The following is a 56,223-nucleotide window of genomic DNA, read 5'->3' on the forward strand; positions in this document are numbered from 1 at the left end:
TATGGCGCACGTTTTGCCCCTTTTATCGCCCGGGTCCCGCATACTGATACGGCGCCCCGCATCCGAAGGGGCTCGGCTAGCATGCGGAGCATCATGCGTTTCGGGCTGCTTCTTCTTAGCTGCCGCGGCGAGGGCCTGTAGTCCAGGTCGACTCCCTCCCCGCGGAGCTTCGCGTTGCGTCGTCGGCCGTCCTTTCCGGACACCTCGAGGAGCCCCGCAATCATGGCGAACCGCCAGCAGCCCAGCACCATGCCGATCCACAAGTACGGCCGCTACGAGCAGGTCGACATCCCGGACCGCACCTGGCCGAACCAGCGGATCACCGTCGCCCCCCGCTGGCTCTCCACGGACCTGCGTGACGGCAACCAGGCACTGATCGACCCGATGTCGCCCGAGCGCAAGCGCCGGATGTTCGACCAGCTGGTCAAGATGGGCTACAAGGAGATCGAGGTCGGCTTTCCCGCCTCCGGCCAGACCGACTTCGACTTCGTGCGCTCCATCGTCGAGGAAGAGGGCGCGATCCCGGACGACGTCACCATCTCCGTACTGACCCAGGCCCGCGAGGACCTGATCGAGCGGACCGTGGAGTCGCTGAAGGGTGCCAGGCGCGCCAACGTCCACCTGTACAACGCCACCGCGCCGGTCTTCCGCCGGGTCGTCTTCCGCGGCTCCCAGGACGACATCAAGCAGATCGCCGTCGACGGCACGCGCCTGGTCGTGGAGTACGCCGAGAAGCTGCTGGGCCCGGAGACGGAATTCGGCTACCAGTACTCGCCCGAGATCTTCACCGACACCGAGCTGGACTTCGCGCTGGAGGTCTGCGAGGCGGTCATGGACGTCTGGCAGCCCGGTCCGGGCCGCGAGATCATCCTCAACCTGCCCGCCACGGTGGAGCGTTCGACGCCCTCCACGCACGCGGACCGCTTCGAGTGGATGCACCGCAACCTGTCGCGCCGCGAGCACGTCGTGCTGTCGGTCCACCCGCACAACGACCGCGGCACCGCCGTCGCCGCCGCCGAGCTGGCCGTGATGGCCGGCGCCGACCGCGTCGAGGGCTGTCTGTTCGGGCAGGGCGAGCGCACCGGCAACGTCGACCTGGTCACCCTGGGCATGAACCTGTTCTCGCAGGGCGTCGACCCGCAGATCGACTTCTCCGACATCGACGAGATCCGCCGCGTGTGGGAGTACTGCAACCAGATGGAGGTCCACCCGCGCCACCCGTACGTGGGCGACCTGGTCTACACGTCCTTCTCCGGCTCCCACCAGGACGCCATCAAGAAGGGCTTCGACGCGATGGAGGCCGACGCGGCCGCCAAGGGCGTCACCGTCGACGACATCGAGTGGGCCGTCCCGTACCTGCCGATCGACCCCAAGGACGTCGGCCGCTCCTACGAGGCCGTCATCCGCGTCAACTCGCAGTCCGGCAAGGGCGGTATCGCCTACGTCCTGAAGAACGACCACAAGCTGGACCTGCCGCGCCGGATGCAGATCGAGTTCTCGAAGCTGATCCAGGCCAAGACGGACGCCGAGGGCGGCGAGATCACCGGCTCCGACATCTGGTCGGTCTTCCAGGACGAGTACCTGCCGAACCCCCGGAACCCCTGGGGTCGGATCCAGGTCAAGAACGGCCAGTCGACCACCGACACCGACGGCGTGGACACCCTCAAGGTGGAGGCCACCGTCGACGGCGCCGACACCGTCCTGACCGGCTCCGGCAACGGTCCGATCTCGGCCTTCTTCGACGCCCTGCAGTCCATCGGCATCGACGTACGCCTGCTGGACTACCAGGAGCACACGATGAGCGAGGGCGCCTCCGCGCAGGCCGCGTCCTACATCGAGTGCGCCATCGACGGCAAGGTTCTGTGGGGGATCGGGATCGACGCGAACACGACGCGTGCGTCGCTGAAGGCGGTCGTCTCCGCCGTCAACCGAGCCGCCCGCTGACCCCTTCGACCGGGCCTTTTCGGCGCCCCGACCGCTGTGCACGGCGGTCGGGGCGCCGTCGTTTATCGGCCATCTCCACGTGGAGGTCACGGAAAGGTCTCGTCCGGGGTACTGACTAAGGCTCAAGGATGTGGCTAACATCACGCCAGCGGCGATGGGGCCGCGGGGTGAGGAGGTGCGACGTGCTGCCAGTACGGGGACGAAACGGCCGAGCCGCCAGGCCTGCGCGTTTGCTGGGCACCCGCACCGCGTGGACGCCCGTCGGAGACGGCGAGTTCTTCTGTCCCGGGTGCGGCGGCGACCGCAACTACCAGCGTCTGACGGGCCACCGTCGCTTCATCGTCCTGGGCGTGCCCGTGCTGCCGCGCGGCGAGACCGCCCCGGTCGTCGAATGCGCCTCCTGCCGCCGCCACTTCGGCACCGAAGCCCTCGACCACCCGACCACCACCCGCTTCTCCGCGATGCTCCGCGACGCCGTGCACACGGTCGCCCTGGCGGTGCTGACCGCGGGCGGCACCTGTGCGCGCACCGCCGTGGAGGCCGCCGCCGGCACGGTCCGCGCGGCCGGCTTCGACGACTGCACCGAGGAGCAGCTCAGCGCCCTCGTCGAGGCGCTGGCCGCGGACACCGGCCGGGTCTACGGCGAACCCTGCGGCACCGGACTCGCCATCGAGCTGCACGAGGCCCTGGACCCCCTCGCCCCGCACCTGGCCGCCGTAGGCCGCGAATCGATCCTGCTCCAGGGTGCCCGTATCGCCCTCGCCGACGGCCCGTACACGCCTGCCGAGCGCGATGTCCTGAGCACGGTGGGCGCGGCCCTGACGATCTGCGCGGACGACGTGACGCGGCTGCTGGCGGCGGCGCGTACGCCGTCCTGATACTCCCGTGGGAGTAATGCCGCCGCAGGACCGCCCACGGCAGTAGTGCGCAACTCGCCCGCACGCCCGACGAAGCCGGACCCGTGTGCCGGGAGTCTGGAGACGACCCAGACATCCCGACCGGAGGGGGGCCCGTCCATGGGGGCCGCAAGGACGCGAACAGGGGGCCGGCGTGCCGTGCCCTGGGTGGTGCTCGGCCTGTGGCTGGCGACGCTGGTGCTCGTCGGACCGTTCGCCGGGAAGTTCGGCGAGGTGCAGCAGAACCGGTCCGTGGACTATCTGCCGAACAGCGCCGACTCCACCCAAGTGGCTCGCATCCAGGATGAGTTGCCGGGCGGCCAGGCCACCGACCTGGTGCTCGTCTACCACCGCGGCGGCGGCCTCACCGCGGCCGACCGGCAGATGGCGGGCGCGCAGGTCGCCGAGATCGGGACCAAGTACGAGCTGACCGGGACCCCGAAGGCCGTGCCCTCGCGCGACGGCACCACGCTCATGTACCCGGTCTCCAGCACCGGGCCGGGACAGGACGACAAGGCGCGGGACGCCTTCGTCGACGGCGTGCGGGACATCGCGAACGGCGGTGCGGGGCTCAGCGCCGAGGTCGGCGGGCCCGGCGGCCTGAACACCGACATGAGCAAGGTCTTCGGCTCGATCGACGGCACCCTGCTCTACGCCACCCTCGGCGTCGTCACCGCCCTGCTGATCCTCATCTACCGCAGCCCCTTCCTATGGCTGGTGCCGCTCGCCTCCGCCGGAGTCGCCGCCGGCCTGGCGATGGCCGCCGCGTACGGCCTCCACGAGGGCTTCGGCGTCACCATCACCGGCCAGAGCGGCGGCGTGATGACGGTCCTCGTGCTCGGCGCGGGCACCGACTACGCCCTTCTGCTCATCTCCCGCTACCGCGAGGAACTACGGCGCCACGAGCGGCCCTACGACGCCATGCGCGCCGCCCTGAAGGGCTGCGGCCCGGCGGTCCTCGCCTCCTCCGGCACCGTCGCCGCCGGACTGCTGTGCCTGCTCGCCGCCGACCTCAACAGCAGCAGCGGCATGGGCCCGGTCGGCATGGTGGGCGTGCTCGCCGCGCTCGTCGCGATGCTCACCCTGCTGCCCGCCCTGCTGGTCCTCCTCGGCCGCCGCGTCTTCTGGCCGATGGTCCCGGCGTTCGGCAGCACACCGAAGGCACGGCGGTCGCTGTTCGCGGCGATGGGCAGCTCCGCCACCCGCCGCCCGGCCGCCGTGCTCACTCTCGGGGCCGTCCTCCTCGGGGCGCTCGCCCTGGGCGTGCTCAACCTGCCCGGCACGCTCAAGCAGGAGGACTCCTTCACCAAGAAGCCCGAGTCGATCTCCGCGACCCAGACCCTGGCCCGCGCCTACCCCGGGCGCAGCAGCCAGCCGATCACCGTCATCGCCCCCACGGCGAAGGCAGATGCCGTGCTGGTCAAGGCCCGTTCCACCGACGGCGTCGCGCAGGCGGCGCCCGGGCGCAGCGGCTCCGGCTGGACGGAGATCTCCGTCTTCGCCACCGCCGCCCCCGAGTCGCCGGGCGAGACGAGGACCATCGAGGCACTGCGCGCCGGGCTCGACGGCACCTACGGCACCTACGTCGGCGGTCCCAGCGCCCAGCAGCTCGACCTGGCCGACAGCCAGACCCGGGACCGCGAGGTGGTCGTACCGCTCGTGCTCGCCGCCGTGTTCGTGATCCTCGTAGGGCTGCTGCGCAGTCTCGTGGCGCCCCTGCTGCTGCTCGTCGCCGTGATCGCGGTGTGGGGCGCGTCCCTCGGGATCGGCGGGCTGGTGTTCGGGCCCGTGCTCGGCTTCGGCGGCACGGATTCGGGACTCGGCCTGCTGTCCTTCGTCTTCCTGGTGGCACTCGGCGTCGACTACGGCATCTTCCTGATGCACCGCATGCGCGAAGAGTCCCTGGCGGGCGCCGAACCGCAGACGGCGGCGCTGACCGCGCTGCGCACAACCGGCGGGGTCATCGCCTCCGCGGGCGTCGTACTGGCCGCGACCTTCGCCGTGCTGACCACGCTGCCGCTGGTGGGACTCGTCGAACTCGGCTTCGTGATCGCGGTCGGCGTGCTGCTGGACACCTTCCTGGTGCGGACGTACCTGGTGACGACGGCGAGCGTGCTGCTGCGCCGCAAGGTGTGGTGGCCGGGCCGGCTCTCGCGCGAGCCGGCCCGGGTGCGGGCACCACGCCGGCGGGAACCCGTGTGAAGCTGAACACCGTGGAGCACACGACAGCGTCGACGGCGCGGGAGCCGCGCAAGGGCGAGCGGATCATGGCGGTGATCAACCGTGACCCGCTGACCGCACCGCACCGGACCCGCAACGACGCGCTGCTCGCGGCCGGAGTCGCCGTGCTCGCCACGGCCGTCGCCCTCTTCGGAGACGAGGGCGGCAGGCCCGGCCCGCTCGGCCTGGCCCTGCTGCTCGCGGCCCACGTGCCGCTCGTCTGGCGGCGCAGCCGTCCCGTGCTGGCCCTGGCGGGCGTGGTGGCGTTCGCGGTGCCCTTCCACGCCCTCGACTACAACCACATCGCACCGACCCCGGCCTCGTACGTCGCGCTCTACACGGTCGCCGTCACCGGCCGCCCCCTGCGCACGGTCCTGACCGGCGTCACCGCCCTCGCGTTCGCCACGAGCGTGATGCTCACGGTCAACACCCACCAGGCCGTCGAGCTGCTCCGCGTCTCCGGCTGGATCATCGCCGTGCTCTTCTTCGGCGTCGACGTCCGCTACTACCGCCAGTACGTCGCCGGCATCGTCGAACGCGCCGAACGCGCCGAGCGCACCCGCGAGGAGGAGGCCCGCCGCCGGGTCGCCGAGGAGCGGCTGCGCATCGCCCGCGACCTGCACGACCTGCTCGCCCACACCATCACGCTCATCGGCGTGCAGACGTCCGTCGCCGCGCACGTCCTGGCCGCCGACCCCGAGCGCCTCGACCGCGAGACGATCGCCAAGGCGCTGGACGAGATCGCGGAGACCTGCCGCGCCGCGCGCGGCGAGCTGCGCACCACCCTGGAGGTGCTGCGCGCCGCCGAGCACGGCGAGGGCCGGGGCCCGCTGCCCGGCCTCGACGGTCTGCCCGACCTGGTGGAGGCGGCCCGGCTCGCTGGTGCGCGCGTCGAGCAGTGGGTACGGGTACGGCAGGCGCCGCCCGCCGTCGGCGCCGCCGCCTACCGGATCGTGCAGGAGGCGCTGACCAACGCCGTGCGGCACGCGGGGCCCGAACCCGCCGTACAGGTCGAGCTGTACGAGCGGGACGGCGCCCTGCGCCTGTCCGTCACCGACGACGGCACCGGGCCCACCCCGGGCGGTACGCCCGGCTTCGGGCTCGTGGGGATGCGGGAGAGGGCCCGCAGCGTGGGTGGCACACTCGACGCCGAACCGCGGGCACAGGGCGGTTTCGAGGTGAGCGCCGTACTGCCGCTGACGACCGCTGTGGAGGGGACCCGATGACGATCCGCGTGCTGCTCGCCGACGACCAGACGCTGGTGCGGGCCGCGTTCGCCATGCTGGTCGAGTCGGCGCGGGACATGGCGGTCGTCGGGCAGGCCGGCACCGGCCGGGAGGCCGTGGCGCTGGCCCGCAGCGAGCGCGCCGACCTGGTCGTGATGGACCTGCGCATGCCCGACCTGGACGGCATCGAGGCGACCCGTCTCATCGCCGCCGACGAGGACCTGACGGGGGTGCGGGTGCTGGTCCTGACCACCTACGACACCGACGAGCACATCGTGGAGGCGCTGCGCGCGGGCGCCTCCGGGTTCCTCGTCAAGGACACCCGCCCGGCCGAACTCCTCGACGCCATCCGCACGGTGGCCGCGGGCGAGGCGCTGCTCTCCCCGGGGCCCACGGGGCGGCTGATCGAGCGGTTCCTGCGCAGCCCGTCGGCGCCCGCGACAGGCGGTCCCGAATGCCTCTCCGGCCGGGAGCGGGAGGTGCTGACCCTGCTGGCGCGCGGGCTCAACAACGCCGAGATCGCCGAGGCGTTGGGGCTCAGCCCGCTGACCGCGAAGACCCATGTCAGCCGGATCATGGGGAAGCTGGGGGCGCGGGACCGGGCGCAGCTCGTCATCGTCGCCTACGAGTCGGGACTGGTGACTCCGGGAACGATGTGACGGTGACCTTCCTGAGCCGCACCCTCCTCGCCGCCACCGTGCTCCTCACGCCGCTCACCGCCCTCACGCCGGCCTCCGCCGCCACGGGCTGCACCTCGTCGCTGCCGTACGCGTCGGGCCAGGACGGCTACGACACCTTCCGCATCCCGGCGGCCGTCACCACCGGCCGGGGCACCCTCCTCGCCTTCGCCGAGGGCCGTCACAACAGCGCCGGCGACACCGGCCACATCGACGTCGTCCTGCGGCGCTCCGGCGACGGCGGCTGCACCTGGGGCCCGCTGAAGGTGGTGGCCGCCGGGAACGGCGACACCCGGGGCAACCCCGCACCCGTCGTCGACCCGCGCACCGGCGAGGTCGTCCTCGTCACGTCCTACAACAGCGGTGCTGTCACCGAGGCGCAGATCATGCGGGGCGAGGTGACTTGGCAGCAGAGCAGACGGGTGTTCGTGCAGCGCAGCCGGGACGACGGGCGGCACTTCACGGCGCCGCGGGACATCACCGGTGAGGTGAAGCCGGCCGGCTGGCGCTGGTACGCGACGGGACCGGGCCACGCGGTCGCCCTGACCCGCGGCCGGCACGCGGGGCGCCTGGTCGTCCCGGCCAACCACTCCGCGGCCCCGCCCGCCGGCTCCTCCGACACCGGCCAGGAGGCCAAGTACTACGGCGCGCACGCCCTTTACAGCGACGACGGCGGCCGTACCTGGCGGCTGGGCTTCGTGGACGACTCCTACGACGGCGTGGACAACTCCAACGAGTCCTCGGTCGCCCAACTGCCGGACGGCCGCCTCTACTTCAGCTCGCGCGACCAGAACGGCACGAGCGCCGGCAACCGGCTCGACACGTACTCCAGCGACGGCGGCGAGACTCTTGACCGCCCGTACGCCGTGCAGCCCACGCTCGACGACGTCCCGGTGGTCGAGGGCAGCGTCCTCCAACTCCAGGGCATGGACGCACCGTTGCTCTTCTCCGGCCCGTCCGTGCCGACCGCCCGCCGGGCGATGGCGATCTGGCGCAGCACGGACGGCGGAGCGACCTTCAGCAGGGCCCTGACGCTCTCGCAGCAGCCGGCCGCGTACTCCGACCTGGTGCAGGTCGGCCATCACACGGCGGGGATCCTGTACGAGACGGGCACGACCGGGACGTACGACACGATCGAGTTCCGGCGGCTGCCGGTGGACGGCTTCTAAAGCAGCCCCGCCCCGGCGAGGAACTTGCCGACCTGCTCGACCTCCTCCGGGGAGAGCGGCACCTGGGGTTCCGCGGTCGCCGGGCAGTCGATGACGCCGCGCAGGTGCAGGGCCGCCTTGAAGGCGCCGAGGGCCGAGGAGCCGCCGCCCATACGGGCCGGGTCGCCGACGGCCACCAGCCCGAACAGGGCGCACAGCCGGTCCTGTTCGTCGTGGGCCCGCTCCCGGTCGCCGGCCCGGCAGAGCCGGTCGAGGCGGACGTAGCCGTGCGGGTCGACGTTGGCGAGGCCGGGGACCGAACCGTCGGCGCCGAGCGCGAGGGCCGCGTCGACGAGCAGTTCCGAGCCGGTCAGGACGCTGAAGCCGGAGAGGTGGCGCGCTCCGGTGACGATCTCGCGGAAGGCGGCCAGGTCGCCGCTGGAGTCCTTCAGGCCCGCGAGCACACCGTCGGCGGCCAGGTCGAGGACGACGTCCGCGGGCAGCTTGGTGTGCACGGCGACCGGGATGTCGTACGCGATCACCGGCACCGGGGAGGCGGCCGCGACCAGGCGGAAGTGGCGGGCGATCTCGGCGGGATGGGTGCGGGCGTAGAAGGGCGCCGTCACCACCACCGCGGCCGCGCCCGCCGCCGTCACCGACGCCACGTGGTCCAGCACTCTCGGCGTCGTCATGTCGATCGCCCCGGCCAGTACCGGCACCTGGCCGCCCACATGGCCGGTCACCGCCTCCACCACCAGTCGGCGCTGCGTGTCGCGCAGATACGCCGCCTCCGACGAGGACCCCAGCACGAACAGCCCGTGCACCCCGCCCGCCAGCAGATGGTCGACCAGCCTGAGCAGGGAGGGGACGTCCACCTCGCGGTCCGGTGTCAGGGGCGTGCAGACGGGCGGGACGACACCGGTGAGCGGGGCGGGAAACGTCATGAGGGCTCCGTTGGATGGTTCTGGCGTACGAGGTCGCGGGTCGACTCGTCCTCCTGGACAGGATGGTGGCAGCGGAAGCGGTGGTCCGCGCTCGACGCGGCCGAGAAATCCGGCATGTCCGCCGCGCACATCTCGTCCGCCTTCCAGCAGCGGGTACGGAACGGGCAGCCGCTGGGCGGGCGCGTCGCCGAGGGGACCGGACCGGTCAGCGGGATCGGGTCGATGGGGTCGAGCAGGCCGGGGGTCGCCGAGAACAGGGCGCGGGTGTACGGGTGCCGGGCGCGCTCGGTGACCCGGGCGGCCGGTGACTCCTCGACGATCCGCCCGAGGTACATGGTGATCACGCGGTCGCTCATCCGCCGGACCGTCTGGATGTCGTGCGAGACGAACACCAGGGCCAGGCCCAGGCGTTCCTTCAGATCCAGCAGGAGGTTGAGGATCTGGGCGCGCACCGAGACGTCCAGGGCGCTGGTGGGCTCGTCGGCCACCACCAGATCGGGATCGAGCGCCAGCGCCCGGGCGATCGCCACGCGCTGGCGCTGGCCGCCCGAGAGCTGGCCGGGCAGGGCGTCGGTGAGGGCCCGGGGAAGACCGACGAGGGACATCAACTCCCGTACGCGTTCGTCCCGTCGGGCCTTCGCGCCGCGGTCGTGCACGTCCAGCGGGTCGCGCAGGATCTGCCGTACCGTCAGCCTCCGGTTCAGGGCCGTCGACGGGTCCTGGAAGATCATGCCGGTGCTGGCGCCGACGGCGGTCCGGCGTTCGGCGGGCGGCATCGTCCACAGGTCGCGGCCCTGGAAGGACACCGTGCCGCTCGTCGGCCGCACCACGCCCACCAGCACCTTCGCCAGGGTCGACTTGCCGCAGCCGGACTCGCCGACCACGCCCACCGTCTCGCCGGGCGCCACGGAGAGGTCGGCGCCGGTCAGGGCGTACACCCTGTCCCGGGTGAACAGGCCGCCGCTGCGCGCCTTGTGCACGACATGGGCGTCGGACAGCTCGACGATCGCGTTCAATTCACGGCCTCCGGCTCCTGCGTCACGAGTTCGGCCGCCGGATGGTGGCAGGCCGCCGTGTGCGTCGGTGTGCCCAGCAGACCGGGCGCGGTGGTGCGGCAGACCTCGGTGGCGAGCGGGCAGCGGTCGGCGAAGCGGCAGCCCGCCGGGAAGTCCGCGGGGGAGGGCACGACGCCCTTGATCTGCGTCATCCGCTCGGCCGCCGACTCCAGCGACAGCACGCTGCCGAGCAGCCCGCGGGTGTAGTGGTGGGCCGGTACCTCCACCAGGTCGGCGGTCACGCCCGTCTCCACGATCTGCCCGCCGTACATCACCACCACCCGGTCGGTGACGTCGGCGATCAGCGCCAGGTCGTGCGAGACGAGGATCAGCGCGAAGCCCAGCTCCTCGCGCAGACGCAGCAGCAGCTCTATGACCTGCGCCTGCACCGTCACGTCCAGGGCCGTGGTCGGCTCGTCGGCGACGATCAGCTTCGGGTCGCGGGACAGCGCCATGGCGATCAGCACACGCTGGCGCTGGCCGCCGGACAGCTCGTGCGGATAGCTGCGCAGGGTGCGCTCCGGATCGAGGCCGACCATGGTGAGCAGTTCGGCGGGGCCGCGCCGGCCGCCGCGCCGTACGACCTGCTTCAGCTGGGCGCGGATCGTCATCGCCGGATTGAGGGAGGACAGGGCGTCCTGGTAGACCATCGCCATCTCGTGGCCGAGCAGCCGGCGCCGTATCCGCATCGGCTCCGACAGCAACTCCCGCCGGCCGAACCGGACATGGCCGCGCACCCGGGCGCCCTTCGGCTCCAGACCCATGATCGACAGCGCCGTCAGCGACTTCCCGCACCCCGACTCTCCGACGAGACCGAGGACTTCACCGGCGTGCACCTCGAAGCTGATGCCGTCGACAATGTCCACACCCCCGTGCCGCTCCTCGAAACCAACGGCAAGTTTCTCAACAGCCAGGACGGCAGCACCGGAAAGGGGCGCGGGGAACTGCGCGCTCAGCCCGGACGGCGCCGCAGACGAACGCTTGGCACGCAACCGGGCGGCCGCCGCCGTCAGCCCCGGCAACTGCAGCACCTCCCCGCTCCCAGGCTCCGGAGCCTCCAACCGGTCGTCGTCCGCGCGTACGTCCACCTCTCGCGCCGGCGGAGCCGCCCACGCGTCCGACACCCCCTCCGACAGGATGTTCAGCGACAGCACGGTCACCAGGATCAGCAGGCCCGGAAACACCGTCGCCCACCAACCCCCGGTCAGCACCATGTCCTTGCCGTCCGCGATGACACTGCCCCAAGACGGGTCCGGAGGACGTACGCCCGCGCCGATGAAGGACAGCGACGCCTCGAAGACGATGGCCTCGGCGACCTGAACGGTGCAGAACACCAGGATCGGGGCGGCGCAGTTGATGGCGACGTGCCGGAGCACGATGTGCGGGGTGCGGGCGCCGATGACCCGTTCCGCCGTGACGTAGTCCTCGCCGTACTGGTCGAGGATGTTCGCCCGGACGACACGCGCTATGGGCGGCATGAACAGGAAGGCGATGGCGCAGATCAGCACGGTGATGCCGCCGCCGAAGACGGCGACCAGGACGGCCGCGAGGGCGATGCCGGGGAACGCCATCACCACGTCCAGGCAGCGCATCAGCGTCTCGTCCAGCGCCTTGCGGGAGGTGGCCGCGACCGCGCCGATCAGCGCGCCCACGACCAGCGCGAGGGCCGTCGCGCCGAGGCCGATCGCGAGCGACCAGCGGGCGCCGTACATCAGCCGGCTCAGGATGTCCCGGCCCAGGCTGTCCTGCCCCATCCAGTGCTCGGCCGAGGGATGCCCGGTGGCGTCGACGGGCGGCTGCTGGTCGAGCGGGTCGTGCGGCGCGAGCAGGGGCGCGAACACGGCCACCAGGACCACCAGGACCAGGAAGCAGACGGCGGCCTTCGACAGCGGCGGCAGCCTGCGCCAGCCGCGCAGGCCGACACCGGGCCGGGACAGCGCCCCGGTGAGGTTCTTGCGCGTGAACTGCGTGATCATGCGGCCGCATCCCTCAGTTTCGGGTTGACCAGCAGGTACAGGACGTCGATGACGAGGTTGACCACGACGAAGCCGGTCGCCGTGGTCAGCACGACCCCCTGGACCACCGCCGGGTCGCCGTTCTTCACGGCGTCGATCATCAGCTTGCCCATGCCGGGCAGCGAGAAGATCGTCTCGATGACGACCGCGCCACCGAGCAGATACCCGACGCGCAGGCCCAGCACGGTCAGCGGGTTGATGAGGGCGTTGCGCAGCACGTTGCGTCCCACGACCACGTGCGGCGGCAGCCCGCTCCCGATCGCCGTGCGGACGTAGTCCTTGTCCAGCTCCTCCACCACCGACGTCCGTACGATGCGCGTCAGTTGGGCCGCGACGGGCAGCGACAGGGCGAGGGCGGGCAGGGTCATCGTCTTCAGCCAGCCGGTGAAGGAGTCGGCCGGGTTGATGTAGCCGCCGGTCGGGAACCAGCCCAGCTCGACCGCCAGGTACTGGATCATCAGCAGCGCCAGCCAGAAGCCGGGGGCGGCCACGCCGGTCAGCGAGACGACCCGGATGACCTGGTCGGGCAGCCGGTCGCGGTAGATCGCCGCCGTCACCCCGCCGAGCAGCGCCAGCACCACCGCGATGCCGAGGCCCAGGAAGGTGAGCTGGAGGGTCAGCGGCAGCGCGGTGGTGACCTGGTCGAGCACGGGGGCGCGGGTCAGCGCGCTGGTGCCCATGTCGCCGTGGAGCAGGTCGCCGACGAAGTGGAGGTAGCGCACGGGCAGCGGGTCCAGCAGGCCGTTCTGCTCGCGGAAGTCGTGCAGTTGCTGCGGGGTGGGGTTCGCGCCCTGGAAGAACGCGGACGCCGGGTCGACGTCCGAGAAGCGCATCACCAGGAACACGAACAGCACGATGCCGAGCATCAGCGGCACGAGCAGGGCGATGCGGCGGAGCAGGATCCTGACGACGGCGATCACGAAGCGGACTCCCCTGCCCCTAGGCCCACTTGGCCTGGAGGACGTTGATGCCGGGGTAGGGCTGCGCCCTTATGCCGGTGAGCTGTTTCGGGTCCCAGGCGGTGATCAGCTCGTTGTGGACGACGGGGTAGAGCACGACCTGCTCGGCGACGGTGTCGACGTAGTCCTGGATCATCGCCTTCTTCTTGTCCGGGTCGGGCTCCTGGGTGGCCCGGTCCATGTCCTTGAAGAGCTGCTTGGCGACGGAGTTGTCGGCCCACCGGGTGTACTGCATCCAGAGATTGGTGGGCCCGTAGTTGTAGTGCATGATCAGGTCGGCGTCGAGGCCGAACTGGTTGGGGTTGGAGGCGGCGGCGACCACCTGGTAGTCCTGCTTCTGGTCCATCTTGGTGAAGACGGCCGTGGTCTCCTGCGGGGAGAGGGTCGTCTTGACGCCGATCGCGTCCCAGGAGGCCTTGATGGTCGGCAGGCAGTCGACGATCCAACTGACGTTCACGGCCAGGATCTCGATCTTCAGCCCGCTGACCCCGGCCGCCTTCAGCAGCGCCTTCGCCTTCTCCGGGTCGTAGTCGTAGACCGTCTTCGCCCGCCGGTAGGTGGGGTTGCCCTCGTTCAGGAACGACGACGACGGCTTGCCGTGGCCCTTCAGCGCGACCTGCACCATCTTCTCGGTGTCGATGGCGTAGTGCAGTGCCTGGCGCACCCGTACGTCGTCGAAGGGCTTGTGCTTGGTGTCGAACATCAGGAACAGGTTGTTCATGCCGGCGCCGCCCGCCACCGTCAGCCCGCCGCTCTCCAGCTGCTTGATGTTGGCGTACGGGATGTTGTCGGAGATCTGCGCGCCCGCGCTGGAGCCGGAGATCTTGGCGACGCGCGGCGCGGCGTCCACGATCGTCAGCCAGTTCATGTTCTTGAAGGCGGGCGGGCGAGGGCCGTTGTAGTCGGCGAACGCCTCGAAGGTGGTGTTCGACTTCGGGTGGTGCGCGCTCTGCCGGTACGGTCCCGAGCCGACCGCCAGGCCCTTGATCGCGTCGTCCCAGGCGCCGGGCTTGGAGAAGACGTGCTTCGGCATGATCTTCGCCAGGGTGAGTCGCGAAACCCCGTCCGGGAAGGGGAAGTTGAGCACCAGCTCGACGTTCTGCGCGTCGATCTTGCGGACCTCCTTCAGCCAGCCGGCGAAGAAGCCCTTGGCGAGCGTCTGCGTCTTGGGGTCGAGGATGCGGTCGAAGACGAACACCACGTCGTCGGCGGTGACGGGCCTGCCGTCGTGGAACTTGGCGCCCGCGCGCAGCGTGAACTTCCAGGAGGTGGCGTTCACGTCCTTGGGCAGCTCGGTGGCGAGCGCGGCGTAGGGCTTGCGGGAGATCGGGTCGGTGTCGAGCAGGCCCTCGTAGATGTGGTTGTTGCCGGCCATGCAGAAGGCGGACGCGGTCTGGGTGGGGTCCCAGGTGCCGTCGTTGCCGTAGCCGATGACAGCGGTCAGGGTGCGGTTCCTGCCGCTCCCGCTGCCGGTGTCGTTCGTGGACTGGGGCCCCGAGGAGCAGGCCGACAGCGACGCGGAGACGGCGGTGGCCGCACCCATCGCGCCGGTGTACTTCAGGAAGGTCCGGCGATGCACGGTTCCTCCAGCGAGTGAGGAGATACGACGTCCTACGTCCTGCCGTCAGCCGCGACCATAGGAGCGGCCCGGGGGGCGGTCAAGGGCCCGCACACGAATGGCGTAGCTGCCAGAGGTCGAGCCAATGGCGGAGCCGGTGGCGGGAGTTGGCGCACGTCAGTGCCGGACATGGGACGTGGGACGTCCGGTGCGCGTACGATGCGGCGCATGGCCGCGGAGCCGAGGAACAGGGAGACCAGGAACCCCAGGGGCGCGGAGTCCGGCAACAGCCGGATACGGCGGGAGGTCGTGCAGCTGATCCTCGACCGAAGGCTCCGGCCGGGCGCGCCGCTGCCCACCGAGGCCGAGCTGATGGAGGACCTCGGCGTCAGCCGCAACTCCGTGCGCGAGGCCCTCAAGGCGCTCCAGGCACTCGACATCGTGGAGATCAGACACGGCTACGGCACCTACGTCGGCCAGGCCTCGCTGACCCCGCTGATCGACGGGCTCACCTTCCGCACGCTCGCCTCGCACGACGACGACACCGGGGCGCTCGCCGAGATCCTCCAGGTGCGCGAGGTCCTGGAGGAGGGGCTGATCCGGCGCATCGCGGGGTCGGTCGCCGAGGCGGAGCTGGACACGCTGGAGGAGGTCGTCGCGGGGATGGAGGCGGCGGTCCGCGCGGGGCGTCCCTTCCCCGAACTCGACCGCGAGTTCCACGAGTTGCTCTACGCGTCGCTCGGCAACGCCCTCGTGCCCCAGCTGCTCGGGGCCTTCTGGACCGTCTTTCGCAGGGTGGCCGGGGCCCGCGGCTGGACGGACGACCCGGAGCCGGAGGTGACGGTCCGCCGGCACCGGGACATCGTGACCGCGCTGCGGGCCGGGGACGCCGAGGGTGCGGAGCGTGCGATGGTGCACCACTTCCGGGGCATCGAGGACCGTACGCTGGCGCGATGACGGACACCTGGCGGCCGGCGGACCCCGGTGTGCTGCGACTGCCCTCCGGGCGGCTGGTCCGGGGCCGGGGCCTGCGGCACCCCCTCGCGGAGGGAGCGCCCACGCCCTCGTACGCCCTCTACCTCCTCGGCCGCCGACCCCCGCCCGTCACCTGGGAGTTCCGCTGGGTCCGCTGGCCGGACTTCCGCCTCCCGGCCGACCGCGCGGACGCCCGCGCGGCCCTGGCCGAGGCCTGGCGGCGGGCCGCCGTGGAGCGCGTCGAGATCGCCTGCGGCGGCGGGCGCGGCCGCACCGGCACGGCACTGGCCTGTCTGGCGGTCCTGGACGGCGTATCAGCCGAAGAGGCGGTGGCCTTCGTACGGCGGCACTACGACCGGCGCGCGGTGGAGACGCCGTGGCAGAAGCGGTACGTGCGGCAGTTCTGACCGAGCGGTGTCAGCCGAGGGTTTCGGCCACGATAGCCGCCGCCCTTGCGAGCAGGCTGTCGTCCCAAGCGGCGTCCTGCCGCGGCTTCGTCGACAGGACGGCCAGGACGACCGGGGCGCCGTCGGCCGTCCATGCGACGGCCACGTCGTTGGTGGTGCCGTAGGAACCGGAGCCCGTCTTGTCGCCGACCGTCCAGGTGGCGGGCAGGCCGGCGCGGATGCGGTGGTCGCCGGTCGTGTTGGTCAGCAGCCAGTGGGTCAGGCGGTCGCGGTCCGGGCCGTTCAAGGCGTGGCCGAGGACCAGGCAGGCGTAGCTGCCGCCGATGGCGCGAGGGCTCGTGGTGTCCGTACGGCGGCCCGGTTCGGCCGAGTTGAGGTCCGGCTCCCACCTGTCCAGGCGGGTCACAGGGTCGCCGAGGGAGCGGGCGAAGCGGGTCACGGCGGTGGGGCCGCCGAGCAGGCGCAGCAGGAGGTTGGCGGCCGAGTTGTCGCTGTAGCGGATGGCGGCGTCGCAGAGTTCGGCGACCGTCATGCCGTGGGCCAGGTGCTCCTCCGTGCCCGTGACGGGGGCGCCGTCCACGAGGTCCGCGCGCGTGTAGTGGATGCGGCGGGCGAGGACCTCGCCGTGCCGGTCCAGGTCGCGCAGGACGGCGCCGGCGACCAGCGTCTTGAAGGTCGAGCACATGGGGAAGCGCTCGTCGGCGCGGTGGGTGACGGAGCGTCCCGTGCGGACGTCGTGCGCGAAGACGCCGAGCCGGGCGCCGTGCCGCTGCTCCAGCGCGCGCAGGCGGTCGGTGATGGCGTGGGCGGGCGCGCTGGTCAGGAGCGCGGCGGCGGTGGCGGTGCCCGCGGTGAGCAGGGTGCGTCGGCCTGGGATCGTGTTCTCCTTCGGTCGGTACGAGACGACGATCTTCCGTCTTCGATCTTCCGTCTTCCTAGATCTTCCGTCTTCCTACCCATGATCGACGCCGTACGTCATTCGTTGGTTGAGCGGTCGTAGACCATCGGCGGACGGCGGGGCGCGCCGGTGCCCGGCACAGTGAACGGCATGGAGAAGACGAAGGGGATCACCCGGGCACGGTTCCTCGCGGGGGCGGCGGCCCTCGGAGCGGCGGCGACGGTGCTGCCGTCCCGTCCGGCGGTGGCCGCAGGCGGCCTCGGGCACCGCGGTGTCGTCTACACCGTCGGCGAGGGCGAGACGCCCGGGACCGCGTGGAGCGCGGCCCGGATGCGCCGGGACATCCGCGCCGTCCGCGACCGCCTGCACGCCGACACCGTCGACGTCACCGGCGACGGCGTCGAACGGCTCACCGCCACCGCCACCGAGGCCGCCGAGCAGGGGCTGCACGTGTGGCTCCAGCCGACCCTCGCGGACGCGCCCGAGCGGGACATCCTGGAGCACATGGCCGAGTGCGGCCGGTTCGCGGAGCGGCTGCGGCGCCACGGCGCGAGCGTCGACTTCAGCGTGGGCTGCGAGTTCTGGCTGTTCGTGCCCGGGATCGTGCCGGGGGCGACGGTCATGGACCGGGTGCGGAACATGATGGAGGGCGACTTCGACCCCGTGAAGATGCAGCGCCGCCTGGACCGCTTCACCGCGAAGGCGGCGGCGCTCGGCCGGTCCGTCTTCCACGGAAACCTCGGCTACGCCGCCGCCCAGGACGACGAGGTGGACTGGCGGCTCTTCGACGTCGTCGGCATCGACTACTACTCGTACTTCCGCCACCCTGCCGACTACGTACGGGAGTTGAGGAAATACCAGCGCTGGGGCAAGCCCCTCGCCATCACCGAGTTCGGCACCTGCACCTACCGGGGCGCACCCCAGGCGGGCGGCATGGGCTGGGACGTCGTCGACTACGACAAGGGCGAGATCAAGGGACACCTGGTGCGCAGCGAGCACACCCAGGCCGCCTACCTGACCGACCTGGTGCGGGTCTTCGAGTCGATGGGCCTGTACGCGGCGATGGCCTTCGAGTTCGTCACCCCGGACGCCCCGCACCGCGCCGACGACCCGCGCAAGGACCTCGACATGGCGAGCTACAGCATCACCAAGGCGATCAAGGACCGCCCCGACGACCCCCGTTCGGGCTGGCACTGGGAGCCGAAGGAGGCGTTCCACGCACTGGCCCGGCAGTACGGCCGGTGCGCTCGACGGCCCTGATCGGGCTACCGGCAGTAGACGTCCCGCCGCGGCCGCTCCCCGGTCGCCAGGAAACGTGAGACCGTCGCGTCGCCGCACGCGTTGCCGTTGTCGAGATAGGCGTCGTGGCCGGTGGAGTTCACCGTCACCATCACGGCACGGCGGCCCAGGGCCTCGCGCAGCTTCCGGGCGCCGCTCAGCGGCGTCGCGACGTCGCGACGGTTCTGGACGAGCAGGACGTTGGAGGGGCCCCGGTCGGTGATCCGTACCGGCGCCCGCTCCGGCTGCCAGGGCCAGGCGGCGCACACCATGGCGTTGCGGGGCATGCCCGCGGTGAGCGGGTACTTGGCCCGGCTCTCCTCGACCGCCTTGCGGTACACGGCGGCCGACTTCGGCCAGGCGGCGTCGTTGCATATGGTGGCGGCGCCGACCGCGGTGTAGTTCTGCAGCACCGGGTCCGGGGGCGACTGCGGGGCGGGAGGCACCTCGCCCTTCTGCGCGGCCAGGATCAGCTGCGCCAGGCCGGCGTAGTCGTCGGGGTCGTAGAAGCTGTTCAGCATGGTCTGGCGCAGGACGTTGCCGTTGAGCTCCTCCGGGTCGGCGCCGGGCCACGGGATCGGTTCGCGGTCCAGGCGGGCGGCCAGGCGCAGGAAGAGCGGGCGGACCTCGGCGGCCGTATCGGCCAGACGGTACGGATTTCCGGGCGCGGACGCCCACTTGGCGAACTCGGGGAAGTTGTCCTCGACGCCCACCTCGGCCGCCTCCAGCCAGGCGCGCTCCACCTTCGCCGGGTCGGGATTGTCGTTGCTGTCCAGCACGATGCGGTCGGTGTGCTGCGGGAAGAGCTGGGCGTACACGGCCCCGACGTACGTGCCGTACGAGACGCCCCACGCCGAGAGCTTCCGCTCGCCGAGGGCGGCCCGGATGCTGTCGAGGTCGCGGGCGTTGTCGACCGTGCTGATGTGCCGCATCAGCTCGCCGCCGTTGCGCGCGCAGGCTTGCGAGATACGGCGGGCGGTGGTCATGTTCTGGCCGACGGAGCCGTCGGCGGCGGGCCAGGGCCGCAGCGCGGTCAGGGCGAGGTCGGCATGGTCGAGGCCACAATCGACTGTGGTCGAGGGCGCGTTGCCGCGCGGCGCGTACCCGATCAGGTCGTAGGAGTCCCGGACGCTCCGCGGCAGCTTCTGTCCCTTCCCCGAGGGGTCCGCGAGGCTGGTGCCGCCGGGGCCGCCCGGTACCAGGAACAGGGCGCCCCGGCGGGCGGACGGCCGCTCGGCGGGGATGCGGGAGAGGGCCAGGTCGATCTTCGGGCCGTCGGGACGGGCGTAGTCCAACGGGACTTCGAGGGTCGCGCACTGCTGCCGGGTGTCGAGGCCGCTGCCGTCGCACCTGGCCCATTTCAGGGAAGAGGCGGACGCGTCGGCGGCGGACGCGGTCAGGGGCGTGACGACACCGAAGACGATGCCGGAGGCGGCTGCGATCAGGGCTGCGCTCTTCGTGATCTCCTTCATACCTACGAGCCTCCCGGACCCGGCCCGCACCTCCCATCCGGGCAACTGCCTTGTCGGTACGGGGGTTTACCCCAGACCGGAGGCAGGGTTTGTCAGACGTCCCGCCGGTCCACGACCGTCACCGTCAGTACGGCCGCGACGCCCGCCCACACCGTGAACACGATCCAGCCGCCGGTGACCGTCGTCGGGTACCTGGGAGTCAGGGTGAAGGGGTGGTCCCCGTAGCCGATGTCGACGAGCCGCACCCAGGCGTTGTACGGCAGCGCGTTCCCGACGCAGGCGGTCCAGTGGTAGCGGTCGGTGATGAAGGACGGCAGGAGCAGCAGCAGGATCGTGGTGAGGATCATCGTGGTCGCGCTGTGCCGGATCAGTGCGCCCATGGCCATGCCGACCAGGGCACTCACCGGCGCGAGCAGGGCGGAGGCCGCGACCACGCGCCAGGCACCGGGGTGGCCGATCGGCACGCCGGTGCCGCGGCCGTCGAGGACGGCCTGGGTGGCGGCGTAGGAGGCGGCCGCGACGACCGCGCCGTAGACCGTCATCACCGCCGTCACCACGAGCAGCTTGGCCGTCATCAGCGCCCGCCGGTCGGGCACGGCGGTGAAGGTCGTGCGGACCAGGCCGGTCGCGTACTCGCCGACGACGGTGATGGCGCCGACGCCCGCGGCCGCCAGGACCAGCATCAGCGCGGCGCCCGCGGTGAAGGCGTCGCGCAGCGCCCAGTAGACGAAGTCGTCACGGATCGGCCCGCTGTAGTGCGGGTAGTTGACGTAGTCGGCGCGGGCCGCGTTCGTGTTGAAGGCGATAAGGGCCACTGCGCTTGAGCCCAGCGCCCAGTAGGTCGAGCGCAGGGAGCGCAGCTTGATCCACTCGGCGGCGAGCAGGTCGGTGAAGCGGGCGGCCGGCAGGGCGAGCGTGGTCATCGGGTCTCTCCTGCCGCGTACTCGACGCTGTCGGCGGTCAGTTCCATGAAGGCCGTCTCCAGCGAGGCCGTCTGAGGGGACAACTCCCAGAGCAGAAACCGGTGTTCGTGTGCGAGTTCGCCGATCCTGACCGCGCTCGCGCCCCGCACCGTCAGCGTCTCCTCGTCGTCGGGGGCCACCGCCGCGCCCTGAGCCGTCAGGACGGCCGCCAGCCGGCCCGCGTCCGGCGAGCGCACCGTCACCGTCGGCGCCGTGCCGCGCGCCGCGAACTCGATCAGGCTCTCGGCGGCGATGAGCTCGCCACGGCCGATGACGACCAACTCGTCGGCGGTGTGCTCCATCTCGGACATCAGATGGCTGGAGACGAAGACCGTACGGCCCTCGCGCGCAAGTCCCCGGAACAGCTCCCGCACCCACAACACGCCTTCCGGATCGAGCCCGTTGAGCGGTTCGTCGAACATCAGCACCGGAGGGTTCCCGAGCAGCGCGCCCGCGATGCCGAGCCGCTGCCTCATGCCCAGGGAGAAGGTGCCGATCCGGCGGCGGGCCGCGGAGCCGGTGAGCCCGACCTCGGCGAGCACCTCGTCCACCCGCCCCTTCGGGATGCGGTTGCTGCGGGCCAGCGCGTGCAGATGGGCCCGCGCGCTGCGCCCGCCGTGCACGTCGTGCGCGTCGAGGAGGGCGCCGACGTGCCGCAGGCCGCGCGGCCGTCGGCGGAAGCTGCGGCCGTCGACGGTGGCGGTGCCGCCGCTCGGCTCGACGAGGCCCAGCAGCATGCGCAGGGTCGTCGTCTTGCCCGCGCCGTTGGGGCCGAGGAAGCCGGTGACCCGGCCGGGGCGGACGGTGAAGGACAGATCGCGGACGGCCGTCGTGGGGCCGTAGCGCTTGGTGAGCTGCTCGACTTCGATCATGCGGACCACGGTCGCGTGGACGGGACCGCCCGCACATCGGCCGGGTGCTGACACCGCTGCCGGCCGGGTGTCGACCGTGGTTGTACGTCCACGGGCCGATGACCGTGCGCTCCCGCGCGCCTACGATCGCGGCATGTCGACCGTCCCGCCCCCGCAGCCCCTGGTCAAGCGCGTGCCGCCGGGCGCCTGGACCGCGCTCGTGTGGTGCGCGAGCACCCTGTTCACGCTGCTGACGACCTTCCGGCTGCCCGGCGAGACCGAGCCGGGGCGGTGGCCTGCGGCCCAGCTGTACCGCTGGGACGGCCTGACGGTCCTCGTCGTGGCCACCGCGCTCGCGGTGCGGGGCTCCCAACTGCTGCACCGCAGACCGCTGGCCGCCCTGACGCTGATCGTCCTGGCCGCGATCGCCGAGACGACCACGCTGGGCGTCGGCGAACTGCCGATGGCCCAGTACCTCACGGTCGTCGTGGCCCTCTACTTCATCGCGGCGGCGCACCCGCGCCGCGTCGCGTTCACCGCCCTGGCCATGGCGATCGCCACGCTGATCGTGTATCTGGCCGTACGGCTGCTGCGCGGCTGGTCCGTCGGCATGTCCGCGGAACTGGCCGTGGTCCTCGTCACCGTCATCGCCTGGCTGCTCGGCAACTCCGCGCACCAGGCCCGCGTGCACGCCGAGCGGCTCGGCGCCGAGCACGCGGCCCGGGCCGTCACGGCCGAACGGCTGCGCATCGCCCGCGAGATGCACGACACCGTGGCCCACAGCATCGGCATCATCGCCCTCCAGGCCGGAGCGGCGTCCCGCGTCGCCACGGCCCGCCCTCAGGCGGCTCTCGCGGCCATGCGGGCCGTGGAGAACGAGGGCCGGGAGACCCTGGCCGGCCTGCGCCGCATGCTGGTCGCGCTGCGGGCGGCGGACGAGGGGGAGTCACCGCGGGCCGCCCCCGCGGGCCTGGGGGACGTCGACCGGCTGGCGGCCACGACCTCCGCGGCGGGCGTCCGGGTGGAGGTGCGGCGGCTGGGGGAGAGGCGCCAACTCCCGCCGGACATCGACCTGTCGGCGTTCCGCATCGTGCAGGAGTCGGTGACGAACGTGGTGCGCCACGCGGGCACCCGCCAGTGCCATGTCACCTTGCGCTACGGCGACGACGAACTCGCCCTGGAGATCACCGACGAGGGCCGCGGCCGGGGAAGCGCCACGGACACGGGCTTCGGCCTCGCGGGCATGCGCGAGCGGGTCGCCCTGCTGCACGGCGAGTTCACGGCCGCGCCGCGCCCCGAGGGCGGTTTCCGCGTCGCCGCCCGCCTGCCGCTCCCGGCGGCGGCGCGATGAGCGGGCAGCCACCGGTCCGGGTGCTCCTCGTCGACGACCAGGAACTTATCCGTACCGCACTCAGCATGGTCATGGCCGACATCGAGGACGTGGACGTGGCAGGCGAGGCGGGCACGGGGGAGGAGGCGGTGCGGCTGGCCGCCGAACTCGCCCCGGACGTGGTCGTCATGGACATCCGCATGCCCGGCATGGACGGCATCGAGGCGACCCGCCGCATCACGGAGGCGGAGCCCGAGGCGCGGGTGGTCGTCCTGACCACCTTCGACGACGACGCCTACGTCTACGGTGCGCTGCGGGCCGGCGCGTCCGGCTTCCTGGTCAAGGACATGGCCCTGGACGACATCATCGCCGCGGTACGGGTGGTGGCGGCCGGGGACGCGTTGATCGCGCCGAGCGTGACCCGCCGCCTGATCCACGAGTTCGCCGCGCGGCCCGAACCGGTGGGCGGGCGCCGCGAGTTGAAGGCCATAACCGACCGCGAACGCGAGGTCCTCACGCTGGTCGGCAGCGGCCTGTCCAACGCCGAGATAGCCGCCGAGCTGTGCATCAGCGTGGCCACGGCGAAGACGTACCTGACGCGGTTGCTGACCAAGCTGGACGCGCGGGACCGGGTTCAGCTGGTGATCATGGCCTACGAGGCCGGGCTGGTGTCGGTACGGCAGTAGCCGACGAACAGGGCCCAGACGGCGGCCCCCACGACCAGGACGGGACCCTGGGCCACCTTGCTGTCCCGGACGGGGACGACACCGGGGACTCCGTCGGCGACCTCGACGCAGTTGCCGCCGTTGCCGTCGCTGTAGGTGCTCTTGCGCCAGTGTGCGTTGCTCAGGTCGAACGCGCGCATCGTCTGAAGTCCTCCGCCGCCGATTCGATGAGGGCCCGGGACGCGTCCGGCGACAGCGCGGCGGCCCTGAGCTGATCGTATGCTCCGCGGGCCCGCTTCACCACAGCCGGATCGTCCAGCAGATGGCCCGAATACACGGCTTCTGTATAGGCCGTTGGCGGTGCGTCCTCGAACTCCATCAGCTTCAGGTCACCGGTCATGACCGCGTATGCCCCCGCCCCGTACGGCAGCACCTGCACCAGCACCGTCCGCTCGCGCGCGACCTTCGCCACGTGCTCCAGCTGGCTGGCCATGACCTCGGCTCCGCCGAGCGGGATCCGCAGCACGTTCTCGTGCAGGATCACCCAATACACGGGCCGTGTCGCGTCCTTGAGGATGCGCTGGCGCTCCAGGCGCCCCGCGACCTTCTCCTCGATGTACTCGTCCGCGGCGAACGGATTCATCGCCAGGGTGACCGCACGGGCGTAGTCAGCCGTCTGCAACAGCCCCGGCACCAGTGCGGGCGCGAACTCGCAGATGTTCGCAGCCAGCCGTTCGAGTTCCGCCGCCTTCGCGAAGTAATCCGCGTACCGGGGGTCGTCAATCAGCTTCAGACACAGACGCTCGAAAATACCGTCGGTTTGCAGGATCTCGTCAATCCGGCTCGCGATATCCGGCTGGGGTTTTCGAATGGCCTGCTCGAACTGCCCGATGTAGGCGCCCGACACGAAGACGCGGGAGCCCAGGTCCGCCTGGGTGATCCCCGCGGCCTCACGCCGCCGTTTGAGCTCCGCTCCGAAGAACTCCCACACCGCTTGCTGCGAACCGTTGGCCACGGCCAACCCCCTTGCGCTGCGCCCCACTTGTAGTGGGCAGTCTCCTGCCGAGTGTAGGCGGAACGGGCCATGCTGGAGATGAAAAGCGTGAAACCGGAAAGGAGGGGGGAGCGAGAAAAGGTGGTGCAGGAATTGTCCGTCGCATTTGTTACGGTCGTCAAGGAGAGGAAATGAAACCCTCCATCGGTACCCATGTCGTAGACACACGTACGGGAAAGGTGGGAATCGTCATGGGACATGAAGGACCGTACGTACAACTGAGACCGTACGGCGGTGGCAGGGAGTGGGACGCCGACCCCGGCGCCGTGCGCGGAGCCACCACTTCCGAACGTCTCAGCGCGGCGACCGCGTACGCCAACGCACGCAGCCGGGGCGAAGTCCCTTGACGTAAGGTGCGGGCGCATGGGCCTGTGGAAGTGGAGACGGCGGAAAGAGCGGAGCGGCGGCAGACGGTGGGCCAGTCCCAGGGCCACCTCCCGCTACCCCGTCCCCCTCACCCGGCATCAGCTCTGGATGGTGTCCCTGAGCGCGCCGGTGAGCCGGGACCGGAGTGCCTCGCGGACCACCCTGTACCCGTTCACGCGGATCGACGACGACAGCGCCGGTGGCTGGCTCGCCGAGCAGTGGGTGATCACCTCGCGGGAGCAGCTGGCCGGCCGGCTCGACGAACTCTCCCGCAGCGGCTACCGGGCGCGCGCCCAGCAGCGCTTCGGTGTCGCGCCGCTCGCCTGGGACGCCGCCCTGTACGTCGACATAGCCCGGCTCGGCTTCGGGGCCGGTCTGATCTCCGAGGCCGAGGCGTGGACGGCGCTGAAGAACATCGTGCCGTCGGTGGTGCGGACGTACGCCTCCTGGCAGGAGTACGCCGATCACTACCTGCTGGGCCGGCAGGTGTGGCGGGAGGGGCTGAGCGGCGCACGGGAGGGATCCGTCCCCGCCCCGCAGTCCGCCGCCGACGCGCATCTGAGCGCGCTGCTGGACCCGGCGAACGGGACCAGCCCCTGGAACCTGGCCCCCTGGGACACCATCAGCCACCCCGACCGGGCACGCTGAGCGCGGCCGTACGGGAGAATGGCCTCATGAGTCTGTTCCGCGACGACGGCATCGTGCTGCGCACCCAGAAGCTGGGTGAGGCGGACCGGATCATCACCCTGCTCACGCGCGGGCACGGGCGCGTACGCGCCGTGGCCAGGGGCGTCCGGCGCACCAAGTCCAAGTTCGGCGCCCGCCTCGAGCCCTTCTCCCACGTCGACGTGCAGTTCTTCGCGCGCGGCAGCGAGCTGATCGGGCGCGGTCTGCCCCTGTGCACCCAGAGCGAGACCATCGCGCCGTACGGCGGCGGGATCGTCGCCGACTACGCCCGCTACACCGCGGGCACGGCCATGCTGGAGACCGCCGAGCGGTTCGCCGACCACGAGGGCGAGCCGGCCGTGCAGCAGTACCTGCTGCTCGTCGGCGCGCTCAGGACCCTGGCCCGCGGCGAGCACGCCCCGCACCTGATCCTCGACGCGTTCCTGCTGCGCTCCCTCGCGGTCAACGGCTACGCCCCCAGCTTCACCGACTGCGTGAAGTGCGGAATGCCCGGCCCGAACCGGTTCTTCTCGGTCGCCTCGGGCGGCTCCATCTGCGTGGACTGCCGGGTGGCCGGCAGCGTCGTACCCTCGCCGCAGACCCTGGAGCTCCTCGGCGCGCTGCTTACGGGAGACTGGGAGACCGCGGACGCGTGCGAGCCGCGGTACGTCAGGGAGGGCAGCGGGCTGGTCTCCGCCTACCTGCACTGGCATCTGGAACGCGGGCTGCGTTCGCTTCGTTACGTGGAGAAGTGAACCGCCCGGCAGAGCAAGCCGTCTGCAACGGCAACCCGTCTTAAGGAGACGAGAAACACATGGCAGTACGCGGGATCCTGGGACGCCGGCGCCGTGAGTACAACGCGCCGGAGCCGCACCCGTCGGGCGCCCGCGCGCCGAAGCTGCCGGGCGAGCTGGTCCCGAGCCACGTCGGGATCGTCATGGACGGGAACGGCCGGTGGGCGAAGGAGCGCGGCCTGCCGCGCACCGAGGGTCACAAGGTCGGCGCCGAGCGCGTCGTGGACGTGCTTCAGGGCGCGATCGAGATGGGCGTGGGCAACATCTCGCTGTACGCCTTCTCCACCGAGAACTGGAAGCGCTCGCCCGAAGAGGTCCGATTTCTGATGAACTTCAACCGCGAGTTCATCGCCAAGTCCCGCGACCAGCTCGACGAGCTCGGCATCCGGGTGCGCTGGGTCGGCCGGATGCCCAAGCTGTGGAAGTCGGTCGCCAAGGAGCTCCAGATCGCCCAGGAGCAGACCAAGGACAACGACCTGCTCACGCTGTACTTCTGCATGAACTACGGCGGCCGGGCGGAGATCGCGGACGCCGCGCAGGCCCTCGCGGAGGACGTGAAGGCGGGCCGGCTCGACCCGTCCAAGGTCACCGAGAAGACCCTGGCGAAGTACCTGTACTACCCGGACATGCCGGACGTGGACCTGTTCCTGCGTCCCAGCGGCGAGCAGCGCACCTCCAACTTCCTGCTCTGGCAGAGCGCTTACGCCGAGATGGTCTTCCAGGACGTCCTGTGGCCCGACTTCGACCGCCGCGACCTGTGGCGCGCCTGCGTCGAATTCGCCTCCCGCGACCGCCGGTTCGGCGGTGCCGTGCCGAACGAGGAGCTCCTGAAGATGGAGCGCGAGATGCGCGGCGATTCGGCCACTTCGTAGCCACCGGCGGTTCATCCGCCCGGCGAGGGCGGGTTCACGGCGATCGCCGACGATCCGGCCATGAATCGTGTGACTCCCGCCCTCGCGCTGTGCACCGTGCTGGTCGCGGCCCTGCCCGCCCAGGCCGCCGGCCGGCCCGCACACACCGACAGCTACGGCACCAAGGCGCCCTACGCCCCCGAGCAGAACCCGCGCGCCTACGAGAAGGCACCCGCCGGCTTCACGCCCGTCTTCACGGAGAACGTCTCCCGGCACGGCTCCCGTTCCGCGACGGACGGCGAGGACGCCGACCTGGTCCTCGGCCTGTGGGACAAGGCGCACGCGGTCGGCCAACTCACTCGTAAGGGCACGGAGTTCGGCCCGAAGGTGCGGGCGCTCCAGGCCGCGATGGCGAAGATCGGGTACGGCAACCTCAGCGCCCGCGGCAAGCAGGAGATCCGGGGCACGGCCGCCCGAGCGGCCGACCGCCTGCCGTCCCTCTTCGCCGCGATCGCCGAGAACGGCGAGAAGATCGACGTCGTCAGCTCCGGCCAGGGCCGGGCGGTCGACAGCGCGAACCTCTACGCCGGCGCCCTCGGGGACACCGACCCCGGCCTGAAGCCCCTCATCGGCGCGACCCGCACCGACAAGGACCTGCTGTACTTCCACAAGGCGGCCGGCGGCGCGGCCTACCGCGACTACATCGCGAACGACAAGCGCCTCGCCGACACCCTGCAGTCGATCACGGACCAGCCGAGGACCCACGAGGCGGCGCGCAGCGTCCTGCTCCGGCTCTTCACGCCCGCCTTCGTCGACCGGCTCGCCGCCGCCGACCAGGTGGCCGCCGCGCAGGCCGTCTACAACCTGTACGCGATCGCCCCGGCGATGAGCGGGGAGAGCCCGGACGGCAGGGGCTGGGGCATGGAGCGGTACATCTCCCGCTCCGACGCGGCCTGGTTCGGCTATCTGTCGGACGCGGAGGACTTCTACGAGAAGGGTCCCGGCTTCTCGGACAGCGACATCACCTACGAGATGGCCGGCGTCCTCCTCGACGACTTCTTCCGGCAGATCGAGGCGAAGAAGGCCGGCACCAGCACCCTCGGCGCCGAACTCCGCTTCACCCACGCCGAGGAGATCATCCCCCTGGCCGCCCTCATGGGCCTGCCCGGCAGCACGAAGCCGGCGACACCGGGCGTCCCGTACACCTACAAGAACAACCCCTGGCGCGGCGCGAACGTCGCTCCGCTCGGCTCCAACATCCAGTGGGACGTCTTCCGGAAGGGCAGCCGCTACCTGGTCCGCATGCTCTACAACGAGAAGGAAGTCGCCTTCAAGCAGCCCTGCACCCCGATCAAGAAGGGCAGCAGCTTCTACGACCTGAACGAACTGGAGCACTGCTTCAACCGGGCCTGAGCTGCAGTTCCTCAGGGGCGCGGGGAACTGCGCGACAAGCCACAACGCACCCGCAGCCGCACGACCGCCTAACCCGCCGAGCTCTCCGCACAGTCAGAACACGTACCGAAGATCTCGACCGTGTGGGCCACGTTGACGTACCCGTGCTCCGCCGCGATCGCCTCCGCCCACTTCTCCACCGCGGGCCCCTCCACCTCGACGGCCTTGCCGCAGACGCGGCAGACCAGATGGTGATGGTGCTCGCCGGTGGAGCAGCGGCGGTACACCGACTCGCCCTCCGACGTGCGCAGAACGTCCACCTCGCCCGCGTCGGCGAGGGACTGCAGGGTGCGGTAGACGGTGGTCAGCCCGACCGAGTCGCCCTTGTGCTTCAGCATGTCGTGGAGGTCCTGCGCGCTGCGGAACTCCTCGACCTCGTCCAGGGCCGCCGCCACGGCTGCCCGCTGCCGGGTCGCACGGCCCTTCACGGGCGGTCCAGCGGTCGTCACCGGTTCCTCCTTGGTCAGCCTGCGTCTGCCCGGACATTGTGCCAGTCCGGGCTGTGCGCGGTCAGACGCCGACCTTGCCGTCCGAGCCACGCGCGGCCGGAATCGCGCACTCTGCCGGATCCCCGGCGGGCTGCGCGTCGGTGGCGGCACGGGCGCGGCGCCGGGCCAGCGGGGCCGCGAGCGCCGTCAGCACGGCGAACGCCGCGATGGTCAGCAGCACGATCGTCGCGCCGGGCGGCACGTCCTGGTAGTAGGAGGTGACCGTGCCGCCGATCGTCACCGTCACCCCGATCGCGACCGCGATCGCGAAGGTGGCCGCGAAGCTGCGGCTCAACTGCTGGGCCGCCGCCACCGGGACGACCATCAGCGCGCTCACCAGCAGCAGGCCCACCACCCGCATCGCGACCGTGACCGTCACCGCCGCCGTCACCGCGGTGAGCAGGTTCAGGGCGCGCACCGGCAGCCCCGTGACCCGCGCGAACTCCTCGTCCTGGCTGACCGCGAAGAGCTGCCGGCGCAGACCGACGGTGACCAGCACGACGAAGCCCGCGAGCAGGCAGATCGCGGTGACGTCCGAGGGCGAGACCGTGGACAGGGACCCGAAGAGGTACGACGTCAGGTTCGCGTTGGAGCCGCCGGGCGCGAGGTTGATGAACATCACGCCGCCGGCCATGCCGCCGTAGAAGAGCATCGCGAGTGCGATGTCGCCGCGGGTGCGGCCGTACCAGCGGATCAGTTCCATGAGGACCGCGCCGAGGACGGAGACGGCGGTGGCCATCCAGACCGGGGACGCGGAGAGCAGGAAGCCGAGGCCGACACCCGTCATCGCCACATGGCCGATGCCGTCGCCCATCAGGGCCTGCCTGCGCTGCACGAGGTAGATGCCGATCGCGGGTGCGGTGACGCCGACCAGGACGGCGGCGAGCAGGGCCCGCTGCATGAAGGCGTAGTCGAGGATGTCCATCAGCTCAGCAGTCCTGTACGGGTCGGAGCATGCGGGTGTACGTGGTCGTGGCCCGGCAGGGCGTGCTGCCCGAGCGCCCGCGGGGGCGGGCCGTCGTGCAGGACGCAGCCGTCGCGCAGGACGACGGCCCGGTCGATCAGGGGCTCCAGGGGCCCGAGTTCATGCAGGACGAGCAGGACGGTCGCGTCCTGGGCCACCTGCTCCCGCAGCGTCCGCGCCAGGACTTCCTGGCTGGCGAGGTCGACGCCCGCCATCGGCTCGTCCATGATCAGCAGTTCGGGCTCGGCGGCGAGCGCGCGGGCGATCAGCACGCGCTGGTGCTGGCCGCCGGAGAGGGCGTTCACGGAGTCCTTCGCCCGGTCCGCCATGCCGACCAGCTCCAGGGCCCGCCGCACCGCCGCGTGATCCGCCTTGCGCAGCACGCCGAAACGGGCCCGGGACAGCCGCCCGGAGGACACGATCTCGGTGACGGTGGCCGGGACGCCGCCCGCGGCGGTGGTGCGCTGCGGGACGTACCCGATCCGCGCCCAGTCCCGGAACCGCCTGCGCTCCGTGCCGAACAGCTCGATCTCGCCCGCGCTCACCGGCACCTGCCCGATGAGTGTGCGGACCGCCGTCGACTTGCCGGAGCCGTTCGCGCCGAGCAGTGCGACGACCTCCCCGCGGTGCACGGTCAGGTCGATGCCGCGCAGGACGGGGCGCGAGCCCAGCTCGGCCCGCACGCCGCGCACGGATACGACAGGTTCGCCGGTCATCCCGTCCCCCCTCACTTGGCGCCCAGCGCCTGTCGCAGCGCCTTGAGGTTGGCCTCCTGGACCGCGAAGTAGTCCTTGCCGCGGGACTTGGCCGTGATGCCCTCGATCGGATCGAGCACGTCCGTCTTGAGTCCGGCGTCGGAGGCGACGGTCTTCGCGGTCTTGTCGCTGACGAGCGTCTCGTAGAAGACGGTGCTCACGCCGTCGGCCTTCGCCATCTCCTCCAGCGCCTTCACCCGGGCCGCGCTCGGCTCGGACTCGGGGTCCAGGCCGTTGATGGCCTCCTCGGTCAGGCCGTAGCGCTCGGCGAGGTAGCCGAAGGCGGCGTGCGTGGTGATGAAGACCTTGGACCCGGTCCGCGCGAGCCCGTCCTTGAACTGCGTGTTCAGGGCATCGAGCCGCTTCACCAGGGCCGCGGTGTTCTTCCGGTAGTCCGCGGCGTGGTCCGGGTCCGCCTTCTCGAAGGCCTTGCCGACGCCCTCGGCGACCTCGGCGTAGCGCACCGGGTCGAGCCAGATGTGGGGGTCGAGGCCGGAGCTCTCCTCGTTCTCGGAGTGGTCGTGGGAGGCGGCGTGACCGCCGACCTCGTTGCCGTGCTTCTCCATCGAGGTGAGGGAGGCGGCGTCGATCTTGGTCCGGACCTCGGACTGGGCCACCGCGTCGTCGACGGAGGGCTGGAGGTTCTTGAGGTAGAGCACCGCGTCCGACTCCTGGAGCTGCGCGGTCTGCTTGGCGCTGATCTCCAGGTCGTGCGGCTCCTGGCCGGGCTGGGTCAGGGAGGTGACGTGGACGTGCGAGCCGCCGATCCGCTCCGCGAGGAAGGCCATCGGATAGAACGACGCGACGACGTCGAACCTGTCCGTGCCGCCGGCGGCGGCGCTCTCGGCCGAGCAGGCGGAGAGGGTCGCGAGACCGAGGGCGGTGGCGGCCGCGGTCGCCACGGCGGGTATGAGGCGTCGTCGTACGTTCATGACAGTCATTTTCAACTAACATGGAAACCGTTGTCAACAAGCCCGGGTGAAGGCGCCCGCGAGGCCCTTAAGTCGTACCGATTTGATTGAGGGGGAGCCCCCGCCGGTACCCTGAAGCATTCGCTGGAGAAGCGCCTCGCTTCGTCGTCCGTCGTCGTAATGAAGAGAGCACCGTGGCCGCCGACAAGATCGACACCATCGTCAGCCTGAGCAAGCGCCGTGGCTTCGTATTCCCGTGCAGTGAGATCTACGGCGGCCAGCGTGCCGCCTGGGACTACGGGCCGCTTGGTGTCGAGCTCAAGGAGAACCTGAAGCGCCAGTGGTGGCGCTACATGGTGACCTCGCGCGAGGACGTGGTCGGTCTCGACTCGTCCGTGATCCTGGCGCCCGAGGTCTGGGTCGCCTCCGGCCATGTCGCCACCTTCACGGACCCGCTCACCGAGTGCACCTCCTGCCACAAGCGGTTCCGCGCGGACCACCTGGAGGAGGCCTACGAGGCCAAGCACAAGCGCCTGCCGGAGAACGGCCTGGCGGACGTGAACTGCCCGAACTGCGGCAACAAGGGCCAGTTCACCGAGCCCAAGCAGTTCTCGGGCCTGCTGTCGACGCACCTCGGCCCGACGCAGGACTCCGGCTCCATCGCGTACCTGCGCCCCGAGACCGCGCAGGGCATCTTCACCAACTTCGGCCAGGTGCAGACCACTTCGCGCCGCAAGCCGCCGTTCGGCATCGCGCAGATGGGCAAGTCCTTCCGCAACGAGATCACGCCCGGCAACTTCATCTTCCGCACCCGCGAGTTCGAGCAGATGGAGATGGAGTTCTTCGTCAAGCCGGGCGAGGACGAGAAGTGGCAGGAGTACTGGATGGAGCAGCGCTGGAACTGGTACACCGGCCTGGGCCTGCGCGAGGAGAACATGCGGTGGTACGAGCACCCGAAGGAGAAGCTCTCCCACTACTCCAAGCGCACCGCCGACATCGAGTACCGCTTCCAGTTCGGCGGCAGCGAGTGGGGTGAGCTGGAGGGCGTCGCCAACCGCACGGACTACGACCTGAACGCCCACTCCAAGGCCTCCGGCCAGGACCTCTCCTACTTCGACCAGGAGGCGGGCGAGCGCTGGACGCCGTACGTCATCGAGCCCGCGGCCGGTGTCGGCCGGGCGATGCTCGCCTTCCTGCTCGACGCGTACGTCGAGGACGAGGCGCCGAACGCCAAGGGCAAGATGGAGAAGCGGACGGTCCTGCGTCTCGACCACCGCCTCGCTCCCGTGAAGGTCGCCGTCCTTCCGCTGTCCCGCAACCCCGAGCTGTCCCCGAAGGCCAAGGGTCTCGCGCAGGCGCTGCGGCAGAACTGGAACATCGAGTTCGACGACGCAGGCGCGATCGGCCGCCGCTACCGTCGCCAGGACGAGATCGGTACGCCGTACTGCGTGACCGTCGACTTCGACACGCTCGAGGACAACGCGGTGACGGTGCGCGAGCGGGACTCGATGAAGCAGGAGCGCGTGTCGCTGGACCAGATCGAGGGGTACCTGGCCGGGCGTCTGCTCGGTAGCTAGGTCTGCTGCGGTTGCTGTATCGGCCCTGAACGGGCCTCGTCCTCGAACGCCGGACGGGCTGATGGTCGCCCGTCCGGCGTTTTCGGCATTGGCCCTCGACGCCGGGATGCCTTTGGCTCTGTATCGGGGGCCGCCGGGGGCGGCAGGCTGGCGGGCATGAGCCTCGCCTTTCTCCTCACCACACTCGTGGTCGTCGCCACCCCCGGTACCGGTGTCGTCTACACGCTCGCCGCCGGGCTGTCCCGTGGCCGGCGGGCGAGCGTGGTCGCGGCCTTCGCGTGCACGCTCGGGATCGTGCCGCATGTGGTGGCCACCGTGACCGGGCTCGCGGCGCTGCTCAACGCCAGTGCCGCGGCGTTCGAGGTCGTCAGGTACGCCGGGGTCGGCTATCTGCTGTACATGGCCTGGGCGACCCTGCGGGACAGGCAGGCGATCGACGTCGACGAGGATGCCGCGCCGGTCTCCGCCGGGCGCGTGATCGTGCGGGGCGTGCTGATCAATCTGCTCAACCCGAAGCTGACGATCTTCTTCTTCGCGTTCCTGCCGCAGTTCGTCGACCCGTCGGCACCGCACGCCCTCCCTCACATGCTGGGCCTGAGCGCGGTGTTCATGCTGGCGACCTTCGTCGTCTTCGCGGCCTACGGCGTGCTCGCGGCCTCGGTCCGCAGCCACGTCACCTCACGGCCGAGGGTGATGACGTGGCTGCGGCGGAGCTTCGCGGGGTCGTTCGTGGCGCTGGGCGCGAAGCTGGCGCTGACGGCGCGTTAGCGGGTCAACGGCCCTGCAGCGACTTCACGTTGTCGCCGAACGTCCAGTTCTTCGAGCCGTCCCAGTTGATCGACCAGGTCATCAGGCCCTTGAGTGAGGTGCCGTAGTGCTTCCAGGCCTGGGAGACCAGTGACGGGGACATGTAGCCGCCGCCCGCTCCCGACTGCGCGGGCAGGCCCGGGACCTGTTTGTCGTAGGGCACCTTGATCGTCGTGCCCTGCACTACAAGGCCCTTGTTGAGACAGTCGGTCTGGGCGGTGAAGCCCTGCACGGTGCCGGCCGAGTAGGAGTCGCCGGAGCAGCCGTACATGCTGCCGTTGTAGTACTGCATGTTCAGCCACCACAGGCGGCCGTTGTCCGCGTACTTCTTCACGATCGGCAGATACGCGCCCCAGATCGAGCCGTAGGTGATGCTGCCGCCGGTGACGTAGGCCGTCTCCGGGGCCATGGTGAGGCCGAAGCCGGCCGGCATCTGCGCCAGGATGCCGTCGATGATGCGGATCAAGTTGGCCTGGGATGTGGACAGTTGGGAGATGCTGCCGCTGCCGGTCAGGCCGGTCTCGATGTCGATGTCGATGCCGTCGAAGTTGTACTTCTTCAGGATCGGGACGATCGTCGAGACGAACTTGTCCGCCACGGCGGTCGAGTTGAGGTCGATGCCGGCCGTCGCGCCGCCGATCGACATCAGGATCGTCTGGCCCGAGGCTTTGGCCGCGCACATCTCCGCGGGCGTCGCCACCTTCACGCCCGAGTCCATGCCGTCCTCCCAGAGGGCCGTTCCGTCGGAGCGGATCACCGGGAAGGCGGCGTTGATCACGTTGTAACCGTGCGCGGCGATACGGGAGTCGGTGATCGGGGTCCAGCCGAAGGGCGGGTGCACGCCGTTGGCGGAGCCGTCCCAGTTCTCCCAGTAGCCCTGGAGGACCTTGCCGGCGGGCCTCGACTTCACCGCGCAGGTGTCGGCGGCGGAGGCGGTGGGCGCGGTGGGCAACTGCGCGAGACAGGCGGTCGCGACGGCGGCGGTGAGCAGGCTCAGGGCGCGGCGGATCATGCGAGGCCTCCCGGTGGGGGGTGCGGTGAGGTGTCGTAGGCATGACAGTGCAGCGGTCCAGACCTTTCGTCAATAGGTCTGGACCAGTTTCCAAGTATGGAATGACAGATATTGAAATCTGTCAGCTGTCATGGCAAGGTGAACCCCATGACGATGCAGACACGAAACCTCGGAACCACCGGCCCTCAGGTCTCCGCCCTCGGCCTCGGCTGCATGGGCATGTCCGGCATGTACGGCGAGGCGGATCGCGCCGAGTCCATCGCCACCGTCCACGCCGCCCTGGAAGCCGGTGTGACCCTGCTCGACACCGGCGACTTCTACGGCATGGGCCACAACGAACTGCTGATCAGCGAGGCCCTGCGCACGGCCCCGGCCGGCCTGCGGGAGAACGCGCTGGTCAGTGTGAAGTTCGGCGCCCAGCGCGGCCCGGACGGCGCGTGGCACGGCTATGACGCGCGCCCGGCCGCCGTGAAGACCTGGGCCGCGTACTCCCTCCAGCGCCTCGGCGTCGACCACATCGACGTCTACCGTCCCGCCCGGCTCGACCCGAACGTGCCGATCGAGGAGACCGTCGGCGCGATCGCGGAACTCGTGGAGCAGGGATACGTCCGCCACATCGGGCTCAGCGAGGTGGGCGCGGACACCATCCGCCGGGCCGCCGCCACCGCCCCGATCGCCGACCTCCAGATCGAGTACGGGCTCATCTCCCGAGGCCCCGAGCGGGAGATCCTGCCCACCCTGCGCGAGCTGGGCATCGCCGTCACCGCGTACGGTGTGCTCTCCCGCGGGCTGATCTCGGGTCATGTCACGGCCGGCCGGGAGTACGGGCCGACCGACTTCCGCGCCCACTCGCCCCGCTTCCAGGGGGAGAACCTGCAGCACAACCTCACGCTGGTCGAGTCCCTGCGCAAGGTCGCCGAGCAGAAGGGCGTCTCCGTCGCCCAGATCGCCATTGCCTGGGTGCTCTCCAGGGGCGAGGACATCGTGCCGCTGGTCGGCGCCCGCACCCGCGAGCGGCTCGGTGAGGCGCTGGGCGCCCTGGACGTGACTCTCGACACGGCCGACCTCGCCGCCATCGAGGCCGCCGTACCGGCGGACGCGGCGGCCGGTGAACGGTACGCCCCCGCGCAGATGGCCATGCTCGACAGCGAACGCTGATCGCGCTGCCGGGTACCGTCTAGACATGCCTCCGACCAGCGAGACCCTGACCTCCGAGCGCATCCTCGAAGCGACCGAGGAGGTGCTGCGCCGCCACGGTCCGGCCAAGGCGACCGTGGTCGACGTGGCCCGCGCGCTCGGCGTCAGCCACGGCAGCGTCTACCGCCACTTCCGCACGAAGGCGGCGCTGCGGGAGGCGGTGACGAAGCGGTGGCTGGACCGCACGACGGAGGTCCTGGCCGGGATAGCGGCGGACGCCGAGCGCGACCCGGAGGCCCGGCTGCGAGAGTGGTGCGCGGCCCTCTTCGCCGCCAAGCGCAAGAAGGCGGGCGCCGACCCGGAACTCTTCGCCACGTACTCGGTCCTGGTCGGCGAGTCCGGCGAGGTGGTGAGCGAGCACATCACCGAACTGACCAGCCAGCTCACCCGCATCGTCCGCGCCGGCGCCGAGGCGGGCACCTTCGCGGTCGAGGACCCGGCGGTCGCGGCCCGCGCCCTGTTCCAGGCCACGGGCCGCTTTCACGACCCCGGCTACGCGAGCGAGTGGGAACTGCCGGGGGTGGAGGCCGAGTTCGAGGCTTTGGTGGATCTGGTGGTGCGGGGGCTGCGGGCCTAGGGACTCTCGCAACACCCGCTAGCCGCCCGCCACATACCGCCAGAAGTCGCGCATCAGCGGGGTCGGGGTCGGGTTCTGCATGGCCGCCTGGGTGAGCAGGACCGAGACGGTCGCCGTGGGCGGGACGATGTGGGCCGTGGTGCCCGTGCCGCCCACCCAGCCGTAGCGGCCGGGGACGTTCCAGGGGTCGGACGGGGTGACGTCGACCTGGCCTCCGTAACCCCAGCCCTGGCCCTCCAGGAAGAGGGGGACGCGGTCGCGCTGCTCCGCCGTCAGGTGGTTCGTGGTCATGCGGCTCACCGAGGTGGGGGTCAGGAGCCGGCGGCCGTCCGGGGCGGTGCCGGAGTGCAGGAGCAGCCGGGCGAAGGCCAGCCAGTCGTCCGCCGTCGAGACCAGACCGCCGCCACCCGAGTGGAAGGCGGGGACAGCGGCGAACTCGCCGTCCGGGGCGTCGAAGAGGCTCAGCGTGCCGTCCGGGTTCGTCGAGTAGGCCGACGTGAAGCGGTGCCGTTTCGACGACGGCACCTCGAACGCCGTGTCCGTCATCCCCAGCGGCTCGAAGACCCGCTCCGCGAGGAAGTCGGGCAGGCTGCGGCCGGACGCCCGGGCGATCAGGATGCCCTGCAGATCGGACGAGGTGCCGTAGAGCCAGGCCTCGCCCGGCTGGTACAGCATCGGCACCTGGGCGAGCAGGCCCAGCCAGGCGCCCGCCTCCGGCCAGGACCGCAGGGCGCGGCCGTCCTTCTGCACCGTGAACAGCGACTGCACCGCGGGGAGCGTGAAGTCGGCGGGGAAGCCCCAGCCGGTGCGAGAGCTGAGCAGGTCCTCGACCGTGATCGGGCGCTCCGCCGGGACCACGTCCGCGACGGGACTCGACGGCGTGCGCACCACCACCGGCTTCACCAGCTCCGGCAGCCACTCCTCGACGGGCGAGTCCAGCTCGAGCACGCCGTCCTCGATCAGCATCAGCACCGCCGCGGCGGTGATCGGCTTGGTGATCGAGGCGATCCGGAAGATCGAGTCGCGGGCCATCGGGGCGGTGCCGTCGGTGTCCACCGACCCGGCGGTCACCACCTCGACGTCGTCACCGCGGGCCACGAGGGCCACGGCACCGGGCACGGTGCCCGCCTCGACGTGCCGGTTCAGGATGTCGTGCAGAGCGCTCATGGGCGGCCTTCCGGTGCGTGGTCGTCGTACCGTCTACGCCTTCTACGACTGCGGGGGCGACGGAAAGTCATCGGCCGGAGTCGGCTCCCGCTCCGCTAATCCTCCGACGGGTCCACCGTCGCCTGGTGCGCCTCGGCCAGATGCTCCTCCGCCTTCAGCCAGGGCAGGAACTGCGCCGCCTTGCGCCAGCCGCAGGTGTCACATCTGATCGTGCGCTGCACTCCGGTCCGCTGCACCCGGACGATGTGCTCACGTCCGTGCTGGTCCCAGCGGCTCACCTTGCTCGTCTTGATCTCCAGCATGCTGCCTCGCCTCCGACACAGGAGTGTGCAGCAAGACCAACATCAACAGGGTTTTCTTCACAGCGAGTTGGCCAATCCGTGAGCGGCTCCCCACAACCTCCCCCGGGTCCGCGGCCCCGCGCTCACCCGATCGTCCGCGGCAGCCGCAGGCTGAGCAGCCCGGTCAGCGCCACACAGGCCAGCTGCACCAGCAGCGTCGTGACCAGGGCGTTCTGCATTCCGTGGGCCGGGACGAGGGAGAGGAAGAGGGTGCCCAGGGCGGCCACACCGAGCGCCAGGGCCGACTGCTGGGTGGTCATCATCACACCGCTGCCGACACCGGCCCGCGCGGCCGGCACCTCGGAGAGGACGACCCGGAAGACGATGGGCAGTTGGAGCGCCTGCCCGGCTCCCGCGAGCGCCGCGCCGGGGAGCAGTTCGGTGAGGCCTAGGTCCGGCCAGGAGCGCCAGGCGGCCAGCGCCATCAGCCCGACGCCGAGCCCCTGGATCACCGCACCCGCGGTCACGACCCGGGTGCCGTACCGGGCGACGAGCCGCGGCCCGGCGAGCGAGACGCAGAAGAAGACGACGGCCATGGGCGCGAGTGCCAGCCCCGCCGGCACCGGCCCGAGCCCCGCGCCCCGTTGCAGGGCGACGGCGATCACGAACATGAATCCGCTGAAGCCGACGGAGAACGGGACGATCATCACCAGGCCGCGACGCAGCGAGTGGAGCGCGAACAGGCTCGGCGGCACCAGCGGCGTACGGCCCTGCCGGTCCGCCCGGCGCTCGACCGTGTAGAACGCCGCCGCCACGAACGGGAACGCCACCAGCGACAGCCACGTCCACAGCGGCCAGCCCGCCGAGCGGCCCTCGGTGAGCGGGGCCAGCAGCGCGAGCAGGGACGCGGTGAGCAGGACGGTGCCGGGTCCGTCCACCGGCTCCGGGTGCTGGGAGCGGGTCTCGGGCACCCCGCGCACGGCCAGCACCAGGCCGGCGACGACCACGGGCACGTTCACCAGGAACACCGAGCGCCAGCCGGTGCCCCAGAGGTCGGCGGCCACGAGGATGCCGCCGAGGATCTGGCCCGCCACCATGGACAGCCCGGCCGTGGCGCCGTAGAGCCCCATGGCCTTGGCCCGGCGCGGTCCGGCCGTGGCCGCCTGGATGGTGGCGAGCACCTGCGGCAGCATCGCGGCGGCCGCGGCGCCCTGCGCGACCCGGGCCGCGACGAGCGTCCAGGCGCTGGGCGCGAGCCCGCACGCCAGTGAGGTCAGGCCGAAGGCGGCCATGCCGCCGAGGAAGAAGCGGCGCCGCCCGAAGAGGTCGCCGAGTCGCCCCCCGAGGACGAGCAGGACGGCGTAGGCGAGCCCGTACCCGGCGACGACCAGTTCGAGGACGGACTCGCTCGCGTGCAGGTCCTTGCCGATGGTCGGCAGGGCGACGTTGACGATGAAGAAGTCGATGAGAGGCAGTGCCGCTGCCAGCAGCACGGTGAAGAGTCCGAGGCCGCCGAGCGAGGGCGCCGCGGGTGGCGTCCGGACGGTGCGTGTAGCGATGGTTTCGGTCACGTCCTCGAGCCTGCGGCCGGCCGCAGACTGGTACCAGAGTCTTCTTGTCCTGGTAGAAGGAGTACCTGGCAACAGGGTCCGCACGGCGGCAGTCTGGAGGCATGACGACCATGGCCCAGGATCAGGCGGTACACACCCCGGACACCCCTGCGACCAGGGACGCCGGTTCGGTACGGCGGCACGAACTCGCCGCCTTCCTGCGGCACCGACGCGAGCACATCACGCCCGAGCAGGTCGGTCTGCCCCGTGGCCGCCGGCGCCGCACCCCGGGCCTGCGCCGCGAGGAGGTCGCGCACCTCGCCGCGGTCGGCGTCACCTGGTACACGTGGCTTGAGCAGGCCCGCGACATCCAGGTCTCCGTGCAGGTCCTGGACGCCCTGGCCCGCACGCTCTTCCTGGACCCCAGCGAGCGCGCCCACCTCTTCCAGCTGGCGGGCCAGGTCGACCCGTCCCCGGCCACGGTCTGCCCGTCGATCACGCCCGGGGTGCGCACCATCCTGGAGCAGATGGAGCCGGTCCCGGCCTGCGTGCAGAACAGCCGCTACGACATCCTGGCCTACAACCGCACGTACGGCCTGCTGCTCTGCGACCTGGACGCCGTACCCGCCGAGGACCGCAACTGCATGGTCCTCTCCTACACCAACGCCGACTGGCGCTCGTCGATCGTCCACCTCGACGAGGCCCAGCGCCTGATGGCCGCCCGCTTCCGCGCCACGATGGCGGGCCATCTCGCCGAGCCCGCCTGGAAGATGCTCCTCAAGCGCCTGCGCGCGGAGTCCCCGGACTTCTGCGAGATGTGGGACCGCCACGAGGTCGTCGCCCACCGCACCAAGCGCAAGGAGTTCGACAACCGCCACGTCGGCCGCATCACGATCCACCACACCGACCTCTGGCTCGGCCCGGAACTGGGCCCGCGGATGGTGACGTACGCACCGGTGGACGAGGTGTCGCGGGAACGGCTGGAGAGGCTGCAGCGGATGGCGCTGGAGAGGGAAGCTGCTCAAACGGGGTGACTGCAAGCTTTCAGGGGCGCGGGGCCGTATCGATGTGCGGCTCCGCCGCGTGGGCGCGACCAGCCCCCACGAACCCGCACCCGCCCAACTACGCGACGATCCCCGCCGCTTCGCGAACCTCCGCAGACTGCAACCGCTCAGCCGTCCGCTCAGCGGTACCCCGGGCCCAACGTCCACTCGTCACCATGCCGAGCACCAGAACCGCCCCGCCACAGGCAACCAGCACCCACCACCCCGGCACGGAAGCCGCCACGAACTCCGACCTGTACGACGAGCCCGCCACGCCGGAGGCGAGCAGCGCCCCGACGACGGCCACCCCCAGCGTCTGCCCCAGCTGACGGCTGGTGGACGCGACCGCCGCCGCGACCCCCGCCTGCGCCCGCGGCATCCCGGACACCGCGGTGTTGGTGATCGGCGCGTTCACGAACCCGAAGCCGATACCGAACAGCACGTACCCCACGAACAGCGTCACGTCGGACGTCTCCGCGTCGAACGCCGCGAACAGCACCGCGCTCACGGTCATCGCGATCCCCGCGATCACCAGCGGCAGCCGTGGTCCGCGACTGCCGACCAGCCGTCCGGACAGGGGCGCGCACAGGAATATCGGCACCGCCATCGGCAGCATCCACAGGCCGGCGTGCAGGGCGGTCAGCCCTCGTACGTTCTGCAGGTACAGCGTCGACAGGAACAGGAAGCCACCGAGCGCGGCGAACGCGCTGATCGCGATGACCGTGGCCCCGCTGAACGGCACGGAGTGGAAGAAGCGCAGGTCGATGAGGGGCTCGTCGCGCCGCGGCTCGTACCGGAGGAGTCCGGCCAGCGCGGCCGCCGCGATCAGGGCGAACGGCAGGATGGAGCCGAGGCCGGAGTCCGGCGCCTCGATGATCGCGTACGTCAGGGAGCCGAACAGGGCGATCACCAGGACCTGGCCGACCGGGTCGGGGCGGCGGGCCTTGGGCGCGCGGGAGTCGGGCACGAAGCGCAGGGTGAGCAGCAGCGCGGCCAGGCCCACCGGCAGGTTGACCCAGAAGATCGAGCGCCAGCCGACCGAATCCACCAGCAGGCCGCCGACCAGCGGGCCCGCGGCCATCGATATGCCGACGACCGCGCCCCACACGCCGATCGCGCGGGCGCGCTCGCGCGGGTCCGTGAAGGTGTTGGTGATGATCGACATCGCGACCGGGTTGAGCATCGAGCCGCCGACCGCCTGGACCATGCGGAACGCGATCAGCGCGTCCAGGCTGGGGGCGAGGGAGCAGAGCAGGGAGCCGAGGGAGAAGACGACCAGGCCCGCCATGAAGACCTTCTTGCGGCCCACCCGGTCACCGGTGGAACCCGCGAGCATCAGCAGCGAGGCCAGGACCAGGGTGTAGGCGTCGATCGTCCACTGGAGACCCGAGGTGGGGGCGTGCAGTTCGTGCTGCATCGACGGCAGGGCGACGTTCAGGGCGGTGGTGTCGAGGCTCACGATCAGCAGGCTCATGCAGCAGATCGCGAGCACCAGGAGACGTCGTCGGGGGCTGAGCTCTGGCATGCGGCCCATCGTACGACTGTTTCGATAGTGCGTCTAACTAATGACCGATACAAGATCCTCGGACCGAGTACCCGACGGCGTACGGGACAATGGGGGAATGCCCACGCCCTTCTCCTCCTTGCAGATCGGTCCGCACGCCGTCACGCCGCCCGTCGTGCTCGCGCCCATGGCCGGGATCACCAATGCGCCCTTCCGCACCCTGTGCAGGGAGTTCAGCGGTGGCAAGGGCCTGTTCGTGAGCGAGATGATCACGACGCGGGCGCTGGTCGAGCGCAACGAGAAGACCATGCAGCTCATTCACTTCGACGCGAGTGAGAAGCCCCGGTCCGTCCAGCTCTACGGCGTCGACCCGGCCACCGTCGGCAAGGCCGTCCGCATGATCGCGGAGGAGGACCTGGCCGACCACATCGACCTGAACTTCGGGTGCCCGGTGCCGAAGGTGACACGCAAGGGCGGCGGGTCGGCGCTGCCGTACAAGCGGAATCTGCTGCGCGCGATCCTGCGGGAGGCGGTGTCCGGGGCCGGTGATCTCCCCGTCACCATGAAGATGCGCAAGGGCATCGACGACGACCACATCACGTATCTCGATGCCGGGCGGATCGCCGTCGAGGAGGGCGTGACGGCCATCGCGCTGCACGGGCGCACCGCCGCCCAGCACTACGGCGGCACGGCGGACTGGGATGCGATCGCGCGGCTGAAGGAGCACGTGCCGGAGATTCCGGTGCTCGGCAACGGCGACATCTGGTCGGCGGAGGACGCGCTGCGGATGGTGCGGGAGACCGGGTGCGACGGGGTGGTCGTGGGGCGGGGGTGCCTGGGGCGGCCTTGGCTGTTCTCGGATCTGGTGGCGGCGTTCGAGGGGCGCCCGGAGGATGTCGCGCGGCCCTCGCTGCGGGAGGTCGCCGACGTCATGGTGCGGCATGCCACGCTGCTCGGGGAGTGGATCGGCAGCGAGACGAAGGGCGTCGTCGACTTCCGCAAGCACGTCGCCTGGTACCTGAAGGGGTTCGCGGTCGGCAGCGAGATGCGCAAGCGGCTCGCGATCACCTCCTCGCTGGAGGAACTGCGGTCCGGGCTGGACGAGTTGGATCTGGACCAGGCGTGGCCGGTGGGTGCGGACGGGCCGCGGGGGCGGACGTCCGGGAACAACCGGGTCGTGCTGCCGGACGGATGGCTGAAGGACCCGTACGACTGCGCCGGGGTCGGCGAGGACGCCGAACTGGACACGTCCGGGGGTTGAGTTTCCCCGGGTTCGGTGGCGTGCGTCTCGTGCCTGCGCGCGGGGGTGGTGGCGTGCGTCCTGTGCCTGCGCGCGGGGGTGGTGGCGTGCGTCCTGTGCCTGCGGCGCCTGTGCCGGATCGGTGGGGGTGCGCCTAGCGCCTGTTGTGCGTTGTGGGGCGGGGGTGTCCGTCCTCGGTCCGGCGGGTGCTGTTTCGTTGTCCATGCGCGGTGCTTGACGCCGGCCGCTGCGGGCGGACACCCCCGCCCCGTCCCCTTCCCGCCGTACGCGGCTGCCGGCAGCCGACCCCCGGTCAGCCCTTCGTCGGGTGCGGGGTCGAGCCGTACGCCGTCAGGAACTTGTCGCGGAAGGCGCTCATCTTCCAGACCGGGGCGTTGTGGGCGGGGCGGAGGCCGTCCGTCCAGCCCCAGTCGGAGATTTTGGAGAGGACTTCGGGGTCCTTGGCGACGATGGAGATCGGGACGTCGCGGCTGGCGTGGTTGCCGCTGACGCGGGCGATGGGCTGGTGGTCGCCGAGGAAGACCAGGACGGTGTTGTCGTTGCCGTAGCGCTCCAGCCACTGGGTGAGGGCCGTCACCGAGTACTGGACGGACTTGCCGTACTGCGCCTGCGACTTGGGGGAGCTGGTGATGATGTCGGCCGGCTTCTTGCCCGCGTCGTGGATGGCGTTGAAGACCTTGCCGTTGCCGAGTCGGTCCCAGGGGACCATCTTCGGGATCGGGGCCCAGGGCTGGTGGCTGGAGGTCAGGATGAGGAAGGACATGCGGGACTTGCCGTCGGCCGGCTTCTGGCTGTGCACGCGCTGCTGGAACTGTTCCAGGGCGTACTGGTCGGGCATCGTCGACCAGCTGAACTTCGGTCCCTGGTAGCCAAGTTGGAAGGCGTTGTAGACCTTGTCGAGGCCGTACCACGTCGCCTCCGGCCAGCCCTTCTGCACGCCCGGCATGACGCCGACCGTGTCGAAGGCGCCGGTCTTCTGGAACGCCTTGGTGATCGTGAGGTGCTCGCCGTTGCCCGCGGTGACGGTCCGGTAGCGGTTCTGGTTGTTGATCCATAGGCCCGACATGGTCGTGGAGTGGCCGAGCCAGCTGCTGCCGCCGTACGTCGCCGACGTCAGCCAGCCGCTCTTGGCGTGGAAGCCGACCTTGGCGAGCGCCTTGGTGCGCGCGTCGAGCGTGGCGTCGACGCCGGGCGCCTCGACCGGGTCCTCGATCGCGCTGCGGCCGTAGCTCTCGATGAACGTGAAGACCATGTCCTTGCCGCGCAGATCCGGCACCAGCTGGCTGGGCGGCGTGTTGCCGAAGGTGTCCGCCCGGGCGGTCTTGCCGAACGCCGCCTCGTCCCGGATCGCGTCCCGGACCCGCTCGGCCCGGTACTTGAGCATCGTGACGGTGTGCTCCGCCGACAGCGGCACGCCGGAGTTCTGCAGGTTCAGGCTCGCGCAGACCATCCAGAACGCGCTGAGCACGAGCAGGGCGCGGGTCGAGTGGCCCGGGTTGCGGCCCACCAGGCTGCCGACGCGGACCACCGCGAGCACCATCACCGCGAGGATGACCACGACGAGCAGGACGACGCCGATCGCGGCGAGTTCGGCCGTCCCCTTGCCGAGCGTGTCGCCCAGGTAGGACTGCGCGTCGGTCAGCAGCGGCCAGTCCAGGATGATGTTGAAGCCGCGGCCGAGGTACTGGTAGAAGCCGATGTCCAGCAGGTTCAGGAGGGTCAGCACGCCGAGCGTCAGTCCGAACAGCACGCCCACGATCAGCCGCGGCCGGCGCGGCAGGGCGGTCAGCACGGCCGCCCCGAGCAGCGCCTCCACCGGCAGCCGGATGAACTCGGCCGTACGGAAGGTCTCCCACCGGTTCGGCATCACGAGTGCCGCGGCGACGAGCGCCAGTGCGAGCGCCGTCACCACGATCCCGATGACCTGCGCCGGCTTGGGGTGTGCGGCCCTCCAGCGCCGCCAGGCCCGCCGAGGGTGGGGGCGCGGCAGGGCGCGCAGGCGGGAGAGGGGGCTCGGCTTCTCCTCGGGCTTCGCCTCGGTCTTCTCGGGTTCCGTCTTGCGCGTGCTCGTGTCCTGAGACAACCCGAAGGTCCTTCCGTGCGAGGCCCGTGACGTGGAGTGGCGGGCCGCGCTGGGGAGGCTGGGACCCGCCACCAGTCCGTACGGCCGGTCCCGGGGCCCTGTTCAGCGGCCGACGGCAAACACCGGGCAAACGCCTCACCAACGGTTCGGACAGCGCCTTGGTCTTTTGTCTTCGGGGGCGCGGGGAACTGCACGACCAGCCACAACGCACCCGCAGTCGCCCACTCACCGATCGCACCGAGCTCTTAGGCGCCACCGACCGCCGTCAGCAGAGCGAGGGGCGCCGCCGCCGACCGGGACTCGCGAACACACGCGTGCGGATACGGCACCGGCTCCGCGTGCGTGTCCCGCCCGTACCCCGCGAGCACCTCCGGCAGCCGGTGCCCCGCGGCCGTCGCCGCGTCCACCAGGGCGTGGGCCACCGTGCGGGCCTCGTCGTGCAGCCCGTACCGCGCGAGCCCCAGCGTGATCAGCGCGTTGTCGTGCGGCCACACCGAACCCCGGTGGTACGACAGCGGGTGGTATGCCGCCTGTCCGGCGGCCAGCGTCCGCACGCCCCAGCCGGAGAAGAAGTCCGGCTCCAGCAGCCGCCGCCCCACGGCCTCCCCGTACTCCTTGTCCAGCAGGCCCGACCACAGCAGATGCCCGGCGTCGGAGGCCAGCGCGTCGACCTGGTGGCCGTCGCCGTCGAGGGCGAGCGCGAAGAACGAGCGGTCCGGCATCCAGAAGTCCCGCTGGAAACGGTCGCGCAGATCGCCCGCGGCCTGCTCCAGCAGCGCCGCGTACGTCTCGTCCTCCCACACCGTGCGCGCGAGCCACGCAGTCCGGCGCAGCGCGTCGTAGGCGTACCCCTGTGCCGCGGCCGCCGTCACCGCGCCGCAGGTCCGTGTCCCGTCGGCGGAGCAGATCGCTCCGGGCGAGTCCTTCCAGTTCTGGTTGGCGAGGCCACCCTGGTCGGCGCGGTAGACCAGATAGCCGCGCGAGGTCAGCCCGCCATGGTCCAGCATCCAGCCGACGGCCGCGCGGGCGTGGGACTCCAGCCGGCGGGCGAGCGCCGCGTTTCCGGTCTGCTCGACGTAGGCGCCCAGCAGGACGAGGAAGAGCGGTGTCGCGTCCACGGAGCCGTAGTAACGCCCGTACGGCACCTGCCCGAAGTGCGCCAGCTCGCCGTAGCGCACCTCGTGCACGATCTTGCCGGGCTGGGACACCGAGTCCGCGCCGGTCTCGGTGGCCTGGGCGGCGGCCAGGGCGGGGAGCGTGGCGGCGGCCAGCTGCGGGCGGTAGGGGAGGGCGAAGAGCGAGGTGAGCAGGGCGTCGCGGCCCAGCAGGGTCAGGAACCACGGCGCGCCCGCCGCCGGCACCCGCAGCTCCTCGCCGTCCGGTCCGGTCGCGGTGACCTGGAGGGAGGCGAGGTCGGCGAGCCCCCTGGCGCAAGCCGCCGCCAGCTCGGGCCAGCCGGTCGGGAAGCACACGTCCTCGATGAACTCGCCCTCCAGAGCGAGGAGTTCGCTGGTGGCGGCGCTCGGGGTCGCCGGGACCCACGGCTCGCTCGTCGCTCCGTGCGGACGGGCCGCGACCCGCAGCACCAGTTCCGCCGTGCCGTGCGGGTCGAGTTCCAGGGTCCACACGAGGCGGCGGGCGCCGGTGCCGGTCTCCTCGACGCCATCCGGCGCGGGCTCGGCCGTCACCGTCGTACGGGAGCGCCACTCGCCGCGCCGGTAGCCGAACTCCACGCCGTCGTCGAGGACTTGGCGGGAGCGGACGGCGCCGGTCTTGGCGTAGGTGCGGTAGTCGGAGCGCAGCTCGAACTGGTCGGTGAAGTCGGCGTCGGCGGTGACCGCGATGCGGACCGTCGTCGGCACCGGGCGGTTGCTGGTCACCCGCAGGGACTCCACGAACGCGCCGTCGCCGAGGGCCTGTTCACGGAAGATCGTGTACCCGGGCGGCTCCTGGCGCCCGCCTCGCGGGACCAGCACGCAGCGCGTCGTGTCCCCGTCCGCGACCGGCGTGAGCGTCTGGGGCACCGCACCGTCGACCGTCAGCTGCCAGCGGCTCAGATGCCGGGCGTCGCGGACGAACAACCCGTCGGGCGGGCCGGATCCCCGCACCCCGCTGATGTCGCCGCCGTCGCCGACGGCCGCGAACGTCGCGCCGTGCACGAGCAGATGCTGTCGGTCCGTCATCCCCGGTCCCCTCCCGTGACTGCCCTGTCACTCCTGTCGAACGTGCCGGCGCCCGTGGGGGACACGCCGTGTCCGGGGCGCTCGTGGAGCAGATCCAGCGCGAGCGCGGCGGTCCAGCCGAACCCGCCCGCGCCGCATGCCTCGCCGGTGTACGGGTCCACGTACTCCGCGAACCCGGAGCTGCCGGCGAGGTCCAGGACGGCCTGCCGCAGCGCGTCGGCCCGCGCCCGCTCGCCGTGCATGCGCAGCCCGCGCTCCAGCAGCCAGCTGGTGTTGAACCAGGCCGGCCCGCGCCAGTAGCGGTGCCGGTCGAAGGTCTCGCCGAGGAGGTCGTGGCTGGGCACCAGCCGGGTGCTGTCGCCGACCCCGAAGTGCGGGCCGCCCAGGGTGCGCAGCAGCGCCGCGACGACGTCCCGCGGCAGGCCGGGCAGCAGCAGGGGGAGCAGGCCGGAGATGCCGCGCTCGGGGATCAGCGCGCCGGTGGGGGAGCGCAGGTCCCGGCACAGGAACATGCCGCTCGCCGGGTCCCACAGCCGCTCCACCAGCGCCGCCGTCAGACGTTCCGCGCGGGCGCGGCGGGCCCTCGCGGTGGCCCCCAGCTCGCGGGCGATCTCCGCGAGCGCGTGCTCGGACGCGACGAGCAGGGCGTTGAAGGAGGGGTCCTCCACCGCGAACTCCCCGCCCCCGTCGGCGTATTCACGATTCCGGTAGTCCGCCGCCAGCCGTACGTACCGCCCGTAGTCCAGATCCGTCGGCCGGTCCTCGGCGGCCCCGTGGTCGAGGTCGGCACGGCGGAAGGACCGGGCCGGGGCGGGTGTGATGCGGCTCAACGGGGCGTCCCAGCAAGGGCTGTTGTCCATGCCCTGTTCCCAGGGGTGCACGACGGACGCGAGCCCGCCGCCGCCCAGGTCCCGCCGGTGCAGCAGATAGCGGTGCCAGGCGGCGAGCCGCGGATACACCCGGGACAGGAAGCCGCGTGCACGGGACAGCCCGGGGTCGGCGCGGTGCACCAGCCAGGCCGCCAGCGCGTGCACCGGTGGCTGCACGATGCCGGAGGTCTGTACGGTGCGCGGGGCGCCCGCCGCCCGCCCCGCGGTCGAGGAGCGCCAGAAGTCGGGGCTCGGGAAGTACGCGTCGAGCGGGACGGAGGGGTTGAAGACGATGTGCGGGACGCGCCCGTCCTCCCACTGGGCGCCCAGCAGCGTCTCCAGCTCGGTCTGCGCCCGTAACGGCGACACGTGCCTGAGGCCGATCGCGATGAACGCGGAGTCCCAGGACCACTGGTGCGGATACAGGCTGTGCGAGGGGACGGTGGACGTCCCCGCCCAGTTGCCGTCCAGGACGCGCACGGCCCGCTCGTGCAGGGAACCCGGCGCCGGCGGTGGATCGTATGCGATGGAGGGCTTCGCGCCGCGGCCGGTGAGTTGGGCAGTGCGATCCACGCGGGGCTCCCCGAAAGACGTCCGGCCGACCGGTGCGGTCGCGGCCATCGTAGAGTTACGTCTACTTAACACGCAAAACTCACTATGTAATGCAGGCTTGATGAGCACAAGGGGGTGCGCATGACGGGACGTGGTCAGGCTCGCGCGGGCGATCTGCTCGAACTGGTACGAAGCGGACGCGCGACCACGCGCGGAGCGCTCCAGCAGGCCACCGGACTGTCCCGGGCCACTGTCGGGCAGCGCCTGGACCGCCTCTTCCGGGCGGGCTGGCTGCGCGAGGGCGCCGGCGGCCCGGTCGACTCGCCCCTCGGCGGCCGCCCCTCCATCACGCTGGAGTTCGACGACGAGCACGCCGTCGTCCTCGCCGCCGACCTCGACACCCGGCACGCCCGCGCGGCCGCCCTCTCCCTGAGCGGCGAGATCCTCGCCGAGCACTCGGGGACGCTGCTGATCGAGGACGGGCCCGAGGCCGTGCTCGGCGAACTCGGCCACTGGTTCGCCGAGTTGCTGGAGAAGGCCGGGCGGCGGCCGGAGACCGTCTGCGGGATCGGGCTCGCCGTGCCCGGACCCGTCGACAGCGAGACCGGCCGGGTCGTGCAGCCGCCGATCATGCCCGGCTGGGACGGCCACGACATAACAGGCCGGCTGGCCGCCTCGTTCGGCGAGCACACGGGCGCCGGGCCGGTGCCGGTGCTGGTGGACAACGACGCGAACCTCATGGCGTACGGCGAGCAGCGCACCGGACACCCCGACTGCTCGGCGTTCGTACTGGTCAAGGTATCGACCGGCATCGGCGCGGGAGTCGTGGTCGGCGGGTCGATCTACCGGGGCGTCGACGGAGGCGCGGGGGACATCGGGCACATCCGGGTGGGCGCGGAGGCGCTGTGCCGCTGCGGTTCGCGCGGCTGCCTGGCCGCCGTCGCGAGCGGTGGCGCCGTCGCCCGGCGGCTGCGGGACGCCGGAGTGCCCGCGGCCTCCGGCGCGGACGTCCGGGATCTGCTGGCGGCCGGGCACCCCGAGGCGGTCGGGCTGGCGCGGGAGGCCGGGCGGCAGGTCGGGGACGTCCTGGCGACCGTCGTCACGCTCCTCAACCCCGGAGTGCTGATGATCGCGGGAGATTTGGCCGGAACCCCCTTCCTCACGGGCGTCCGGGAGCTGCTGTACCAGCGGGCGCTGGCCCGCTCCACGGCGCACCTGGACGTGGTCACCTCGAGGCTGGGGGAGCGGGCGGGGCTGGTGGGAGCGGGTGCGCTGGTCGTGGAGTACCTGTATGCCCCGGAACGGGCGGAGGAGCGGCTGCGGACGATGGGCCTGTGACGTCCGTGTTTCCGTCCCGCCTCCTGTCTCGGGGGCCGTCCGCATGGTGGAATCCGGCCTTCTGTGGGAGCGTGATTCTTGCCACCCTTGATAAGGGTTGCGCTCAGATGAGCGGATCTTGAGCGGCTGCACTTTGCGAAGGGGTGGCACTCGGTGCCACCCCTTGATCGTTCATCGATCGAAATCAGACGCGCGAAGGGCTGCTCAGATGAGCGTAAAAGTGCGCCTGTGGGCGTCGATGCGTTCAAGAAGTGAAAACATCGGGGCCTGTTCGCTTGCCAAGCTTTGACTTTCGATCCGCTGGCGGACGAGTGGTTACAGGCGCATGACGCGTGAGTGGACGTACCCAGACGCCTTCGATCTGGGTATGTTCCTCGCCGTCAGGGCAGCCACCGCGTCCTCGAGGGAGTCGAGACCGTGTCGGAAAACAAAGAACCCCACGTAGCGAAGTTCGTCTACGACTTCACCGAGGGAAACAAGGACCTCAAGGACCTCCTGGGTGGCAAGGGCGCGAACCTCGCCGAGATGACCAACCTGGGACTCCCCGTTCCCCCCGGCTTCACGATCACGACGGAAGCCTGCAAGGTCTACCTCGACAGCGGCGAGGAGCCCGCGGCACTGCGTGACGAGGTCAGTGCACACCTCGACGCCCTCGAGGCCCGCATGGGCAAGAAGCTCGGCCAGGCCGACAACCCGCTGCTGGTCTCCGTCCGCTCCGGCGCCAAGTTCTCCATGCCGGGCATGATGGACACCGTCCTGAACATCGGGCTCTCCGACAAGTCCGTGCAGGGCCTGGCCAAGCAGGCCGGCGACGACCGCTTCGCCTGGGACTCGTACCGCCGCCTGATCCAGATGTTCGGCAAGACGGTCCTCGGCGTCGACGGCGAGCTCTTCGAGGAGGCCCTGGACAAGGCCAAGGAGGCCAAGAAGGTCTCGGTCGACACCGAGCTGGAGGCCGCCGACCTCAAGAAGCTGGTTACCACCTTCAAGAAGATCGTCAAGAAGGAGGCCGGGCGGGACTTCCCGCAGGACCCGCGCGAGCAGATGGACCTCGCCATCCACGCGGTCTTCGACTCCTGGAACACCGACCGCGCCAAGCTCTACCGCCGCCAGGAGCGCATCCCAGGCGACCTGGGCACGGCCGTCAACGTCTGCTCCATGGTCTTCGGCAACCTCGGCCCGGACTCCGGCACCGGCGTCGCCTTCACCCGCGACCCCGCCTCCGGCCACCAGGGCGTCTACGGCGACTACCTGCAGAACGCGCAGGGCGAGGACGTGGTCGCGGGCATCCGCAACACCGTCCCGCTCGCGGAACTGGAGCAGATCGACAAGAAGTCGTACGACCAGCTGATGCAGATCATGGAGACCCTGGAGAACCACTACAAGGATCTCTGCGACATCGAGTTCACCATCGAACGCGGCCAGCTGTGGATGCTGCAGACCCGCGTCGGCAAGCGCACGGCGGGCGCCGCCTTCCGTATCGCGACCCAGCTGGTGGACCAGGGCCTGATCGACGAGACCGAGGCGCTCCAGCGTGTCACCGGCGCGCAGCTCGCCCAGCTGATGTTCCCGCGCTTCGACGAGGAGGCGAAGACCGAGCAGGTCGGCCGGGGCATCGCCGCCTCGCCCGGCGCGGCGGTCGGCAAGGCGGTCTTCGACTCCTACACGGCCGTCAAGTGGTCCCGCTCCGGCGAGAAGGTCATCCTGGTCCGCCGGGAGACCAACCCCGACGACCTCGACGGCATGATCGCGGCCGAAGGCATCCTCACCAGCCGCGGCGGCAAGACCTCCCACGCGGCCGTCGTCGCGCGCGGCATGGGCAAGACCTGTGTGTGCGGTGCCGAGGAGCTCGAGGTCGACACCAAGCGCCGGCGGATGACCGTGCCCGGCGGGCACGTGGTGGAGGAGGGCGACCTCATCTCCATCGACGGCTCCAGCGGCAAGGTCTACCTGGGCGAGGTCCCGGTCGTCCCGTCCCCGGTCGTCGAGTACTTCGAGGGCCGGATGCACGCCGGCGCCCAGGACGCCGGTGAGCTGGTCGAGGCCGTGCACCGGATCATGGCGTTCGCCGACCGCAAGCGCCGGCTGCGGGTGCGGGCCAACGCGGACAACGCCGAGGACGCGCTGCGCGCCCGCCGCTTCGGCGCGCAGGGCATCGGCCTGTGCCGTACCGAGCACATGTTCCTCGGCGACCGGCGTGAGCTGGTCGAGCGCCTCATCCTGGCCGACACGGAAGAGGTGCGCGAGGAGAGCCTGAAGGCCCTGCTGCCGCTGCAGAAGAAGGACTTCGTCGAGCTGTTCTCGGCGATGGACGGCCTGCCCGTCACCGTCCGGCTGCTCGACCCGCCGCTGCACGAGTTCCTGCCGGACATCACGGAGCTGTCGGTGCGTGTGGCCCTCGCGGAGTCCCGCCAGGAGTCCCACGAGAACGACCTGCGCCTGCTGCAGGCCGTGCACCGGCTGCACGAGCAGAACCCGATGCTGGGTCTGCGCGGCGTCCGCCTCGGCCTGGTCATCCCGGGCCTGTTCACCATGCAGGTCCGCGCCATCGCGGAGGCGGCCGCCGAGCGCAAGGCCGCCAAGGGCGACCCGCGCGCCGAGATCATGATCCCGCTCGTCGGCACCGTCCAGGAGCTGGAGATCGTCCGCGAGGAGGCCGACCAGGTCATCGCCGAGGTCGAGGCAGCCACCGGAACGCAGCTCAAGCTCTCCATCGGCACGATGATCGAGCTGCCGCGCGCCGCCCTCACGGCCGGCCAGATCGCGGAGGCCGCCGAGTTCTTCTCCTTCGGCACCAACGACCTCACCCAGACGGTGTGGGGCTTCAGCCGGGACGACGTGGAGGCGAGCTTCTTCACCGCGTACCTGGAGAAGGGCATCTTCGGCGTCAGCCCGTTCGAGACGATCGACAAGGACGGCGTCGGCTCGCTGGTCACGCTGGCGGCGAAGGCCGGCCGGGAGACCCGCCCCGACCTGAAGCTCGGCGTCTGCGGCGAGCACGGCGGCGACCCGGAGTCGGTGCACTTCTTCCACGAGGCGGGCCTGGACTACGTCTCCTGCTCGCCGTTCCGGATCCCGGTGGCGCGCCTGGAGGCCGGGCGCGCGGCCACCCAGTCGGAGGGCAGCGACCACCGTTGAACTCCGCGGGTTTACCCGTTTTCGTCTGCTGCGCCGTCGTGGCTGGTCGCGCAGTTCCCCGCGCCCCTTCGGGGGGCGCTGGTCATCCCTGAACCCCGGAGCCGCCGCCCGTCCCCGACCCTCAAGACCGATGGGCGGCGGCTCCGGATCACGAAAGGAGGGGCGGCACCTTGTGCGGGGTGCCGCCCCTTCGTGCTGCTCACTCCGGGCCGCTCACAAGGCGCCCTGGGTGTTGACCGGGCCGACCTGGAAGAGGTTCGAGCAGACCTTCCAGTGCGCCGGTATCTGAACCGACTTGTACGAGGCCGGCGGATACACCCGCAGATAGCTGCCGGTACGCCGGCACGCACCGCCGATGGGACCGTTCGTGGTGCGGATGACCGCGGAGGCGGAGTGGCCGGGCGCGAGCACGACGGTGGCGTAGGAACGGCCGCTGTGCGTGGCCGCCGCGCCGATCTGCCGGTGCTTGGAGTCCAGGACGCTGACGCCCGGGTAGCCGCGCAGGGCGCAGCTTCCGCGGCTGATGTTGGTGAACTTGATCGGCTGGTACAGCGAGCCCGCCGCGCCCTCCTTGCGGCCGAGCGAGAGACGCAGGTCGCCGACGGTGCAGGTGTGCACGCTGCGCGCGGCCGTCCTGGCCTGCGTCGTCGCCGACGCGTTCCAGGTGAGGCCGGCGGTGGCGAGTGCGGCGAGGACGGCGGTCAGAGAGACGGCTGTGCCGCGCCGGGAGAAGTGTCGAGAATGCAGAAACATGGCGCTTCCGCCTCCATCGGGCGAATGGGTGGATGGTGGTCATCGGGTTTGATGCGCCCGCGGCGGAAAAAGTTGTGCGTTACGGCGGACGGCGCCCGTGCGCCGGGACAAAAGGACAGAGGAAGGCACGTTCGTGCACTCCGAAGGGAGTCAGGCCATGCCCGGCTGGACCACTGAAGACATCCCCGACCAGACCGGCCGCGTCGCCGTCGTCACGGGGGCGAACAGCGGACTCGGGTACGTCACCGCCCGGGAACTCGCACGCAAGGGGGCGCGGGTGGTGCTCGCGTGCCGGAGCGAGGTGCGGGGGAACGCGGCGGGCGACGCGCTCGTGAGCGAAGTACCGGGCGCGGAGGTCGAGTTCGGGCGACTCGACCTCGCCGACCTCGGCTCCGTACGGGAGTTCGCGGAGCGCTTCCCCTACGACCGGCTCGATGTGCTGGTCAACAACGCCGGGGTGATGGCGCTGCCGTACGGGACGACCGCCGACGGGTTCGAGACGCAGCTCGGGGTCAACCACCTGGGGCACTTCGCGCTCACCGGACGGCTGCTGCCGCTGCTGCTGGCGACGCCCGGCGCGCGGGTCGTGACCGTCTCCAGCGAGGTGCACGCCCTGGCCAACATCGACCTCGACGACCTCAACAGCGAGCGCCGCTACCGGCGTTGGATCGCCTACGGCCGCTCGAAGTCCGCCAACCTGCTCTTCACGCACGAGTTCGCGCGCCGGCTGGCGGCGCACGGCGCGGACGTGGTGGCCGCCGCGGCCCACCCCGGCTACGCGGCCACCAATCTCCAGGGCGCCGCGCCCCGGATGGAGGGGCGCAGGCTGCGCGGGCAGGTGATGGAGATCGGCAACCGCGTCTTCGCGCAGTCGGCGGAGGCCGGCGCACTGCCCGCCCTGTACGCCGCCACGGCCCCCGGGGTGCGGCCCGACTCCTTCACCGGGCCCTCGTTCCTGATGTGGCGCGGGGCGCCCGCGCCGTCGTGGCGGGCGCCCTGGACGCTCAACGACGCGATGGGGGAGCGGCTTTGGGCCGCGTCCGAGCGGCTGACCGCAGTGACGTACGACCGGCTGAAGGCGTGAGCCGGCCGGCCCGTCAGGCGGTGGCGCCGCTGTCCACCACCAGGTCCGTGCCGACCACCGAGGAGGCGTCGTCCGAGGCCAGGTAGAGGACGGCGGCGGCGATCTCGGCGGTGGACGAGACGCGGCCGAGGGGCAGCGTGGCCCGCGCGCGCTCCTCGCGGTCGGCCTCCGTCTCGCCGGGGCGCAGCGACATGGGCGTCTCGACGGCACCGGGGCTGACCGCGTTGATGCGTACGCCCTCGCCGATGTGGTCGAGGGCGGCGCCCCTGGTCAGGGCGGAGACGGCGGCCTTGGACGCGGCGTAGCCGGTGGCTCCGGGCACGCGCGTGTGCGCGCCGAACGTGGACGCGATGTTGACGATCGCGCCGCCCGACGGCTGGGCGCGCATCCGGTGGATCTCCGCCCGCAGGGGCAGGAAGACGCCGGTGACGTTGGTGTCGAGCTGGGTGCGCCAGTCGGCCTCCGG

Annotated in this window: 50 protein-coding genes (1 of these 50 cut by a window edge); 25 read left to right on the forward strand and 25 right to left on the reverse strand. The window is 71.2% G+C overall.

What is annotated here, in order from left to right; all coding sequences use genetic code 11:
- Positions 1-222: 222 nt before the first annotated feature.
- The 6 genes from leuA (at position 223) to ACGFYN_RS07105 (ending at position 8,132) form a co-directional block, all read left to right on the forward strand.
- A complete protein-coding gene (gene leuA / locus ACGFYN_RS07080; protein ID WP_393864723.1) occupies positions 223-1,944 on the forward strand; it encodes a 2-isopropylmalate synthase in 1,722 nt (573 codons plus the stop codon).
- A gap of 182 nt (positions 1,945-2,126) precedes the next feature.
- Entirely contained in the window at positions 2,127-2,822 is a 696-nt protein-coding gene (locus ACGFYN_RS07085) for a TerB family tellurite resistance protein (RefSeq protein ID WP_393864724.1), read from the forward strand.
- Between the two features lie 138 nt (positions 2,823-2,960).
- On the forward strand, positions 2,961-5,042 hold the full coding sequence (locus ACGFYN_RS07090; protein WP_393864725.1) for an MMPL family transporter: 2,082 nt from the start codon (positions 2,961-2,963) through the stop codon (positions 5,040-5,042).
- 65 nt (positions 5,043-5,107) lie between these two features.
- Entirely contained in the window at positions 5,108-6,286 is a 1,179-nt protein-coding gene (locus ACGFYN_RS07095) for a sensor histidine kinase (RefSeq protein ID WP_393864873.1), read from the forward strand.
- The gene (locus tag ACGFYN_RS07100) at positions 6,283-6,945 is read left to right on the forward strand and encodes a response regulator (RefSeq protein WP_393864726.1); all 663 of its coding nucleotides are present in this window, start codon (positions 6,283-6,285) and stop codon (positions 6,943-6,945) included. Before ACGFYN_RS07095 ends, ACGFYN_RS07100 begins: the two co-directional genes overlap by 4 nt.
- Before the next feature lie 2 nt (positions 6,946-6,947).
- Positions 6,948-8,132: an exo-alpha-sialidase gene (locus ACGFYN_RS07105; RefSeq protein WP_393864727.1), complete on the forward strand. Its 1,185-nt coding sequence runs from the start codon at positions 6,948-6,950 to the stop codon at positions 8,130-8,132.
- On the opposite strand, the gene ACGFYN_RS07110 is transcribed toward ACGFYN_RS07105, so the two are convergent.
- From ACGFYN_RS07110 to ACGFYN_RS07130, 5 genes are read right to left on the reverse strand one after another with little or no spacing between them, the layout of a single operon-like run.
- On the reverse strand, positions 8,129-9,055 hold the full coding sequence (locus tag ACGFYN_RS07110; protein WP_393864728.1) for a dihydrodipicolinate synthase family protein: 927 nt from the start codon (positions 9,053-9,055) through the stop codon (positions 8,129-8,131). The two genes, ACGFYN_RS07105 and ACGFYN_RS07110, sit on opposite strands and share 4 nt — an antisense overlap.
- Entirely contained in the window at positions 9,052-10,071 is a 1,020-nt protein-coding gene (locus ACGFYN_RS07115; RefSeq protein ID WP_393864729.1) for an oligopeptide/dipeptide ABC transporter ATP-binding protein, read from the reverse strand. The genes ACGFYN_RS07110 and ACGFYN_RS07115 overlap by 4 nt, the downstream gene beginning before the upstream one ends.
- Positions 10,068-12,086 (reverse strand): dipeptide/oligopeptide/nickel ABC transporter permease/ATP-binding protein, encoded by a 2,019-nt coding sequence (locus ACGFYN_RS07120; RefSeq protein WP_393864730.1) that lies wholly within the window; start codon positions 12,084-12,086, stop codon positions 10,068-10,070. The genes ACGFYN_RS07115 and ACGFYN_RS07120 overlap by 4 nt, the downstream gene beginning before the upstream one ends.
- Positions 12,083-13,045, reverse strand: a complete 963-nt coding sequence (locus ACGFYN_RS07125) for an ABC transporter permease (RefSeq protein WP_393864731.1) — start codon at positions 13,043-13,045, stop codon at positions 12,083-12,085. Before ACGFYN_RS07125 ends, ACGFYN_RS07120 begins: the two co-directional genes overlap by 4 nt.
- Before the next feature lie 19 nt (positions 13,046-13,064).
- Positions 13,065-14,663, reverse strand: coding sequence for an ABC transporter substrate-binding protein (locus ACGFYN_RS07130; protein WP_393864732.1), 1,599 nt, complete (start codon positions 14,661-14,663; stop codon positions 13,065-13,067).
- A 198-nt stretch (positions 14,664-14,861) separates the two neighbouring features.
- On the opposite strand from ACGFYN_RS07130, the gene ACGFYN_RS07135 reads away from it, so the two are divergent.
- The gene (locus ACGFYN_RS07135) at positions 14,862-15,599 is read left to right on the forward strand and encodes a FadR/GntR family transcriptional regulator (RefSeq protein ID WP_393864874.1); all 738 of its coding nucleotides are present in this window, start codon (positions 14,862-14,864) and stop codon (positions 15,597-15,599) included.
- Entirely contained in the window at positions 15,596-16,024 is a 429-nt protein-coding gene (locus ACGFYN_RS07140) for a protein-tyrosine phosphatase family protein (RefSeq protein WP_393864733.1), read from the forward strand. The genes ACGFYN_RS07135 and ACGFYN_RS07140 overlap by 4 nt, the downstream gene beginning before the upstream one ends.
- Positions 16,025-16,034: 10 nt before the next feature.
- Here ACGFYN_RS07140 and bla read toward each other — a convergent pair whose 3' ends face one another.
- The gene (gene bla, locus ACGFYN_RS07145; RefSeq protein ID WP_393864875.1) at positions 16,035-16,934 is read right to left on the reverse strand and encodes a class A beta-lactamase; all 900 of its coding nucleotides are present in this window, start codon (positions 16,932-16,934) and stop codon (positions 16,035-16,037) included.
- A gap of 138 nt (positions 16,935-17,072) precedes the next feature.
- Here bla and ACGFYN_RS07150 point away from each other — a divergent pair, with 138 nt between their 5' ends.
- Positions 17,073-18,182 carry an abortive phage infection protein gene (locus ACGFYN_RS07150; RefSeq protein ID WP_393864734.1) on the forward strand — a complete coding sequence of 370 codons (1,110 nt, stop codon included), beginning with the start codon at positions 17,073-17,075 and terminating at the stop codon, positions 18,180-18,182.
- 5 nt (positions 18,183-18,187) lie between these two features.
- On the opposite strand, the gene ACGFYN_RS07155 is transcribed toward ACGFYN_RS07150, so the two are convergent.
- From ACGFYN_RS07155 to ACGFYN_RS07165, 3 genes are all read right to left on the reverse strand, one after another.
- A complete protein-coding gene (locus ACGFYN_RS07155; RefSeq protein ID WP_393864735.1) occupies positions 18,188-19,672 on the reverse strand; it encodes an alpha/beta hydrolase in 1,485 nt (494 codons plus the stop codon).
- A 92-nt stretch (positions 19,673-19,764) separates the two neighbouring features.
- Entirely contained in the window at positions 19,765-20,595 is an 831-nt protein-coding gene (locus ACGFYN_RS07160; protein ID WP_393864736.1) for an ABC transporter permease, read from the reverse strand.
- The gene (locus ACGFYN_RS07165; protein ID WP_393864737.1) at positions 20,592-21,506 is read right to left on the reverse strand and encodes an ABC transporter ATP-binding protein; all 915 of its coding nucleotides are present in this window, start codon (positions 21,504-21,506) and stop codon (positions 20,592-20,594) included. The genes ACGFYN_RS07160 and ACGFYN_RS07165 overlap by 4 nt, the downstream gene beginning before the upstream one ends.
- Before the next feature lie 133 nt (positions 21,507-21,639).
- On the opposite strand from ACGFYN_RS07165, the gene ACGFYN_RS07170 reads away from it, so the two are divergent.
- Together ACGFYN_RS07170 and ACGFYN_RS07175 are read left to right on the forward strand one after the other, a co-directional pair.
- Entirely contained in the window at positions 21,640-22,836 is a 1,197-nt protein-coding gene (locus ACGFYN_RS07170; RefSeq protein ID WP_393864738.1) for a sensor histidine kinase, read from the forward strand.
- Entirely contained in the window at positions 22,833-23,501 is a 669-nt protein-coding gene (locus ACGFYN_RS07175) for a response regulator (protein ID WP_393864739.1), read from the forward strand. The genes ACGFYN_RS07170 and ACGFYN_RS07175 overlap by 4 nt, the downstream gene beginning before the upstream one ends.
- On the opposite strand, the gene ACGFYN_RS07180 is transcribed toward ACGFYN_RS07175, so the two are convergent.
- Both ACGFYN_RS07180 and ACGFYN_RS07185 read right to left on the reverse strand, forming a co-directional pair.
- On the reverse strand, positions 23,468-23,680 hold the full coding sequence (locus ACGFYN_RS07180; RefSeq protein ID WP_393864740.1) for a DUF397 domain-containing protein: 213 nt from the start codon (positions 23,678-23,680) through the stop codon (positions 23,468-23,470). The two genes, ACGFYN_RS07175 and ACGFYN_RS07180, sit on opposite strands and share 34 nt — an antisense overlap.
- The gene (locus ACGFYN_RS07185) at positions 23,662-24,495 is read right to left on the reverse strand and encodes a Scr1 family TA system antitoxin-like transcriptional regulator (RefSeq protein WP_393864741.1); all 834 of its coding nucleotides are present in this window, start codon (positions 24,493-24,495) and stop codon (positions 23,662-23,664) included. The genes ACGFYN_RS07180 and ACGFYN_RS07185 overlap by 19 nt, the downstream gene beginning before the upstream one ends.
- A gap of 170 nt (positions 24,496-24,665) precedes the next feature.
- Between ACGFYN_RS07185 and ACGFYN_RS07190 the strand changes: the two genes are divergently transcribed.
- From ACGFYN_RS07190 to ACGFYN_RS07210, 5 genes are read left to right on the forward strand one after another with little or no spacing between them, the layout of a single operon-like run.
- Positions 24,666-24,881 (forward strand): hypothetical protein, encoded by a 216-nt coding sequence (locus ACGFYN_RS07190; protein WP_393864742.1) that lies wholly within the window; start codon positions 24,666-24,668, stop codon positions 24,879-24,881.
- Positions 24,882-24,897: 16 nt separating this feature from the next.
- The gene (locus ACGFYN_RS07195; protein WP_393864743.1) at positions 24,898-25,548 is read left to right on the forward strand and encodes a DUF1266 domain-containing protein; all 651 of its coding nucleotides are present in this window, start codon (positions 24,898-24,900) and stop codon (positions 25,546-25,548) included.
- Positions 25,549-25,574: 26 nt separating this feature from the next.
- Positions 25,575-26,321 (forward strand): DNA repair protein RecO, encoded by a 747-nt coding sequence (gene recO, locus ACGFYN_RS07200; RefSeq protein WP_393864744.1) that lies wholly within the window; start codon positions 25,575-25,577, stop codon positions 26,319-26,321.
- A gap of 59 nt (positions 26,322-26,380) precedes the next feature.
- Entirely contained in the window at positions 26,381-27,232 is an 852-nt protein-coding gene (locus tag ACGFYN_RS07205) for an isoprenyl transferase (protein ID WP_393864745.1), read from the forward strand.
- A gap of 60 nt (positions 27,233-27,292) precedes the next feature.
- Positions 27,293-28,624, forward strand: coding sequence for a histidine-type phosphatase (locus ACGFYN_RS07210; protein ID WP_393864746.1), 1,332 nt, complete (start codon positions 27,293-27,295; stop codon positions 28,622-28,624).
- A 68-nt stretch (positions 28,625-28,692) separates the two neighbouring features.
- On the opposite strand, the gene ACGFYN_RS07215 is transcribed toward ACGFYN_RS07210, so the two are convergent.
- The 4 genes from ACGFYN_RS07215 to ACGFYN_RS07230 form a co-directional block, all read right to left on the reverse strand.
- Positions 28,693-29,112, reverse strand: coding sequence for a Fur family transcriptional regulator (locus ACGFYN_RS07215; protein WP_393864747.1), 420 nt, complete (start codon positions 29,110-29,112; stop codon positions 28,693-28,695).
- A 61-nt stretch (positions 29,113-29,173) separates the two neighbouring features.
- Positions 29,174-30,076, reverse strand: coding sequence for a metal ABC transporter permease (locus ACGFYN_RS07220; RefSeq protein WP_393864748.1), 903 nt, complete (start codon positions 30,074-30,076; stop codon positions 29,174-29,176).
- Complete coding sequence (locus tag ACGFYN_RS07225; RefSeq protein ID WP_393864749.1) at positions 30,076-30,831, reverse strand: metal ABC transporter ATP-binding protein; 756 nt, start codon at positions 30,829-30,831, stop codon at positions 30,076-30,078. Before ACGFYN_RS07225 ends, ACGFYN_RS07220 begins: the two co-directional genes overlap by 1 nt.
- Positions 30,832-30,842: 11 nt before the next feature.
- Positions 30,843-31,802: a metal ABC transporter substrate-binding protein gene (locus tag ACGFYN_RS07230; RefSeq protein WP_393864750.1), complete on the reverse strand. Its 960-nt coding sequence runs from the start codon at positions 31,800-31,802 to the stop codon at positions 30,843-30,845.
- Positions 31,803-31,975: 173 nt separating this feature from the next.
- Here ACGFYN_RS07230 and ACGFYN_RS07235 point away from each other — a divergent pair, with 173 nt between their 5' ends.
- The gene (locus ACGFYN_RS07235; RefSeq protein ID WP_393864751.1) at positions 31,976-33,358 is read left to right on the forward strand and encodes a glycine--tRNA ligase; all 1,383 of its coding nucleotides are present in this window, start codon (positions 31,976-31,978) and stop codon (positions 33,356-33,358) included.
- A gap of 156 nt (positions 33,359-33,514) precedes the next feature.
- Positions 33,515-34,126, forward strand: a complete 612-nt coding sequence (locus ACGFYN_RS07240; protein WP_393864752.1) for a LysE family translocator — start codon at positions 33,515-33,517, stop codon at positions 34,124-34,126.
- 4 nt (positions 34,127-34,130) lie between these two features.
- Here the strand turns inward: ACGFYN_RS07240 and ACGFYN_RS07245 are convergent, their stop codons facing one another.
- Positions 34,131-35,177 carry a chitinase gene (locus ACGFYN_RS07245; RefSeq protein WP_393864753.1) on the reverse strand — a complete coding sequence of 349 codons (1,047 nt, stop codon included), beginning with the start codon at positions 35,175-35,177 and terminating at the stop codon, positions 34,131-34,133.
- A gap of 147 nt (positions 35,178-35,324) precedes the next feature.
- Between ACGFYN_RS07245 and ACGFYN_RS07250 the strand changes: the two genes are divergently transcribed.
- Together ACGFYN_RS07250 and ACGFYN_RS07255 are read left to right on the forward strand one after the other, a co-directional pair.
- Positions 35,325-36,335 carry an aldo/keto reductase gene (locus ACGFYN_RS07250; protein ID WP_393864754.1) on the forward strand — a complete coding sequence of 337 codons (1,011 nt, stop codon included), beginning with the start codon at positions 35,325-35,327 and terminating at the stop codon, positions 36,333-36,335.
- Between the two features lie 25 nt (positions 36,336-36,360).
- Complete coding sequence (locus tag ACGFYN_RS07255) at positions 36,361-36,951, forward strand: TetR family transcriptional regulator (RefSeq protein ID WP_393864755.1); 591 nt, start codon at positions 36,361-36,363, stop codon at positions 36,949-36,951.
- Positions 36,952-36,969: 18 nt separating this feature from the next.
- Here the strand turns inward: ACGFYN_RS07255 and ACGFYN_RS07260 are convergent, their stop codons facing one another.
- The 3 genes from ACGFYN_RS07260 to ACGFYN_RS07270 all read right to left on the reverse strand — a co-directional run bounded on the left by ACGFYN_RS07260 (position 36,970) and on the right by ACGFYN_RS07270 (position 39,970).
- A complete protein-coding gene (locus ACGFYN_RS07260; RefSeq protein WP_393864756.1) occupies positions 36,970-38,118 on the reverse strand; it encodes a serine hydrolase domain-containing protein in 1,149 nt (382 codons plus the stop codon).
- A gap of 95 nt (positions 38,119-38,213) precedes the next feature.
- Entirely contained in the window at positions 38,214-38,420 is a 207-nt protein-coding gene (locus ACGFYN_RS07265; RefSeq protein ID WP_393864757.1) for a hypothetical protein, read from the reverse strand.
- A gap of 122 nt (positions 38,421-38,542) precedes the next feature.
- Positions 38,543-39,970, reverse strand: coding sequence for an MFS transporter (locus ACGFYN_RS07270; protein WP_393864758.1), 1,428 nt, complete (start codon positions 39,968-39,970; stop codon positions 38,543-38,545).
- A gap of 101 nt (positions 39,971-40,071) precedes the next feature.
- Between ACGFYN_RS07270 and ACGFYN_RS07275 the strand changes: the two genes are divergently transcribed.
- The gene (locus ACGFYN_RS07275; protein ID WP_393864759.1) at positions 40,072-40,983 is read left to right on the forward strand and encodes a helix-turn-helix transcriptional regulator; all 912 of its coding nucleotides are present in this window, start codon (positions 40,072-40,074) and stop codon (positions 40,981-40,983) included.
- Positions 40,984-41,071: 88 nt separating this feature from the next.
- On the opposite strand, the gene ACGFYN_RS07280 is transcribed toward ACGFYN_RS07275, so the two are convergent.
- Positions 41,072-42,517, reverse strand: a complete 1,446-nt coding sequence (locus ACGFYN_RS07280; protein WP_393864760.1) for an MFS transporter — start codon at positions 42,515-42,517, stop codon at positions 41,072-41,074.
- 97 nt (positions 42,518-42,614) lie between these two features.
- Here ACGFYN_RS07280 and dusB point away from each other — a divergent pair, with 97 nt between their 5' ends.
- The gene (dusB, locus tag ACGFYN_RS07285; RefSeq protein ID WP_393864761.1) at positions 42,615-43,757 is read left to right on the forward strand and encodes a tRNA dihydrouridine synthase DusB; all 1,143 of its coding nucleotides are present in this window, start codon (positions 42,615-42,617) and stop codon (positions 43,755-43,757) included.
- 292 nt (positions 43,758-44,049) lie between these two features.
- On the opposite strand, the gene ACGFYN_RS07290 is transcribed toward dusB, so the two are convergent.
- The 3 genes from ACGFYN_RS07290 to ACGFYN_RS07300 form a co-directional block, all read right to left on the reverse strand.
- On the reverse strand, positions 44,050-45,840 hold the full coding sequence (locus tag ACGFYN_RS07290; RefSeq protein ID WP_393864762.1) for a CDP-alcohol phosphatidyltransferase: 1,791 nt from the start codon (positions 45,838-45,840) through the stop codon (positions 44,050-44,052).
- Between the two features lie 245 nt (positions 45,841-46,085).
- Entirely contained in the window at positions 46,086-48,023 is a 1,938-nt protein-coding gene (locus tag ACGFYN_RS07295; RefSeq protein ID WP_393864763.1) for a glycogen debranching N-terminal domain-containing protein, read from the reverse strand.
- The gene (locus ACGFYN_RS07300; protein ID WP_393864764.1) at positions 48,020-49,465 is read right to left on the reverse strand and encodes a hypothetical protein; all 1,446 of its coding nucleotides are present in this window, start codon (positions 49,463-49,465) and stop codon (positions 48,020-48,022) included. The genes ACGFYN_RS07295 and ACGFYN_RS07300 overlap by 4 nt, the downstream gene beginning before the upstream one ends.
- A gap of 120 nt (positions 49,466-49,585) precedes the next feature.
- Between ACGFYN_RS07300 and ACGFYN_RS07305 the strand changes: the two genes are divergently transcribed.
- Both ACGFYN_RS07305 and ppdK read left to right on the forward strand, forming a co-directional pair.
- The gene (locus ACGFYN_RS07305) at positions 49,586-50,782 is read left to right on the forward strand and encodes an ROK family protein (RefSeq protein ID WP_393864765.1); all 1,197 of its coding nucleotides are present in this window, start codon (positions 49,586-49,588) and stop codon (positions 50,780-50,782) included.
- Positions 50,783-51,199: 417 nt separating this feature from the next.
- On the forward strand, positions 51,200-53,920 hold the full coding sequence (gene ppdK / locus ACGFYN_RS07310) for a pyruvate, phosphate dikinase (protein ID WP_393864766.1): 2,721 nt from the start codon (positions 51,200-51,202) through the stop codon (positions 53,918-53,920).
- A gap of 213 nt (positions 53,921-54,133) precedes the next feature.
- Here the strand turns inward: ppdK and ACGFYN_RS07315 are convergent, their stop codons facing one another.
- Positions 54,134-54,673 (reverse strand): DUF4232 domain-containing protein, encoded by a 540-nt coding sequence (locus ACGFYN_RS07315; RefSeq protein ID WP_393864767.1) that lies wholly within the window; start codon positions 54,671-54,673, stop codon positions 54,134-54,136.
- A 157-nt stretch (positions 54,674-54,830) separates the two neighbouring features.
- Between ACGFYN_RS07315 and ACGFYN_RS07320 the strand changes: the two genes are divergently transcribed.
- Positions 54,831-55,757 (forward strand): oxidoreductase, encoded by a 927-nt coding sequence (locus ACGFYN_RS07320; protein ID WP_393864768.1) that lies wholly within the window; start codon positions 54,831-54,833, stop codon positions 55,755-55,757.
- 13 nt (positions 55,758-55,770) lie between these two features.
- Here ACGFYN_RS07320 and ACGFYN_RS07325 read toward each other — a convergent pair whose 3' ends face one another.
- Positions 55,771-56,223 carry the 3' portion of an SDR family NAD(P)-dependent oxidoreductase gene (locus tag ACGFYN_RS07325; RefSeq protein ID WP_393864769.1) on the reverse strand. The gene runs 312 nt beyond the window's last position, so 453 of the gene's 765 nt are visible here — the last part of the coding sequence; the start codon falls outside the window, past its right edge; its stop codon occupies positions 55,771-55,773.

This window comes from Streptomyces sp. NPDC048419, from assembly GCF_043200415.1.
Lineage (GTDB): Bacteria > Actinomycetota > Actinomycetes > Streptomycetales > Streptomycetaceae > Streptomyces.

Bases quoted from the DNA above. Each gene is read 5' to 3' on its own strand.
- leuA (WP_393864723.1), top strand. From the start codon at position 223: ATGGCGAACCGCCAGCAGCCCAGCACCATGCCGATCCACAAGTACGGC.
- ACGFYN_RS07090 (WP_393864725.1), top strand. From the start codon at position 2,961: ATGGGGGCCGCAAGGACGCGAACAGGGGGCCGGCGTGCCGTGCCCTGG.
- ACGFYN_RS07095 (WP_393864873.1), top strand. From the start codon at position 5,108: ATGGCGGTGATCAACCGTGACCCGCTGACCGCACCGCACCGGACCCGC.
- ACGFYN_RS07100 (WP_393864726.1), top strand. From the start codon at position 6,283: ATGACGATCCGCGTGCTGCTCGCCGACGACCAGACGCTGGTGCGGGCC.
- ACGFYN_RS07110 (WP_393864728.1), bottom strand. From the start codon at position 9,055: ATGACGTTTCCCGCCCCGCTCACCGGTGTCGTCCCGCCCGTCTGCACG.
- ACGFYN_RS07120 (WP_393864730.1), bottom strand. From the start codon at position 12,086: ATGATCACGCAGTTCACGCGCAAGAACCTCACCGGGGCGCTGTCCCGG.
- ACGFYN_RS07135 (WP_393864874.1), top strand. From the start codon at position 14,862: ATGCGGCGCATGGCCGCGGAGCCGAGGAACAGGGAGACCAGGAACCCC.
- ACGFYN_RS07140 (WP_393864733.1), top strand. From the start codon at position 15,596: ATGACGGACACCTGGCGGCCGGCGGACCCCGGTGTGCTGCGACTGCCC.
- ACGFYN_RS07150 (WP_393864734.1), top strand. From the start codon at position 17,073: ATGGAGAAGACGAAGGGGATCACCCGGGCACGGTTCCTCGCGGGGGCG.
- ACGFYN_RS07155 (WP_393864735.1), bottom strand. From the start codon at position 19,672: ATGAAGGAGATCACGAAGAGCGCAGCCCTGATCGCAGCCGCCTCCGGC.
- ACGFYN_RS07160 (WP_393864736.1), bottom strand. From the start codon at position 20,595: ATGACCACGCTCGCCCTGCCGGCCGCCCGCTTCACCGACCTGCTCGCC.
- ACGFYN_RS07165 (WP_393864737.1), bottom strand. From the start codon at position 21,506: ATGATCGAAGTCGAGCAGCTCACCAAGCGCTACGGCCCCACGACGGCC.
- ACGFYN_RS07170 (WP_393864738.1), top strand. From the start codon at position 21,640: ATGTCGACCGTCCCGCCCCCGCAGCCCCTGGTCAAGCGCGTGCCGCCG.
- ACGFYN_RS07175 (WP_393864739.1), top strand. From the start codon at position 22,833: ATGAGCGGGCAGCCACCGGTCCGGGTGCTCCTCGTCGACGACCAGGAA.
- ACGFYN_RS07180 (WP_393864740.1), bottom strand. From the start codon at position 23,680: ATGCGCGCGTTCGACCTGAGCAACGCACACTGGCGCAAGAGCACCTAC.
- ACGFYN_RS07190 (WP_393864742.1), top strand. From the start codon at position 24,666: ATGAAACCCTCCATCGGTACCCATGTCGTAGACACACGTACGGGAAAG.
- ACGFYN_RS07195 (WP_393864743.1), top strand. From the start codon at position 24,898: ATGGGCCTGTGGAAGTGGAGACGGCGGAAAGAGCGGAGCGGCGGCAGA.
- recO (WP_393864744.1), top strand. From the start codon at position 25,575: ATGAGTCTGTTCCGCGACGACGGCATCGTGCTGCGCACCCAGAAGCTG.
- ACGFYN_RS07205 (WP_393864745.1), top strand. From the start codon at position 26,381: ATGGCAGTACGCGGGATCCTGGGACGCCGGCGCCGTGAGTACAACGCG.
- ACGFYN_RS07210 (WP_393864746.1), top strand. From the start codon at position 27,293: ATGAATCGTGTGACTCCCGCCCTCGCGCTGTGCACCGTGCTGGTCGCG.
- ACGFYN_RS07220 (WP_393864748.1), bottom strand. From the start codon at position 30,076: ATGGACATCCTCGACTACGCCTTCATGCAGCGGGCCCTGCTCGCCGCC.
- ACGFYN_RS07225 (WP_393864749.1), bottom strand. From the start codon at position 30,831: ATGACCGGCGAACCTGTCGTATCCGTGCGCGGCGTGCGGGCCGAGCTG.
- ACGFYN_RS07230 (WP_393864750.1), bottom strand. From the start codon at position 31,802: ATGAACGTACGACGACGCCTCATACCCGCCGTGGCGACCGCGGCCGCC.
- ACGFYN_RS07240 (WP_393864752.1), top strand. From the start codon at position 33,515: ATGAGCCTCGCCTTTCTCCTCACCACACTCGTGGTCGTCGCCACCCCC.
- ACGFYN_RS07245 (WP_393864753.1), bottom strand. From the start codon at position 35,177: ATGATCCGCCGCGCCCTGAGCCTGCTCACCGCCGCCGTCGCGACCGCC.
- ACGFYN_RS07250 (WP_393864754.1), top strand. From the start codon at position 35,325: ATGACGATGCAGACACGAAACCTCGGAACCACCGGCCCTCAGGTCTCC.
- ACGFYN_RS07255 (WP_393864755.1), top strand. From the start codon at position 36,361: ATGCCTCCGACCAGCGAGACCCTGACCTCCGAGCGCATCCTCGAAGCG.
- ACGFYN_RS07260 (WP_393864756.1), bottom strand. From the start codon at position 38,118: ATGAGCGCTCTGCACGACATCCTGAACCGGCACGTCGAGGCGGGCACC.
- ACGFYN_RS07265 (WP_393864757.1), bottom strand. From the start codon at position 38,420: ATGCTGGAGATCAAGACGAGCAAGGTGAGCCGCTGGGACCAGCACGGA.
- ACGFYN_RS07275 (WP_393864759.1), top strand. From the start codon at position 40,072: ATGACGACCATGGCCCAGGATCAGGCGGTACACACCCCGGACACCCCT.
- ACGFYN_RS07280 (WP_393864760.1), bottom strand. From the start codon at position 42,517: ATGCCAGAGCTCAGCCCCCGACGACGTCTCCTGGTGCTCGCGATCTGC.
- dusB (WP_393864761.1), top strand. From the start codon at position 42,615: ATGCCCACGCCCTTCTCCTCCTTGCAGATCGGTCCGCACGCCGTCACG.
- ACGFYN_RS07295 (WP_393864763.1), bottom strand. From the start codon at position 48,023: ATGACGGACCGACAGCATCTGCTCGTGCACGGCGCGACGTTCGCGGCC.
- ACGFYN_RS07305 (WP_393864765.1), top strand. From the start codon at position 49,586: ATGACGGGACGTGGTCAGGCTCGCGCGGGCGATCTGCTCGAACTGGTA.
- ACGFYN_RS07315 (WP_393864767.1), bottom strand. From the start codon at position 54,673: ATGTTTCTGCATTCTCGACACTTCTCCCGGCGCGGCACAGCCGTCTCT.
- ACGFYN_RS07320 (WP_393864768.1), top strand. From the start codon at position 54,831: ATGCCCGGCTGGACCACTGAAGACATCCCCGACCAGACCGGCCGCGTC.